The following is a 56,079-nucleotide window of genomic DNA, read 5'->3' as shown; positions in this document are numbered from 1 at the left end:
GCCGAGGGCCGCCCTGATCTCGGCCAGTTGATCCAAGATCTCGCCGTTGCCGGTCGCCGGTTGTTGGTCGCCCTCAGGCCGTTCGCGGACGAAGACGCCCTTGCCTTGCTGGCCGATCACGAACCCCTCGGTCCTCAGCACGCTGATGGCTGACTTCACCACGCTCGCCGATACCTCGTAGCGCTGGCAGAGCTGGGCGATCGACGGCAACGCCTGGCCCGCGGGTAGGGCGCCGGACTTGATCTGCCCGCGTAGCTCGTCGGCTATCTGCAGGTAGCCGGGCCGGCCGGTGTTCTGGACCATCTGTCTCCTTCGCTCCCCTCAAGTTCATCACGGTCCGGCCTTCTCGCCAACCAAGCGCTCATAGCAGTCCTTGACAACTTAGAATCCCAAGTGTTCCATGAGGTCTAGGCATCCCGACTCGGAAGGAACGTCGCCATGCGCACCATCCCGATCCCCGTCGACACCAACAAGCTTCAGTTCACCTGCGTCAAGGCCGCGCGGCCCCGTCTGGTCAACAAGGAGACCGGCGAGATCAAGCGCGACAAGAACGGCAACATCGTTTACGAGGTCACGGTGACGGTCGAAGACGACTTCGGCCGCCTCGAACTCCTCAAGATCGGCACCTCGGTCGAGCCGGACATCTCCCCCGGCGACGAGATCACCCCGGTCGGCCTGATCGGCTACGTCTGGGAGCAGACCATCCAGGGCGCGAACCGCTGGGGCATCGCCTACAAAGCCGCATCGTTCGTCCGGACCGACTTCGACATGCCGGCGGCGGTGGCGTGATGGCCGTCCTCGACGTCATCCCCCGTCCGCTGCTGATCCTGCTCGGCGTCCTGGTCGCCTTGCGTGTGTGGCGGCGCTTGGCCCCGGTCTCCTTCTGGTACCTGATCGGGTTCCCCCTCAAGGCGCTGCGGCTGCGCTGGAGCTGGCGGCACGTCGCCTCCGGCTGCGCTCTGACCAAGAAGCGTCACCGTTGGTGGTTCACCACCGTTCCCGGTCTGGTCGCCTCGACCGGCGTCGTGCGGGTCAAGCGGCGGTTCCAGCGGGTCGCGGTCGACACCAAACCGTGGATGAAGCTGCCCCGGCCGGTGCGGCACGGCTGGCGCGTCACCTTCCATCTCCTGGACGGCCAGATCCCTGATGACTACGTCAAGGTGTGCGATCGGCTCGCGCATGCCTGGCGGGTGGAAGCGGTGCGGGTCGTCGGCTCCCGTCCTGGCCGCGTCACCTTGCAGGCGACCACCCGCGACCCTTTAGCGCACGTCGTGCCCGCCATGCCTCCCGATGAGCCGCAAGCCGGCTGGACGGCTGCCGACCTGCTGCGGCCGGTGGTGGGCGTCCTGGAGACCGGCGCCCCGTGGATGCTGGACTTTAGGCTCATCCCGCACTGGATGAACGTGGGCGCGACCCAATCGGGCAAGTCCAACCTGATCAACGCGCTGATCGTGGCGCTTGCCCGTCAACCGGTCGCGATCATCGGGTTTGACCTCAAGGGCGGGGTCGAGCTGTCCCCGTACGCTCCGCGGCTGTCGGCCCTGGTGACGACAAGGGCGGATGCGGTCAAGCTGCTGGCTGAGCTGATCGGCATGATGGGCGCCCGGATGCTGGCCTGTCGCCGGCACGGTACCCGCGATATCTGGCAGCTTCCCGACGCGCTGCGGCCGATCCCCGTCGTGATCCTGGTCGATGAGCTGGCCGAGTTGTTCCTGACCGCCGACAAGGCCGAAAAGGACGAGGTCACCAAGACCGCTACCGCGCTGCTGCGGATCGCTCAGCTCGGGCGGGCCTTCGGTATCCATCTGCTGCTGTCGGGGCAGCGGATCGGCTCCGACCTCGGCCCCGGCGTGACCGCGCTGCGCGCTCAGATCGGCGGAAGGGTCTGCCACCGGGTCAACGATCCCGAAACCGCCGTGATGACCCTGGGCGACCTGGACCCGGACGCCCTGGTCGCAGCCCGGTCGATCCCGCCCGGCATGCCCGGTGTGGCGGTGGTGACCGGCGCTGATGGCCGCTGGTGCCGCGCCCGATCCGGCTACGTCTCCACCTCCGCGGCTGAGGAAGCGGCGCACGCCTTCGCCGATCGGGCGCCGGCCTGGGAGCAGGTCAAGGCAAGCGGCCTGGGCCACGAACTGGACAGCGCCACTCAGCCCGAGATCGCGGCCTGAAGGGAGGTTCCCAACGATGAGCGCACCTCGCGGACGCCTGGCCCGTCTGGGTGGGTGGCTGCTGGACTCCGGACCGGTGGCCGTGGTCGCCCTGATCGCTGGCGCGGGTTCCTTCACCCACATCCGCGACACCGCTACCCAGCACGGGCAAACCGGCTGGATGGCCTGGGCCATCGCCGTCTGCGTCGACCTGACCTGCGTCATGGCCGCCCGGGAACGGCAACGCGACAAGAAGACCGGCCGTACCCGGACCGGCCTGGTGTCCTGGCCCACCCTCGTCCTGGCCGGCGGCGTCGTCCTTTCCCTCGCCGCCAACCTCGCCCAAGCACACCCCTCGGTGTGGGGCTGGGTCACCGCGGCGACCCCGGCCGTGGCGTTCCTCGTCGCGGTCTCCATGCTCGAACGCCGCGCCGTCCTGGGCCGATCCTCGTCCCCGGCGGCCGTCCCCGCGCCGGTACCGGCGCCCGTCCCCGTCCCCGGCTCGTCCCCGCGCCCCGTCCCCGAACCGGTTCCCTCAACAGCGCTCGTCCCCGTGGCCGTGCCGTCCGTCCCCGATCGGGACGACGCGATCGGCGGCCAGGACGAAACGTCGCCGGCCTCCGGCGGGCTCCTCGACTACGCCCGGCGCGTAGCGGCCGAACACCACGCCAGGCACGGCAAACCGATCACCCGCGACACGCTGCGCGCCCGGCTCGGCGTCTCCAACCAGCTCGCCACCGATCTACTGCGGCAACTGCGCAACGTCCCCGATCCCGCCTGACCAAGAAAGGACCTCTCGCGATGGCTCCCGCCCCTGACCGCCTGGCCGTCATCAACGGCCTTCGCGACCTGGCCGATTTCCTCGACACCAACCCCGACGTCCCCGCACCCTGGGGGCCGATCAGCATCTACTTCTACCCGCTCGGCACCGACGAGGAGATCCGCGCCCAAGTGGACCACGTCGCCCGGCTGCTCGGCTCCGACGTCGACGCCGAAGAGCTGGCGCTGGGCCACTACTCCACCGCGATCACCTTCGGCATCGCCGAGTACAAGGCGGTGGGCATTCTCACCTCCTCCCGCGCCCGCTGGGCCGCCCGAACCAGCTACGAGGACTCCATCAACCTCGACACCGACCCCACCAACGACGCGCCCGGCACCTGAACGGAGAACCCCCATGCGCATCCGACTCGACGGCACCCGTCCCGAGATCGCTCACATCCTCTACCAGCTCCGCAGGAAGTTCCGGATCACCTCCGTCTCCACGCCGCACCCTAACCGCGGCCGGCGGGCCGACTTCCGGCTCTACGCCCAGATCGCCCCGCGCGACACCCGGAACAGGTGACCGGCATGGACGAGGACATCACCGTGATCCGCTACCGCTGCGCCACCTGCGGCGGGACCGGCGTCGACAGCCTGGCCGGCACCTGCGCCGACTGCGACGGAACCGGAGCAGACAACCACGGGGCATAGCCCCGGCGCCCCCGGCGTGACCGCACAACCGCCAAGTCACACGCCACGTCGGGGGCCATCCCCACACCGAACCTCGAAGACCCGGAAGGGACACGCCCCATCATGCCCAACCCAACGAACACAAACGCGGTAGCCGGGATGATCGCCCGACTCCACGACCCCCAATACGGCCGGTGGGCCGCACAGATCAAAGCGACCGGCGGATGCCGCCAGCCGATCCACCTACGCGGCCACGTCCTGCACATCGACCAGGCCACCGGCGCGCTACTGCACCGGTACTCCACTGCCACCGAACCGGACGGCGTGCTTCGCGTGCCGTGCAAGACCCGGCGGGCCTCCCGCTGCCCCTCCTGCGCCGAGACCTACCGGGCCGACACCTACCACCTGATCCGCGCCGGACTGGCCGGCGGCAAAGGCGTCCCCGAGACGGTCAGCGCGCACCCGTGCCTGTTCGTCACCCTCACCGCCCCCTCGTTCGGCACCGTCCACACCCGGCGAGAACGAGACGGCAAGCTGCTGCCCTGCCACCCCCGGCGGGACGCCGAGACCTGCCCGCACGGACGGGTCGAGTCCTGCACCTCCCGGCACGGCACCGACGACGAATGCCTTGGCGAACCACTGTGCCCGGACTGCTACGACTACACGGGCGCGGTGTTCTTCAACGGCCTGGCCCCGGAACTGTGGCGGCGCTTCACCCTCGCCCTACGCCGTCACGTCGCCAAGCTCACCGGACACAGCGTCAAAGCCCTGCGCGAAGAGCTCACCATCGCCTTCGCCAAGGTCGCCGAATACCAGCGGCGTGGCGCCGTCCACTTCCACGCCGTGATCCGCCTCGACGGACCCGAAGGCCCCGACTCCCCGCCCCCGGCCTGGGCAACCGCCGATGTGCTGGCGCAAGCCGTACAGCACGCACACCAGGCCGTCACCGTGAAAGCCCCCGCCGTCGACGGCAAGCCGTCCGCTGTCCTGCGCTGGGGCGCTCAGCTCGACGTCCGGCCCATCACCCTCGGCGGTGACCTCACCGATCAGGCCGTGGCCGGCTACATCGCCAAATACGCGACCAAGGCTGCCGAATGCGTCGGCACCCTCGACCGGCGCATCAACCCCACCGAAGACCTGGCCACCCTCCCCATCCGCGAGCACCCCCGGCGGCTGATCGCCGAATGCTTCCGCCTGGGTGCCCTCGACGGCCTGGGCGACCTGCGGCTCGCCGAGTGGGCGCACATGCTCGGCTTTCGCGGCCACTTCTCCACCAAATCCCGCCACTACTCCACCACCCTCGGCAAGATGCGCGCCGAACGGGTCGACCACCGGCGCGACGAGGCCGTCTCAACCGGACGGCTGCCCCTCTTCGAGGAAGACACCGTCCTCGTCATCTCCCACTGGGCCTACGCCGGAAAGGGCCTATCCGCTGGCGACGCCGTCCTAGCCGCCGCCCTAACCGAAATGCCGGTGTCGGATCACTCATCCCGTTTGGAGCCCTCGCATGGATGACCTCGTGCTCACCGTCGAAGAGGCCGCCGAGCGGCTTCGCATCAGCCGGTGGACCCTCTACACCCTGATCCACTCCAACCAGCTCAAGACCATCAAGATCGGCCGCCGTCGCCTCGTCCCCGTCGACTCGCTGGCCGAATGCATCGACTCTCTCAAGGCGGTGGCGTGATGACGAAGACCACGCCCGGAACCCCGGAGGAAGAGCCCAAGCGCCGTTCAAACCGGCGCATGCGGAAGCGGTCGAACGGGGAGGGCAGCATCTGGCCGCGGAAGGATGGCCGCTATGGCTATGCGGCCTTCGTCCCCACGACCGGCGGCGCCGTCAAGCGGGTACAAGGGTCCGCCCGGTCTCAGGAGGAAGCCCGCAAGAAGCTGACGGAGCTTCTCAAGAACGCCGACGAGGGCATCCCCGTCTCCTCGGAGAACTGGACGGTTAGCGACTACCTGAACTACTGGCTCAAGCACATCGTCAAAGAGGAGCGGCGGCCGAAGACCTACCAGGGCTATGAGGGCGTCGTCCGGCTCCACCTGGTGCCCGGCCTCGGCAGCCGGCGGCTGAACAAGCTCAACGCTCAGGACGTCCGGCTCTTCATCACCCGCACTCGTACGGAGTGCCAGTGCTGCAAGCACGGATGGGACGCCTCCCGCGAGCTACCCGTCTGCTGTGCGGCTAAGAACGGCGAGTGCTGCGCCTCGCGATTGTCGACCCGGATGGTTCAGTCGGTGCATGCCGTACTCCGGAACGCCTTGGAGTGCGCGGTCCGCGAGGAGATCCTTCCGCGCAACGCGGCCAAGCTCGTCAAGGTCCCGGTTCCCAAGTACAAGGTCAACCGCGGCCTGACCGCTCCGCAGTCCCGCGCAGTCCTCAAGGCCGCTCGTGAACAACGCCTCTTCGCGCTGTACGTCCTGGCGCTCTGCCTCGGCCTGCGGCGCGGCGAGCTCCTCGGTCTCCGATGGGAAGACGTCGACCTCGACGGCGAGAAACTGGAAGTGGTTCAAACTCTCCAGCGGGTCGCCGGCAAGCTTCAGTTCGTCCGGCCCAAGACGGAGGACTCAGCGCGGACCGTCCCGTTGCCCTCGATCTGCGTCGGAGCGCTCCGCGAACACCGCAAGCGCCAGTTCGCCGAACGGTCCGACCGCTGGCAAGAGTGGGAGGAACACGGCCTCGTCTTCCCCTCCCGCCGCGGGACGCCCATGGAACCGGACAACCTTCGACGAAGCTGGGGAGCAATCCGTACGGCGGCCGGCCTCGGCGACATGCGCTTTCACGACCTCCGGCACACCTGCGTGACGCTGCTACTCAACCTTGGCGTACCGCCACAGGTCGTCCGCGACATAGTCGGCCACAGCGACATCGAAGTCACCATGACCATCTACGCCCACGCCTCCCTCGACGATAAGCGGCGTGCTCTCGGCAAGCTGGGCGATGCCTTGTCGTGACCCGCAGAAACCATGGGAAGGGCTTGGCCACCGGCTAAGCCCTTCCTTTCGGCTCAAGGCCAGGCAGGCAGCTCTCCCCGTTCGGGCTCACGTCGATACAACTCCCGCATACTGGCGATGCGGCCGTTCGCCTCTTCTATAGCCTGCTCAGGACACCAGACATGGAAGCCCTCGAACGCCGCCGAGACCGCATCGTGCTTGTTAAGCAGGCGCTTCTCTCGGGTGACGAAACCATCTCCGCAGTACCGGATCGAGGTGGCAACGTGCATCGCATCGTGGATGTGGTTGTCTCGTGCTTGTTCCCACTGAACCGCGGGGAACAAGATCGAGAAGACGTCATGCAGACGACGCTTATCCTCGGCATCCCCCTGTACGGATGCATCCAGCCGAGAATGATCGAGCACCATCGGTCCGAGCGCTTCCGGATAGCCGGAGCTGGCGTTCGTCAGGCTGGCCCATTTCTCACCGGTTGCCTTACCGAACTCCATATCCATGGTGTCCGTACGCTGAAGGCTGATCCACCCCTCGGTTCGAAGCCTCCGCAAGTAGACAACTGCCTCGTCTTCGGCGTCCACGATGTGACTGTCAATGTAGAACGTGAGGTTCGTCCGGTTCAGGTAGGGGGTGGGGTCCACGTTCACAGCATGCACCGCCCAGTTGTAGTTCCTGTTGCTGTCAGCGTTGCTGTCATTGGAGATCAAAAACGCCCCGTAGCCGGATGGCTCGGGGCGTTTTGGCTGTTCAGGTGTTGTGGTCAGGGGCGGGGTCGAACCGCCGACCTTCCGCTTTTCAGGCGGACGCTCGTACCGACTGAGCTACCTGACCCGGTGGTGATGTAACACCGACCAGAGCGGTCCTGACGGGACTTGAACCCGCGACCTCCACCTTGACAGGGTGGCGAGCACTCCAAACTGCTCTACAGGACCTTGCTTGTCGCCGGGAGCTTGTGACTCTCGACCTTTGCGCTCGCTTAGCCTACCAGCTCTCCGGAGATCTTCGACCTCCGGTCTTACTGGCGAGCGTCAGCTCACGCGTGCCCCCAACGGGATTCGAACCCGTGCCGCCGCCTTGAAAGGGCGGTGTCCTAGGCCGCTAGACGATGGGGGCTCAGGACTCTCGCCCTGGATCCGTGACGCCTTCCGTCGGGGACTCCTGAAGCATAGGGGACGCCGCCCCCTGATGCCAAAGTGGTTACCGCTTGAAGGGTGTCGCGGTGCCGTCGTCCTGCCTCGTTGGCGACGAGGTGGCAAGCGGCTCCTGAGAAATTGTACGACCAGGCTCGGCCTCGATGTGACGCTGGATCTGCACCCACTGCTCGCCGAGGCCGCCCAGCGTGACGTCGTCCCAGGCCTGGAGGCGGTGGGTGGTCCTGTCGAAGTAGAGCACGGAGGCCTGGATCGGCGTGGGCTCGTCGTGTTCCAGGCCCCGCAGGCCCGCGCCTCCGGTGGATCCCTGGATCATCAGCCGGGTGCCGGACTTGAGCATTTCCGTGGAGCGTTCATGGACGTGACCCGCCAGGACCAGCGGGGCCGCTCCGCTGAAGGCCCGGCCCACCGTGGGGTCGTGAACGGCGACGACGTCGACGGGGATCTTCTTGGCCGGCTTGTCGGCCGTGCTCGTCGTGGTGGTCGTCAGCGTGGAGGAGCGCGGGGACGGCGAGGAGGACGAGGGTGACGGTGAGGCCGACGCTGATCGCGAAGATGGGGAAGAGGAGGGCTTGGCCGCCGCGTGCGCGGGCTTCCGGGTGGCCGGTTTGCCGCTGTTCGCCGCGGGAGTGAGCCGCTCGGCGTGTGCGTGCCCCAGGTCGACCAGCGGCTGGGCGTCGGACTTGACGTCGACGGTCTTGTCGGGGGTGAACCTCGGGTCGCCCACCCCATAGATGCGCAGCCCCTCCACGGTCTTTTCCACGCCGTCGAGCACGATGGCGTTCTTCTGCAGGGCCACGGCCCGCTGCGTGGCGAGCGAGTCGTGGTTGCCGCGGACGTAGACGTACGGGACGCCGAGTTTGCCGATCTCTTCGACGAACTTGTTCTCGGCCTTGGTCCCGTGGTCGGCGATGTCGCCGGTGTCCAGCACCACGTTGATCTTGAACTGGTCCTTCAGCGAGCGGATCATGTTCCAGGCGACCGGGTTCAGATGGATGTCCGACACGTGCAGGACCCGCAAGGTGTTCGGATCGGGTGAGTACACGGGCAGGGTGGTGCCCGCGTGGTAGAGCTGCGAGACGTTGGTGACCAGCTTGGCCAGCTGCCCGCGGTACTCCGAGAATTTCGTGACGATCGACTCGGCGCTGCCGATGAGCGAGGGCACACCGGTGAGCAGGCCGGTGTACCGCGGTTCGGCGATGGACCGCGGGTTGAAGGTCAGGACCGACAGCGCGGCGACGAGAGCCACCGCCACGAGGCTCCCCAGGCCCGTCCACAGCGCCCTCCGCCACGACCGGAAGACGATCAGGCCGGCCAGTAGCCCACCGGCCACAGCGAACAGCGTGGCCCTGATCAGGAGGTCGCGCAGACCGGCCTGCAGGTCGGCTTCGATCAGGCCGGGGAGGGTCTCGGCCCAGCGTGGGCTCTCCAGGAGCTGCTGCGCGACGTCCGCGTGAATGCCGTCGAGGCTGAGACCGAGCTGGATGGGTCCGTGATGGGAGTCGAACCTCAGCGTCCCCAGAGGCCGTATGTCCATGACCGTCTGGCCGCCCCAGGAGGGCCGCAGGCTCATTCCGATCTCCGCCGGACCCACGGCGGTGCTCACGTGGGCGCCCATGGCGATCCCGAGCCAGGCACCGGCGAGTGCGACGACGCCGATCAGCAGGACGTTCGCGGTCCGGCGTACGGCGCGCCGCTCCTTCAGCCGGCGAGCGGTCTCCTTCCAGCGCATGAGATTCATCGTCGTCTTGCCTACCCGAAAACCCCGTCCAACTCATAGCTGGCGGAGTCAGCCCGCGTGTCGACGCCAGTCAAGACGGTTCCTGACGTTTTCGGTCCGGCTGTCACCGCGGCGATAGTGGTACGGGCCATCGCGTACGGATGACACGATTGACCGGTGGTGGAGGTTTCGCGGAAGAAGTTCGAGGAGCTCGTGGCCGAGGCGCTGGACACGATCCCGCCTGAGCTGGCCCAGGTCATGGAGAATGTCGTCATGGTCGTCGTGGACGATCCACCCGAGCCAGGGCTTCTAGGGCTCTACACCGGCATTCCGCTGACGGAGCGGGGCGACTGGTACGCGGGCGTCCTCCCGGACCGGATCGAGATCTACCGGAACTCGATCTGCGAGATCTGCGAGACCGAGGACGAGGTCGTCGAGGAAGTACAGATCACCGTGGTCCATGAAATAGCCCACCATTTCGGGATCGATGATGACCGCCTGCACGAGCTGGGCTGGTAACCCCTAGCCCGCCTGCCCCGCCCTGGGACTCCAGGTGCGCGTCGGCCGCCGGCCACGCCCGGATTTCATCGGGACGTAGCGCACAGTAACGGACCGGTGACGGGATCCTTGCTGCCATTGGGGTTGCGCAACCCGCGATGGACTGGGCACCGTAGGTGACATACTGAACACGGTCTGTCAGGAAAGGCCCTGCGAGCCCACCGGAGACATATGGCGGCCACGAGGCCAGGACGGCTGCCCGGGCGGCACCGCCGCTCGCCCGAAAGCCAAGCGACGTACAGCGAGGTCATCGCCATCGGCGAATTCCGTGCGCTGTGGGTCGGGCAATGCCTTTCCTTACTCGGCGACCAACTTGCCCAGGTCGCGCTGGCACTGCTCGTCTTCGACGCGACCGGCTCCCCCCTCGCCACCGCCGCCGTCTACGCCCTGACGTACCTCCCGCCGATCCTCGGAGGTCCGCTGCTCGCCGGGCTGGCCGACCGGTTCGCGCGACGCCGCGTCATGATCGTCTGCGATGTGGCGCGGGCGCTGCTGGTGGCTCTGATGGCCGTGCCGAGCATGCCCTTCCCCGTGCTGTGCGCCCTGGTGTTCTGCGTGGTGCTGCTCAGCTCCCCCTTCACGGCCGCGCGGGCGGCGCTGCTGCCCGAGATCCTCGAAGGCGACCAGTACGTCGCCGGCTCGGCGCTGCAGAACATGACGAACCAGGCCGTGCAGATGCTCGGCTTCGCCGCGGGGGCCGGAGTGATCGCGACCATCGGGGCCTATCGCGGCCTCGCGCTGGACGCGGTGACCTTCCTGGCGTCCGCGCTGATCCTCGCGGCCGGGGTGCGCAGGCGTCCCTCGCCGGATCCGGAGGACGGCGTCCACGCCTCGATGTGGGCGATGACCAAGGCGGGTGCCTGCCTGGTCTTCGGCGATCGGCGCTTGCGCACTCTGGTGCTGTTCGCCTGGCTCTGCGGCTTCTACGTGCTCCCCGAGGGCATCGCCGTGCCGTACGCCGTGACGCTGGGGAACGATCCGCGGGAGATCACGCTGATCACGGGGCTGCTCATGGCCGCCATGCCGACCGGGACGGTCATCGGGGCCTTCCTGTTCAGCCGGTTCGTGACGCCGACCGGGCGCCTGCGATCCATGGGCTGGATGGCGATGCTCAGCTGCGCCCCGCTCATCGGCTGCGTGATGCGGCCCCCGCTGGCCGTCGTACTTGGCCTGTGGATGCTCGCGGGGGTCGGAGGGGCGTACCAGCTCGCGGCCAATGCCGCTTTCGTACAGTGTGTGCCGGCCGGCCGTCGAGGGCAGGCCTTCGGGCTGGTGCAGTCAGGGTTGCTCGCCGCTCAGGGCGTCGGCATCCTCATCGGAGGCGCCGCCGCACAAGCACTCGGCCCAGAGCCGGTGGTCGCCCTCGCGGGGGCGGCCGGGCTTTGCGTGGCCGCACTGCTGGCCATGCTCTGGACCGAGAGTCGTGCCGAGATCATCACCAGGGTCCGCACCCAGGTGACTTAGGCGGTCGCGGGCGGCTCGTCCACCGGCGGCTGCGGCCGGCTCGTGGGCGACTGGGGCTGCGGCGCGGGAGCCGCGTAGGACGACTGCCCGGTGCCCGGCGTGCTTCCCGCGTCGGCGGGCGCGTCGTTGTAGGAGGACTGACCGGTCTGCGGGCCCTGCCACGAGGGCTGGTCACCGTACTGCGGGGCGCCGTACGGCCGCTGGTCGCCCTGCGACGGCTGCTGCCAGTAGGAGGAGACCTGCTGCCAGGCGGACCCGTTCCCGCTCTTCTGCTTGTTGATCAGGTCCTGGACGATCGAGCCGGCCTTGCCCTCTTCGGGGATCAGCAGCCAGGCGACGGCGTAGATGCCGACGCCGAGGCCGCCGAAGAAGGTGGCGACGGCGAGCGCGAGGCGCAGGATGTTGGCGTCGATGCCGATGAACTCGGCTGCGCCGGAGCACACGCCGGCGACGATCCTGCCCTCGCGGGTGCGGCGGAGTTCCTTGGTGGGGTGGCCTTGGAGGTCCATCTCGTTCATGTCTTCAGACTGCCCTCACGCCCTCCCTTCGCACATCGGGATTCCCCCTGGCCGAACCCTGGTGACGCCCTGAAGCCCGCCGGTGCTCAACCTGTCGCTTGAGCCCTACCCTGACAGGGCACCACACGGAAGTGACGGCAGAGCCGCCCGACGCGCGCCCCTCCACAGTGGAAGCCAGTCGCGCAAGGCGCGGTACGCTCAGTACCCTGCAATCCATCTGGGCCGCTAGCTCAATGGCAGAGCTGCGGACTTTTAATCCGTAGGTTCAGGGTTCGAGTCCCTGGCGGCCCACCAGCGAACTCCCCCGCCACCTGGGGGTTCTTCTTCCCCCCGGAATCCGTAGGTACAGGGAAGCTGACAGGGGAGACCGAAGGGGGACCGGCAGTCTCAGACGCCTCCCCCACAGCCACCTTCCGGGGGACCAGAGCGGCGATCGCCTCGGCCGCCTCGTGGGCCACCTCGGGCATGACAGTGGTGTAGGTGTCCGCCGTGATCGACAACGAGCTGTGCCGCAGCATGGCGCTCACGATCTTCATGTCGACGCCGGCGGACAGGGCCAGGGTCGCCGCGCCATGCCGGAGGTCGTGCAGCCGGATCGGCGGGAGGCCGGCCTGGAAGCTGAGTCGCGCGAACAGCTCGCTGACGGACGCCGGGTGGATCGCGCTCCCGTCTTCCCGGGTGAAGACGTGACCCGTCTCCTGCCACGCCTCACCCCACGCGAGCCGCTCCTCGTTCTGCCGGGCCTTGCGCGCCCGCAGGACCTTCACGGTGCCCTTGTCGAGCACGATCGTGGCGTCGCTGGCCTCCGTCTTGGGGTCGCCTTCCTCGAACTTCCAGCCGAGCTGCACGATCTGCTTGGCCACGGTGTAAAGCCCGGCGTCCAGGTCGAGGTCAACCCACCGGACTCCGCACGACTCGCCGCGGCGCAGGCCTCGGAACGCGATGAGATGAAACTGCGCATACAGCCGGTGCTGGGTGGCGACGTCGAGGAACACGCCGAGCTGCGCCGGCGTCCACACCATGACCGGGCTCGGCCGCGGCGTCGACTCCCAGACACCGAAGACGTTCACCGCCTTCCCGCCGGCAGCCGCCCGGGCCTCTTCGAGGCGCCGCTCGTACTCGGCCGACCAGGCGGCCACGCGGGCCTTGGTCCACGCCAGGGCCTTCGGCCGCTTCCCGGACTCCAGCTTCACCAGCTTGGCGACGTTGTCCGTCACCGCACCCTCGCGCTTGGCGTCGCTCAGCGCGGAGCGGAGCGTGGCCCGGATCCGCTGCTTGGTCGCCGGACCGGTGATGCGCTGCCCCTTCACCGACGCTCGCACGGCTGGGTCCTCCGAGGCGCGGGCCTTGAGGATGGCCTCGTTCTTCGCGTCGATCTCGGCGAACATCTCCTCGACATGAGACACGCGCAGCCGGTCGAGCCGGTGGGGGTCGAGTACATGCAGGTGGATGCGGTGGTGCGACTCGTAGGCGAGCAGCGTGGTCTTGCGGATATCGCCAGCCCGCCGCCGCCGTGCGACCCACCGCGCCCAGAACTCGCCGAACGTCTCGGAGTGGAACGCCTGGCCGGCCTTGTACTTGCGGCGCAGCTCGTCGTAGTCCGGTAGGTCCGCGTCCGTCTTGCGGGCCTCGCGGATCAGCCCGAGGATCTCCAGCCGCGCCTCGTGACCATCCGGACCGCCATCGGGAATGTCCATGAGCCGGTCGGCCCTGTCGAAGAAGTCGTCAAGGTCGGACTCTGTGCGGAACCCGCCGACAGCGAGCCGTACCCGAGCGCCGCCAGGTCCTGGCGTGTACTCCTTCTTGCCGTAGTAGCTGCCGTGATTGGGATTCCATGATCCATTGGCGCGGCGCAGCTTGGGGCACTTGGCACCGAGCTCGCGGCCGCCATCATCGCGGCACTTACAGCGCTTGAAGCCGTTGCTGGTCACAACGCTCCCCTAGATCCGTCCGCGGGAATTTGCTCGTCCTATAATCTGAACAGCCTTCGTGATCGCATCTTGCGATTCTCCGGTCAGCTCGACAAGTTTTCCCATGTTGGCCGGTTGCTCGCCCCATATTCGTGCGATGCGAGCCGCCAACTTCTCGTTCCGGTCGGCTGCGGTAACTGCAGGTTTTGACTCGATAGCCAGCAACCTTGCCTCAATCGCCTCGAGGATGGGGCTTGGATCCGCTTCCTCATACTTCCCTTGCAGGCGAGCGTCGAGCGTCGGCAGGGCGAGATCGAGAAGCTGACATCGGACCAGCTTGGCAGCAAGCGCAGTGGCGTCTGACGCGACCTGCTGGCGATCGACGATCGTCGACAGTTCGGTGAAGAACTTGCGGATCTGGAACAGATCGCTTATCTCGCTAGCCGGGAAATTCTTGCCATATATCCCCAACTTGACAAAGTCTTCCCCGGCGCCTCCAACCGTCTGGGATATCCCATACATGTCGGCGAAAACCGATTCCAAGAGTCCCCAGGTCTTTTCGTCCCCCCAGGTCGCGATGATGTCGCGGACTCTCCCTTCGCTGAATCTCATTCGCTGGAGCCATGCCCTGTACATGTCGCGGGTCTCGCCACTCTTCAGGCGGTGCTTGAGCATCGACCAGGTGAGCATCAGTTCCGCCACGGCATCTACCGCCGCTCGAGCGTCTCGCGTGACGGCTTGGCCGAGCTGGTTGATCTCGCGTCCTTGCGCCGTCTCCAGTGGAAGCGCGAGCTCGTCGAGAGGGATCGCGAACAGAAGGGAGAAGGCGATCGCCTCGAATCACTCATCGATCTTGCTGCCAGGCTAGGCCTTGAACTTTCCCGTCCAGCAAGAGAGCCTGAAAGCACTACCCCCTCCATGAAGGAGCAGCTTCATGCGCCGTCGTGTCGCCGCCGCCATTCTCGCCGCTCTCATGTCCATCGGCGTCACAGCCGCCATCGTCACAGCGCCGGCGGCCGTAGCCTCCAGTGATCTCCCGTGCTGCTGACCGCATAGCGACCCACCCGCGTCCTGAAGGGCTGAGCAGCCCGCGGAGCGACCGAAGCGGGATACGGTCTACCGGCCCTACCTCGCAGCTCAGCGACGGTAGAGGCCGGGTAGACCCAGTGACGGCGGTAGACCCGCGGTAGAGGCGGGATCAGGCCCCGTTGAGAGCCGATTCGAGGTCTTGCCTGCGGTAGCCGTTCCGGTTCGTTCCGCTGATCTTCACGTCGCCCGGGGCGATGCCGTACGGCCGCAGCGCCTCGGCGATCCGGGAGGGATTCCACCCGTCACCAAGCCGCTCCGCCAGCTCCGCGGTGTGCAACCGCTCGTCGTCGCCGAACGCCTCCAGGACCTTCACCGCCGGGTCCTCAACAGGCTCGTCCCGGGTCCGCGAGGGCAGCGTGCCAGCCGCCAGGCGGAGCGCGTACGCCGCATCGGCGACGGCCATCAGGTCGGGGCCCTGGTCGTCGAGGAAGTAGCTGCGGACCTTCACCGGGTCGGAGCCGTCGGCGTCGAGGATGCCGACGCCGCGGTGAGAGCGCGGAATGTCGGAGGCGTTGTATCCGGCGCCGGCCGCGCCCTGGCCGAGCACGGCGTTGGACGCTGTGGTGTCCGGACAGCGCATCGCCCACCGCAGCGAGCACACCCCCTTCAGCGGCCCCGGGATTGCGTCGGTGGTCATCCGCTGCGAGGCCAGCACCAGGAGCACACCGGCGGCCGGGCCGCGCGAGGCGATGTCGACCATCGCCTCGACGATCTCCTCCCCCTGCGGCGACGTCACGTAGTACCGGGTCTCGTCCACCACGGTCAGCTCAACATCGACCCCGAACCGGCGGCACAACTCGTGAGCTTCGTCGACCCGCCCGCCTCGTCGAGCAGGTCGAACACCTCCTCCATCCGCGCCTGCATCCGCTTCAGGTGGGCGAGCAGACCCGGGGCGTTGCGCTTCTCGGCGGTGTGCGCGATCTTCCGCCACGGCCGATGGTCGCCGGCGCCCTTGCCGTCCGACAGGTGGATCTTCGGGGTGACCGCGAGCGCCGCGGCGCCGATGATCCGTTCACCGCGGCGGACTTCCCCGCCCGTGGCTCGCCAGCGACGAGCAGGGACGCGTCGACCAGGCGTAGCGTCTCCGGCCTGCCGCGCCCGTTGACCCCCGCGGGCACGCCCGCCCAGAAGTCGAGCGGCTCGGTGCGCCCGATCAGCGGCGAGGGATACACCTTCAGGAACGGGTCGGACCCGGCGACGTACACCGCGAGCCGCCCGGCGTGCTCGGACAGCAGCTCGAAGACGACTTGCGTCTCTCCGACGCCGAGCGCCGAGGCGAAGTCGGCTTCCTTGCCGAGAGCCTGCCGGGCCCGCTGCCCGGGAGGCAGCTGGAGCACCGTCGACCAGCCGCCGGGCTCGTTGAGCACCGGGGAGGCCAGGCGCATGCCCTCGGCACGGCCGAGCTTGGCGTCGATGGCCGCCCGGGTGACCGTGTTCTCCGCGGGGGTCCGCTTGCCGAAGCCGGGAAGTCTGAGCGGCGTGGGCCGCTGAATGATCCGCTTGCGGATCTCCACGGTGGTGCCGACCGAGACGACCAGGCCGAGCGACAGCAACGGCGCCGAGGTGTCCCACAGCGTCGAGCACGCCGTCGCCGTGAGGTAGCCGCTACCCGCCAACCACGCGGTGCGGCGCCGGCGCGTCCTGACCGCCTCGCGGAAGATGTGGTCGTCGGTCCCGGCGTAGTCGTCGGCGCGGATCCACTGCCAGTAGCGGCGGGCGAGCAGGCCGGTGCCGGACAGGGGTGCGGTGGCGGACCGGAACGCGAGTCGTGCGCCGCGGCGGCCGTACTTGCCTTGCCGTACCCGGTGGGCCGCGAGGCGTACCCGGTCACGGATCGGGGTGGGTTTGGCCCAGAACTCGGGTGGGGTCTGTGGCCGCTCGAAGGTCTGCGTCATGATGGTGATCTCCTGTGGGTTGGGAGATCCGGCCCGGGTGGACCTCGACAGTGAACCCGGGCCGGACCAGATCAGCGGGCGAGTTGGGTCAGGTACGTCTGGATGCGCGTGGCGCGGCGCTGGCCGATCCGCAGGTCCTTCTTGATCCGCGTGAGGGCCGGCGTCTGCCCCTCGGCGAGTTCGTCGGCGTACCTCTCCGCGGCCACCGGGCACAGCTCGTCGGGGACGGGTCCGAGAATCGGCGTCTCCGCAGGCTGGGCCGGGAGTATGGCGGGTACGTCCGCCGGGGGCTGGACCACCTTCGGGGCGGCGGAGTCGAACAGGTTGCGCTCGGCGGCCCAGTCGTAGACCTCGCGGCTCACGGGCACGCGTACGCGGCCCTGTGGACGTATCCGGGCGGGTACGAGGGAGGATGCCGTGCCGCCGTTGACGCGGGCGCTGAACGCCTTCAGGTTGGCGATCGCACGCTCGGCGACCGGGTCGGGTTCCGGCTCGGGTACGCGCTCCACCTCAGGTACGGGAGCGTCCTGCGGCCGCCCGACGATCGCCCCATCGACCACCGACAGCCGGCCGTCCTTGGCTGTGCGACGATCCGCCTTGCCCTGGTGCCGGAGGATCGACCGAGCGAGCTTGCGGTCACGCTTGGACGCCTCGGGGCCGATGCCGTAGCGGTCGATCCACGCGGCCGCCCACGCCTGATCGGTCGTGCAGTCCTCGCCGCGGGCGGCCCGGATCGAGGCGGCCGCCCACGACAGGCGCGGGTAGCGGACTCGGCGCCAGGCGGCGCGGCGGATCTCGGCAGCCGACCGCTTGGACGCAGCTTTTGCGGCCAGGCTCGCCGTGAGCTCCCACAGCAGGATGCCCAGCAAGGAAGCCAGAGCGAGCACCACACCGGCCTGCGGGCCGTACGCCTTCCAGCCGTGCCAGAGGTTCATGCCAGCAGCGAGCGAGGCCAGACCCCATGTCCACACCCGGTAGCCGCCAGCCGGCATGTTGGCCTTGATCGCCCTGTGAATGAGGAAGGCGAGGTACCAGGCCGCGCCTTCCAGGCGATCGGCAGCGCGGGGGCCAGGATGCCGAGGTGCATGACCTTTTCGGCGAACTCGAGCTGGCCGCGCCAGGCGATCATGTCGAGGGAAGGTGAGCACCAGCCGACCGGCGCGGGCGATCGACACTCGGCAGGAGCGGGAGCCGAAGCCGTGCGCGAGGTGATCGGTGCGGTCGGCCCAGTCCTTGACGGCCTGCCCGTTCAGCATGCGCACGATGACGCGGTCGGCCCATCCGTCGCAGTCGAGGCGCCCTCATCTTCGCCGAGGACCGTGCGCGAGGAGGAGTGTGCAGTGCAAGGCGGCGGAGAACCGCGACGAGGTGGACCATCTCTGCATGCGCGGGGAGCACTCAGCGCACCCGGTAACGGGTGATAGCGGACCGGGACCATCCCCGCGCGCGGGGAGCACATGACCGTGCCCGAACTGTACGAGGCCGGGTGGGGACCATCCCCGCGTGCGCGGGGAGCACGCCGCCTTGACCTTCTCCCCGACCTTCCGCGTGGGACCATCCCCGCGGGCGTGGGGAGGACACCAGTCCAACTCCTGGTCGCCGTATGGCGCTGGGCCTGCACCCTCATGACGGTGCAGGCCCAACGCGGTGGTGTCACTTAGGTGATACCAGGGTCAGTTCACTTGATGACTGTGAGGGCGTCGACGACACCAGCGCCGAAGAAGCTGTTGTCGTCGACGGTGCCGGTGCAGGCCGCGGTGTTCTGCGGGCACGGCTTGGATTCGGCCCGCGCCTTGAGCTCGCTGATCATCTCGGCCGGCGACCAGGACGGGTGCGCCGACTTCATCTGCGCCATGACGCCGGCGACGTGCGGGCTCGCCATCGACGTACCGCTCTTGGTGCCGTAGCCGTCGGCCCCCGTCCGGGTGTTCCACGTCGTCGAGTAGATCGACGAGCCGGGAGCCGCGACGTCGATCTTGCCGAGGCCGTAGTTGGAGAAGGACGACCGGACGCTGTCCAGCGTGGTGCCCACGCGCTGTAGGGATGCGACCGTCACGACACCGTCGAGCTCAGCCGGGATGTCGTTGCAGCGGTTGTTGATCGTGCGCACGGTCGGCTTTGGCGCGTCGTTGGGGCTGCCCTTGTCCACGGTCTTGTTGGCCATGTCGTAGTTGGAGTTGCCCGCCGCAGCGACGTTGACGACGCCCTGGTTGGTGGACCACTCCACGGCGCGCCGGACGGCCTCCTTGCTGGCGGCCTGGTCGGGCTGGTCGTCACACCAGAACTCGAACGGGTCGATGTAGTAGGAGTTGTTCGTGACGTCCATGTGCTTCAGGCCCGCCCACATGAAGCCACAGATGGCGTACTCCGGGTAGATGTAGCCGTCGTTGTTGACGACCTTGACGGACGCCATGCGCACGTTCGGCGCGACACCGACGATGCCGATGTTGTTGCGGGCGGCGGCGATGGTGCCGGCGACGTGCGTACCGTGGTCGCTCGTCGTCGGGCCCCAAGCCAACGGCGTCTGATCCGGACGGCCGACGTCAGTGCAGTTGACCGAGTTCGCGACGTCGATGTTGGCCTTGAGGTCCGGGTGTGTCGGCGAGATGCCGCTGTCGAGCACCCCGACGAGGACGTTGCGGTTGCCGTCGGAGACCGTCTGCGCCTGCGGGGCCTTGATCATTTGCATGTCCCACTGGACGCCCTCGTTGGGGTCGAGGCTCTCGCCAGGCTGCGGGTCGGACGGGATGTCGCCGTTGTCCGGCTTCTTGGCACCCTTCTTGTACCCGCTGGCGCCGGGACCCCACGGCGGGGCCAGGTCGGCCGGCGTCCCCTCGGAGACCCCGGCCGTGCGGGTGGCGCCGACGGAGGCGACCGCGTTGCCACCCTTGGCGGTGACGTTCACGCGGAAGGCCGCGCGGTCGGAGTGGGCGACGACCACGCCAATCTCGGGCCAGGACTGGACGACAACACCTCCGGCGGCCTCGACCGCGCGCTCAACGAGACGAGTTTGGCCGGGGTTGGCGATCCGGGCGTTGACGACGTAGCTCATGAGCATCCCGTCGGGGATGTCCACGTTGACCGGTGTCGACGTCGGCTCGTCGGTGGTGGCCGCGCTGGCCGAGTCGGTCGCGCCTCCAAGGAAGGCGGCACCCACCATGGCAAACGCCGCGACGGTGGCCGCGAGGCGTCGCTTGGGCAGGGCATGCTGCATGCGTTGCTCCTTGAACGGTGAGGCCGCGGCACCCATCGCCGCGGTCCGGCTGGCCCCGATTCCGAAAGCCCGAAATCGCCCCGAATCCAGCCTTTAGAGTTGGTTGGTGACGGTAACAGCTTGATCGTGAATTCTTCAAGAGCTCACCAAGGCGGAAGGCTGACCGGACCAACCTGCTGGCCGGCGATCAAGCGCACAAGATGGTCATCTTCCGAATGGCGCTTCCGGGCTTCGTGTGGGTCCGGTGGGGGTGATCAAGCGCCGGGGCGCAGGATCGGGGTATGCGCGACACGGAGCTGTACCGCGCCGACAACGAGTAAGGATTGGCGGTCCACCACAAGCCCCGGGTCAGGAAACGCCAGCGGAAGAACTGCCCCGGCTCGGCGCCCAGCTCGTGGAGGTGCTCTCCGATCAGATAGACCGACACCACGCCGGGCGACTCCCTGCGGATCTCGGCCACCGTGAGACGGTGGCGCAGACCCCGGCGCACGGGCGTGAGGAAGCGATACCAGATCAGCAGGAAGGTGACAGACACATAGAGCGCCAGCCACAGGGCTGTGGCCAGCGGGTCGTCGAGGAAGTCCGGTCCGAGCAACTGGTGGCCGAACGCCAGAAAGATCCCGGCGTACGTGACGAAATGCAGGTAATGCCAGAGCTCGTAGGGCAGCCGGCGCCGCACCTTCCGGACCGAGACGATCCCGACGCCGACGAAGAGCACCAGGCCGATCGTCGCCTTCGGCAGCTCGGGCCCGTTCACAATCAGTCTCACGGAGCCGTCCAGCAGGCCGGCTGTGGAGTCGCCGACCCGGGCACCCGTGGCCAAACCATGTGCGCGAGCGAGAGCACGATCGTGTGCCGGGCGATCACGGCGTGCCAGCGGGCCAGGCGGTCAGAGCCGATCCCCCGGTCCAGCAGCGGCGTCCGCGACACCAGCGCCACCAGGATCGCGCAGGCATATCCGGCGAGCAGGCCGGTGAGCCGGCCCGCCCAGGCGAGCCAACCGTCCAGCCCGTTCACCGAGCCCAGCCCCGGCCAGCATCCGGAGGTCGCAGCGACAGCGCCTCCGGCGATCAGAATAGCCACGACCAACGGATGCGCGTGCGGCACCGGTGCCGGTCCAGGCATCCTGCGTCGCCTGGGCGCGCTGGAACTGGCGTTGCCGTCCTGTACGGGTCGCACGGTCGCGGCGTTCCTCACTGCCCGACGCCTTTGAGCCTGGTGAGCTCACCCGCGTGCGCCTCAGCCATCGTCGCGGCGAACGCCTTGGTGTCCGCGTCGCCCCCCTCGTCCTGCTCTCCCTGCACCACCAGCACGGACTGCCTGAGGAAGTCGCGCGCGTGCTCGGCGAAGAGCCGGTCGAACGCCGCGCCGTCGGCCGCGTTGATCGCTTCGAGATCGGCCGCCGTCACCATGCCCGGCATGTTGTGTCCCTCGTGGATGTTCACATACGGCACGCCTGACCGGTCGACCAGGCTGTGCAGGCGCCTCAGTTCGGCACGATGTGCGGCGCCGAAGGTCTTGGACAACGACACGATCTCCGGGTTGGAGGTCTTGTTCAGGGCCAGATCGAAGAGCCGCACGGCCTGCTCGGTCATCGGGATCATCAGGTGCAGCCACGCGATGTCGGTCGCGTTGAAGGAGTCCGGCGGGGCGATCGCCGGTGCTGGCGCGCCGCCCGGAATCGGCTGCACGGCCTGCGCCTGCACCGCCAGATGGCTCGAATGGGCGGCCGACCCGGCAGCGACGCACCGCGTGACGAGCAGAGCCGTGACCGCTGCGAGGATCGGCGCACCGATCGTGCCCGCTCGCATGTCAGCCCCTCTCGCTAGGGCCGGCCGGGTCTAGCGAGAAGCGGGACCCAGATGCGCTGGCTGAGCCGGTCACGGACCGCAGGCTGGCGCCCGGTACTGCGGCGAGGGCGCCGACGGCCATGACATGGCCGGCTCGGTGTGCTTTGCTGCGGGATGCGACGGCGCGCGGGACAGTCTCACTCATGAGGGATGGGGTCCTTGGTGGGGGAGGGTCGCGGACAGACCGTTCTGAACGATGTCTCCGGCCGGATCGAACGGGCCGGTCAGCTAGCGTGCGTCCTGGCGGAAGCGATCGTGCGGCATGGACGGCCGGCCCGGCCCCCGTGCACGAGCGGAGGGAGGCATGGTCAGCGCGCCCGGCTCACCGGTGGCGGAGTCGATCGACGACGGGCGGGTACGGCGAGCGAACGCATGAGATCTCCTTACAAGCAGGCGACAAGCCGTGCTCGGTCTCAGACCGTGTGCAGAGAGTCCTTCTGTATGGAGACGCTATGGAGAGTCGCTGAATCACCGAAAAATCGGGCCGAATGTGATGTGGCAAACGAACCACACGCCCTGGGGACGATCCGCAAAGATTCCCTGGAGCGCGACATCATTCCCGTGGAACCGGGCGACAAGACCCCCAGCTCGACATGGTCGGTCAACCGACTCGATGGCCGGAACTCCACATCAGACTGTCCCGCAGCCCCGCTCACGCCGAGGCGCCGTACCGGCCGAACCGTCGCACCTCAGCCAGCAAACCGACCACGGCGAACGCCTCACGAACGGCATTGGATCATGATCGCTCCGCCAAGTAGTCGGCGACATGCGACTGCACCAACGTGGCGTGGGCGGCGCAGCCGTTGATGATCACGGCCAGGCGTACCGTGCCGGTAGCCCCGCGAACGCGGGATCACCGGCACGGAACGCGCAATGCGGAGGTAGCGGCGGGGATTGGTCAGCCGCCGACGAAGCTTGGCGTGGTGCCGCACTTGGCGCGTGCGTTGATGCAGACCTTCACGAGCGCGCCGAGCGTCTCCGGCTTCCATGCGTTCATGAAATCCCCGTGCATCGAGGACGCCATGCCCGACGACAGCGACAGGCCGTCACCGCCGAGGGAGTTGTAGTTGACCATGAGCGAGATGTTGGGGACCGCGACCGGATAGGCACCGGAGCACTGGCCGTCCTTCATTGGCCCCATGTGCGACTTGTGGTCAGGCGAATCGATGTGCTTGCCGTCCCAGCAGTCCTGGAACGTCAGTTGGTAGATCAGGTTGCCGCCTTGTGCGCAGACAGGCCAGTTGCCGTCGGCGCTGCGTCCGGTCTCCGCGCTGCCGGCGCACCAGAATTGGCCGCCGGCGTTCTTCGGCGTCGCTACCTGCCGCTTTGCATCGCCTTGCACCAGGACCAGACCCGGCGGGAACGGCACGACCTCCGATGGGTCCTTGAGTCGGGCGCCGTAGTACACGCGGAAGCTCTTGATCGGGACCGGCTGACCGTTACGCATGAGTTGCGGCACCCAGTAGGCGCTGTTGTCCCCAGGCGCGTTGCAGGTCGTGGAACTCGCGAGCAGGTCTGTCGTCGTGGTGGTCGCCTTCACCTTCGGGCCGAAGAAGGTGTGCATGTGGGAGGCGCCAGGCAAGCCGGGCAGCACGATCGGGTCGTCCTTGGCCTGGTTGGACACCATGCAATCGGTGTGGAACTCGGGGACTCTCGTGGTTCCCGCGGGGACCCGTTCGGGTGCGACCTTGTGGAATGCGTCCAGGGCGTTCTTCCATGCGGCCTGGTTCACCGGCACCCAGCCGCCGGGAGGCGTCGCAGTGGTCGGGGTGGCGCTGGGCGTCGGCTGGGCCGTATTGGTCGGGGTCGGGGTCGGGGTGCCCGAGCCGGTGCCGAAGACCTGGAACTCCCAGATCGAGACGCCGTACTGGCTGGACCGCTTGGTGGCGTAGAGCCGGACGTACCGGCCGGTGGCCGACACGTTGATGGTCTGGACGCCGCCCTTGCCCGTCGTGGTGCTGTACTCCGTCGTCCAGGGGCCGTCGCTGGTGGCGGCGGTCTGGATCTGGAACGCGGTGGCGTAGGCGTTCTCCCAGTTGATGACGATCTTCTTGATGGCGGTGGACTTGCCGAGGTCGACCGCGAGCCACTGCGGGTCGCTGAACTTGCTGGACCAGCGGGTGCCCATCTTGCCGTCGACGGCGGCCGACGCCGACAGGTCACCGCGCTCCGCCGAGGAGGCGATCACGTTACGGCCCTGCGAGAGGGGCACCTCGGCCGCGGCTGCCGGAGAGGTGAGGCTCACCGCGGAGGTGCCCAGAAGGCCGCCCAGAACACCGGCCAGCGCCAGGCGGCGGACCTGACGTACGACGGATGCGCGTCCGGATCGGATGCCGCGCGAGGCGGTTGTGCTCATACGAATGAGTCCTTTGTCTTGTTGGGGAGTGGTGGGTGGGATTCGTCAGGGGGCGTCGTGGAAGGCCTTGCCGGCCGGGGTCGCGACGCCGTTGCCGTGGAACAGCCCGCTGCTGGGGCCGCTGTCGGAGGCGGGCAGCCCGAACCAGGCGTACCGGTGCACGTAGGACAGCGAGTTGAGCATTTTGGTGGAGGCGGTGACGAACGCGGCCGTCTGCGCCTCGGTCGGGTACCGGGTGCCGTGCGAGAAGTCGATCAGGGCGTACTCGGTGAGCCAGATCGGCTTGTGGTACCGCTCGTACACGGCCTGGATGTACGACTTGAGCTGCTGCGTCGCCGCGTCGGTGCGGAAGTCGCCGCCGTACCAGTGCAGAGTGATGAAGTCGACGCGGTAGCCGCGCTGGGCCGCCCCGGTCATGAAGCGGTCGAGCCAGCCGCCCGGGGTGTCACCTCCGTAGGCGACGGCGGGGCTGCCGAGGATCTGCCCGGCGGACTGGAGCTTGGGCCACAGGGACAGGGCCTTGTCCACGGTCATGTTCGACTGGGCGGACATGTCGGGTTCGTTGAAGCCGAGCAGGTACGGCCCGGCGGCGTTGGCCTCGGCGAGGGTCTGGTCGTTCACGCTCGCCGCGCCCCACACCATGGGGACGAACTGGACACCCTTGGGCGTGGTGATCCCGTCATGGCGCGAGGACCAGGTGTAGTACCAGTGCGCGCCGGACTTGGCCAGTGCGTCGCTGACGTTGGCCATCTTCCAGACGCCGACGCCCTTCTTGCCGATCGTGGCGGGCGGCTCGGACGTCTTGCTGGGGCTGGAGGTGGGGCTGGGCTTGGTGGGTGTGGCACTCGGGGACGGCTTCGCCGTCGGGGTTCCCGAGCCGGTGCCGAAGACCTGGAACTCCCAGATCGAGACGCCGTACTGGCTGGACCGCTTGGTGGTGTAGAGCCGCACGTACCGGCCGGTGGCCGACACGTTGATGCTCTGCGTGCCGCCCTTGCCCGAGCTGGTCGAGTACAGCGTCTTCCAGGCGCCGCCGTCGGCGGAGCTCTGGATTTTGAACTGGGTGGCGTAGGCCCGCTCCCAGTTCAGGACGATCCGGGAGATGGCGGCGGACCTGCCCAGGTCCACCTGGAGCCACTGCGGGTCGCTGAACTTGCTGGACCAGCGCGTGCCCATCTTGCCGTCCACCGCCGCCGCCGCAGACAGGTCACCCCGCTCGGACGAGGAGGCCACCGCCGGCCGGCCTTGCGAGAGCGGAATCTCGGCCGCGCCGGCCGGGACGGTGCCGTTCACCAGCGAGGCGCCCAGGACGGCCGCGAAGGCGCTCGCGACCGCGACGCGGCGGAGCCTGCGGCCCGCGCCCCGGGGTGCGATGTCCGGCGGAAGTGTCTCGGTCATGTCTTCTGGTGCCCTTCGTAGAGCTTGTAGAGCGGTCGGGACGTCCGGTGGCGCTCGCACGCGCCGCCACATAGGAGATCCGCAGGTAGCGCGTGGATAACGAAAACTTCGGAGAATCTCGGAACTTTTTGTTGTCCGCCCGGCGCCCGGCCCGTCTCCTGACCAGAAGGCCAACACGCCGATTTTGGGGAGAATGCTCCAGGTCCGTCGCCTGCCGGCGGCGACGGAGCGGACGACCGACAGGGAGCGGAGTGCGATGCTCGGAACCGGTAGGGGCGGACCCAACACGGCGATGGTGGCCGCCGCGCGCGACGGCGACCAGGACGCGCTGGACGCCCTGGTCGCCGAGTCGCTCCCGCTGCTCTACAACATCGTCGGCCGGGCGCTCGACGGGCACACCGACGTCGACGACGTGGTCCAGGAAACCATGCTCAAGGTCGTCCGCGGCCTGCCCGACCTGCGCGAACTCGGCGCGTACCGGTCCTGGATGGTCGCCATCGCCGTCCGCCAGGTGCGCGACCACCAGCACGACCGCCGCACCACCCAGAACCGCCGGGCCGACCTCGACACCGCCCAGGAGATCCCCGACCCCGCCTCCGACTTCGCGGCGGTGACGATCCTGCGGCTGGGGCTCACCGACCAGCGCCGCGAGGTCGCCGAGGCCACCCGCTGGCTGGACAAGGACGACCGCGCTCTGCTCGCCCTGTGGTGGCTGGAGGAGACCGGTGAACTCGGCCGCACCGACCTCGCGGGCGCGCTCGGCCTGTCCGGACGGCATGCCGCCGTTCGGGTGCAGCGAATGAAGGAGCAGGTGCAGACGGCGCGGATGGTCGTCCGCGCCCTGCACGGCGACTCCAGCTGCCCCGAACTTCGCAGGCTCACCTGGAACTGGGACGGAGTGCCGAGCCCGCTGTGGCGCAAGCGCTTCGCCCGGCACGTCCGCGGCTGCCCGATCTGCGGGCGGCGAGCGGCGGGGCTCCTTCCCATCGACCGGCTGCTCAGCGGGCTGCCGTTGCTGCCCATCCCCGCCGGATTCCTCCTGGACAAGATCAATGCCATCCCCGCCGCGGTGGACGCTGCCGGGCGCGCAGCCTCACACCTTCCCCTCCTCGGGAGGGGCGGCGCGCCTCGGGGGGCCCACGCGACACAGGCACGGCCGCGCGGCCTGCTCTCCTCGCTCTCCCACGGGCACGTGGCCGGCACCGCGGTCGCCGGCACCGCCATCGTCGTCGGCGCCGCTCTGCTGACCCGGCACATCACTGCCCCGTCCGTCGTCCCCGCCCCCTCGCCCACCCTCGCGCTCAAGGCGTCGCCGCCCCCCTCGGACAGCGCGTCGCCGGAGCCGACCCCGACGCCGACGCGTACCCCGGAGACTCCGCGTCCGTCCCGGGGCCCCGTCGTGGCCACCTCAGTACGCAAGGGTGTCGGGGCGTGGAAGGCGGCCGGCGTCAGCACGGCCCTCGCCAAGTCAGGGGCGAGCTGGTACTACACCTGGTCCACGCGCGACGAGGGGATCAGCGCGCCCCGGGCGAAGTTCGTCCCCATGGTGTGGGGCGCCACCAGCGTCACCGCCGCGAAGCTCGCCGAGGCCCGGCGTGCGGGACCCTACCTGCTCGGCTTCAACGAACCGGACATGCCCGCGCAGGCCAACGTGACCGTGGAGAAGGCGCTGGAGCTCTGGCCCAAGCTCATGGCGACCGGGCGCGTCCTCGGCAGCCCCTCGGTCGCCTTCGGCGCCGACACCCCCGGGGGGTGGTTCGACCGGTTCATGTCCGGCGCGGCCGAGCGCGGCTACCGCGTCGACTTCGTCGCCCTCCACTGGTACGGCGCCGAGTTCCAGACGCAGGCCGCCGTCGACCAGCTCAAGTCGTACATCCAGCGGGTCTACAAGCGCTACCACAAGCCCATCTGGCTCACCGAGTACGCGCTGATCGACTTCTCCTCAGGCAAGTCCCGCTACGCCACCGACGCCCAGCAGGCCGCCTTCCTCACCGCCTCGACCCAGATGCTCGCCACCCTGCCGTACGTCCGCCGCTACGCCTGGTTCGGCATCTCCGCCTCCGGCCCCAAACCCAACAGCGGCCTCTTCCACGAGAACGGCCGGCCCACCCGGACCGGCCGCGCCTTCCAATCCGCCCGCTGACCCCGGGCGGGCCGGCTACGGGCGTCCTCCAGCGCGCTCAGGGGCAAAGACGTGGCCCAGGTATGGATCACGATCCGCCGTTGCGCGGCCGAAGCGCTCTCCTGCAGGGATCCTCGCCGATCCTCGGGCAGCTGCCGCGGAGGCTGGCAGTCTCGGAGGTACAGCCTCATAAGATCGCTCTGTGCAACGGCTTGCGCTCTTTGACCTGGACAACACCGACGGGGGCCAGGCTAGGCGCGGGACCGGTCATCCCACGAGGCGCAGCGCCTCAGGCGTGAGGTCCTTGAGGGTGGGATACCCGTCGACCGCCATGATCAGGTCCGCTTCAGCGAGCATGGAGCGCAGCACGTGCACGACAGCGTCGACGCCGCCTACTGCCAGCGCGTATGCGTACGGGCGACCGATCCCCACCGCGGTGGCACCCAACGCTAGCGCCTTGATGATGTCGGCGCCGCTGCGCACACCCGAGTCGAACAGGACCGGCAGCCCGTCAGCGGCTTCGAGCACGTCGGGCAGGCACTCCAAGGTGGTCAGTCCTCCGTTGGCTTGCCGTCCGCCGTGGTTGGAACAGTAGATGGCGTCTGCGCCGTGGTCTTTGGCGCGACGAACGTCGTCGGGGTGGCAGATGCCTTTGAGCATCAGCGGCAGCCTGGTCTGCGACCGTAGCCAGTCCAGGTCGTCCCACCTGAACGGTCCACCGAAGATCGGCAACGTGCGCACCGCCACCTCGGTGGCATCCTCGCCGGGCTGCAGTCTCTTCCGGAACACCGGGTCGCTGGTGTAGTTGGTCAGGCATCCGCTGGGCACCTGTGGGTAGTTCGAGCCGCGCAGGTCTCGGGGCCGCCAGCCGGTGACCCAGGTGTCGAGGGTGACGGCGATGCCCTTGAAACCCGCCGCCTCGGCGCGGTGCACCAGGCTCGCGGCCAGGTCCCGATCCGGCGGTGTGTAGAGCTGGAAGAAGCCGGGCGTATCGCCGAGCGCCGCAGCCACGTCTTCCATCGGATCCGCTGAAAGGGTCGCCGCGAAAAACGGAACGCCCGTCCGAACGGAGGCTCGCGCGCATGCAAGGTCGCCGTGTTCATCTTGGGCACACACCCCGATCACCCCGATGGGCGCCATAAACACCGGCGTGGGCAACTTCATCCCGAACAACTCGATCGACATGTCACGTTCGGTAGGGGCGACCAGCATGCGCGGATACAAGCCCCAGCGCTTGAACGCCTCGCAGTTGGCCCGCTGGGTGTGCTCATCACCGGCGCCGCCGGCCACATACCCCCAGACCTTCGGCCTCATCGCGGCCGACGCCTTCTCCTCTAGCTCCGCAAATGTCATGGGATACGGCGGCTGGTGGCCGGTCTGTCCCTGGGCGTACAGCTCATCTTGGTACGCTGCGAAAGTCATATGTACGCATTATCCGCGCGAGCGGTGCATTACCCGAGTCGAGCGGCTAAGCAACGGTCAAGTATGTGGAAAAGAGCCGAGGGTAACGTAATGGGCGCTCTTTGCTTCCGGATTCAAGCGGTCAACGGAAACGCGGTGACTGATAGTGCCTTGGCTGTACAGCGATCAGTACAGCCAAGGGTGCCCACGACGGCGGACCTCGGTGAACGTCTACGGACACAGCATCTCCAGGTCGAAACCCTGGACCTCGATCAAATCGTCTTCTTTAATCCGTAGGTTCAGGGTCGTCATCTGGTCCCATCGCGTCGTCGAGATTGCGGCGCAAGAAGTCACACGTCGCTTGCAGCGCATCGCTCCTCGTGCTGATGTCGCGGAAACTGTGACCGGCACCCCGCACCACGAGGTACTCGTACGGCAGCGCTCGACGCTCGAGTTCCCGAGCAAGCGAGTCACTCTGCGAGATGTCGACGACCTTGTCGTCGTCGCCGTGCACGAGCAGCATCGGTGGGGTACATGGGCCGAGGTAGGTCGCCGGCTCGAACCACGGGTTGTCGTCCGGGTCGTGTGGCCCGAGGAGGGTGCGAAGCACCGTCTCCGCATCCGCATCCGTGCCCTCGGCGACACGCCGGGCATCGACGACGCCGTACCAGTCGGCCACTGCGCACACACTCGAGTCGATGGACGGACCGTGGTGCCCGTCGTCGGCGGGGTCCTGGCCGTTGGTCGCGCCGAGGACGGTTGCCACGGTGCCGCCCGCCGAGTTGCCCCACGCGGCGATCGCCTGCGGCGCGAGATTCAGCTGGGCGGCATTACGGCGGAAGTAGCGGACGGCAGCCTTGGCGTCCTCGACCTGCCCGGGGAAGCGGCACTCGTTGCTAGTGCGGTACTCGACGCTGGCGACGGCGGTTCCGGTTCGCGCAAGGGCCATCAGGGCCGGAAGGTATCGGGCGCGATGCACCGTGCGGAACCCGCCGCCCTTGAAGAAGACCACGAGCGGTGTGGGCACGTCAGATTGCGGTTTCAGGAAGTCGTAGCGGAGCTGGCGACCCCCCGGGAGCAGCGAGCCTCCGTCGGTCTGACGGTAGACGAGATTCGTGTACAGCTCGACGAACTGCTCGGCCGGGCTGTCCCGGAGCTCCAGTTGCCGGTAACGGAAGCGGGTCACTTCACCGGTATCCAATCATGATGCCGACGATCATCGCGGCTGCGGCGAGCATGGCCATGACCGCGAGGTAAGGGGCGACGACGCGGACCCATCTGCCAAAGGACACTCCTGCCAGGGCGAGGCCCGCCATCAGGACGGACGAGGTCGGGAAGAGCATGTTGGTGATGCCGTCACTGAGCTGGAAGCTGAGCACCCCGAGCTGACGGGACAACCCCATAAGGTCGGTCAGAGGAGCGATGATGGGAATGGTCAAGGCGGCCTGACCGGTGCCGGACCCCACGAAGAAGTTGACGATGCCGCCGGTCGCGAGCAATGCGAGCGCGCCGCCCCCGGCGGGCAGCGGCGAGACGAGGTTGCCCAACGCGTAGACGAGGGTGTCGAGGATCCGGCCCTCCTGCAGGACGACTGTGATCGCACGAGCCACCCCGATGACCAGCGTGACGAACACGAGCGACTTCATGCCGTCGACGAAGTGTTCGAACGTCTTCGAGGGAGTCATCCGGAAGATCACGGCCGTGATCAGTGCGATCAGGAAGAAGCAGCCGGCCATCTCCTCGACGCCCCACGAGAGCGTGGCGGTGCCGACAACGAACAGGGCCAGGACGGCGGCGAATGCGGCCAACGCGAGCTTGTGGCGCCGTCCGAACTCCGGCCGCTCCGTGTCGCCGTCGTCGTCGACCAGTTCCTGTCGATCACTGTTCGGGTCGGCCGTACGCAACGTCCGGCGGATGTCGAGCAGCACGAAGATGACGGTGACCGCGAGGAACACCAGGAAAAGCGCTACTCGGTAGCCGATGCCTGAGAAAACGGGCAGGCCGGAGATCCGCTGAGCGAGGGCGAGCGAGGAAGGGTTGAGGAACGAGGCGGAGTATCCCGCGGTGTTCGGCAAGAGCACGATCATGAGGCCGGTGACGGGCTTGAGGCCGAGGGCCCGGGCGATCATCAGACCCACGGGGATGAAGGCCACCACCTCTGAGGTGATCGTGCCCGTTGCCGCGGTGACACCGAAGAACACCATCACCGCGGTGGCCAGCACGTACCGGTTGAGCGAGGTGCGCGCGGCGAGCCTCCCGATGGCCCCGGACACCGTACCGGTGGCGCCCAGCACGGCGAGCGCACCGCCCGTGACGAGCACGCCGAAGATGATCGATGCGGAATCGACGAGCCCGATGTGCAGTGACGCGAGCAGTGCGATGGGCGAGACCGGGGACTTCGGCAGAGACCCGTACGTCCCGGGGATGATCGTGTTCCGCTCGCCGACCTCGAACGCGCCTGCTGGGACGATGTACGTCGCGATGGCGCACGCGAGCAGGATCCAGAGCAGGAGAGTCAGGAGGTTGGGCATGGCCCAGCGTCGTCGTGCGATCCCTGGTGGCTTGGTGGCTGTGTCCGTCACGGTGACCTCGTTGTGAGCTGTGGGCTGGTCGGTCAACGGTGCCCCACGACCTTGAACATAGGGAAGGTCCAATACTTGAATAGGTCCCATTCGATCGGTTGAATGGGAGGAGCGGGAATGGATCTTCGGCATCTCGAGGTGCTGGTGACCGTGTCGGACGAACGGACGATCAGCGCCGCTGCGCGCAGGCTGCATGTCTCGCAGCCGGCCCTGAGTCAACTGGTGAAACGCATCGAGACCGAGCTGGGGCTCGAACTGTTCGACAGGTCGTCCTCGCCGTTGGCCCTGACTGCGGCGGGCCGGGAGTTCCTGCCCCAGGCCCGTGGCCTGTTGGCCATGTATGCCGACGCCGTCGCCGTTGCGCGAAGCGCCGGTCGGCGCAGGGTCGTCGCGATCGGTGCGACGCCGATGATCGCCGCTTCGCTCTTCGCCGAGCTTCTCGTCGAGAGAGGTACAGTCACCCCTCACACCGAGATCCAGCTGGTCGAGGCGAGCTCCGGTGAGCTGCTGGCCCTCATGTCACGCGGCATCGTCGACGTCGCGGTGATGGCGGAGTCCGCGGTGCCTGAGGGGACGCCCTTCGAGCCCGTGCTTCGCAGCGAGATCCTCGCCGCCGTGGGCTCGACGTCGCCGGCGGTCCTCGCTTCCTCCATCGAAGTCGAGCAGCTGTTCGGGTTCCCGCTGTTGCTTCCCAAGGCAGGCGGCGTTCGACATCATCTCGACCCCTTCCTACGGTCCTGGCCGGCCGCCCCTCATATCGCGTTCGAGAGTGGAAGTACAGGGACGATCCTCGGACTGGTGCAGGCCGGACTCGGCCTCGCCCTCGTTCCGGCCCTCCTCGTGACCGGCGCAGTCCGGGAGCGCTTTCCGCGGATCCGCTTCCTGTCGATCCAGGCCGGCCCGACGCCATTGGCGATGGGCATCGCGACGCGTACCGCTGCCGGTGGCACCGGTACTGCGGTGCTCGGAACTCGCCTGACACGCAGTGCCCTGGTCCGCTGCCTCTCCGAGTACGCGGTCGACACGCGGTAGACATCGCCCTGGCCCAGTCGACGCCTGTCGGAGGGCCAAGGCAGACCTTCTTCCGCGGTTCCCCGTTTCCGCGCTGGCCAAGCGAGTGTTCGAGCGCATCGTGGAAGCGAGATCCGATCAGGACAACGAGCAGTGGCACCTGCTGATCCTGCAGGACCTGTCCAGCGCAACGGCATCAAGCAGAACTGGCTGCTCCACAAGGTCGCACCCTGGTTCATGGCCCGGGGGTGCGATTCCCCCGGGCCACCCGACCTTAGACCCGCACGCGTCAGCCCAGGCCGTCGGCGCCGACCGTGGGGACCACCGTGACGTCCGACTCATCGAGCAAGGTATCGGTGGTGGGCTGCACGGCCCCGTCGAGGTCGAGGACAGGGGTGGCTTCCTTGTACCAGGACTCGATGACGGCGTTTCCCCAGAAGTCGCGGCGCCGGTCGTCGTGGACGTTCCAGCGGTAGGTCTGGTGGTCGGGGTCGCCGGTGTAGTAATCGGAGGTGTAGATCTCGACGCGGTGCCCGTCGGGGTCACGGAGGTAGACGTAGAAGGCGTTGGAGACGCCGTGGCGGCCCGGACCGCGCTCGATGTGGTGCTCGAGGTTAAGCGAGCCGATGACATCGGCGATGCGGAGCACCTGGTGGGATTCGTGGGCCGCCATGCCGAGGTGGTGTAGCCGGGGACCGGCGCCGCTGGTGAAGGCGACGTCGTGGACGGTCTGCTTGCGGTACATCCAGGCCGCGTACAGCTCGTGCTCGTCGCCCTCGATGGTCTCCGAACAGCCGAAGCCGAGCGCGGTGTAGTAGGCGTAGGCAGCGGGGATGTCGGGGGTGCAGATGTTGAAGTGGTCGAGCCGCGTTATGTGCGCGCCGCGGTGCAGGTCGTAGCGCTGGATGAGCCGCTCGCCGCGCTCGATGGAGTGGAAGAACTCGACGGGGAAGCCGAGCGGGTCCAGCACCCGCACGGCGTCACCCACGCCGGGGGTGCCCTTACCGGCCGTGACGCGCCGGACCGGGCGGCCGTGGAACCTGAAGTACGCCTCCGCCTTGTCAACGTCCGCCGGGGTGCGCACCCGGTAGGCGAGATGGTGCAGGGCCGCCTCTCGGCCCTGCACCAGGACCAGGTTGTGGTGGGTGAGCTCGTCGTGGCCGCGCAGGCAGAGGGTTCCGGCATCCTCGTGCTCAACGTGCAGGCCTAGCAGGTCCACCCAGAACTCGCGGGCACGCGCCAGGTCGGTGACGACTAGCTGGGTGTAGGCGGACCGGACGACATCGGGCGGCTCGGGGCTGACGGCGCGGTTCACTTCTGCCCGTCCTTCCCGAACGCCGGGGTGTGAACCGGGCCGAGGGCAAGATGGACGATCTTGGATTCGGTGTAGAAGTCGATGCTGCGGGCACCGCCCTCCCGGCCGATCCCTGAGGCTTTCACGCCGCCGAACGGGGTGCGCAGGTCACGGACGTTGTGGGAATTGATCCAGACCATGCCCGACTGGACGGCGTGCGCGATGCGGTGGCCGCGGGTCAGGTTGCTGGTCCAGATGTAGGCTGCCAGGCCGTACCGGGTAGCGTTCGCGAGCTCCACTGCTTCCTGCTCGCTGTCGAAAGGGGCGACCGCGACGACCGGGCCGAAGATCTCTTCCTGGAAGATGCGGGCGTCGCGCGGCACGTCGGCGAACACCGTGGGCTGCAGGTAATTGCCCTCAGGCAGGTGGGCAGGTGCGCACCCGCCGGCGAGCAGCGTTGCCTCCTTGCGGCCGGTCTCCACGTAGTTCAGGACGCGGGCGTAGTGCTCGGGATGGACCAGCGCGCCGACCTCGGTAGCGGGGTCGGCGGGCGGCCCGACCACGGTAGCGGCAGCGCGCTGCGCCAGCCGGGCGGCGAACTCCTCGTAGACGGGACGCTCGACCAGGACGCGAGAGCCTGCGGTGCAGCGTTCGCCGTTGAGAGAGAAGACGCCGAAGACGACGGAGTCCAGCGCCGCATCCAGGTCGGCGTCGGCGAAGACGACGACGGGAGACTTGCCTCCCAGTTCCATCGAGGTGATCTTCAGGTTCGATGCGGAGGAACGGATGATGTGACTGCCGGTTTCGGTGGAGCCGGTGAAGGAGATCAGCGGCGCGTTCGGGTGCTCGACCAGCGCCTGCCCGGCCTCCTCGCCGATCCCGTGCACGATGTTGACGACTCCGGCGGGCACCCCGGCTTCTGTGAAGATCTCCGGCCACAGCGACGCTGATAGCGGCGTCCACTCCGCGGGCTTGAGGACAACGGTGCAGCCGGCCGCTATGGCCGGAGCCAGTTTCCAGCTTTCCAGCATGAACGGAGTGTTCCACGGGGTGATGAGCCCGGCGACCCCGACGGGCTGGCGGACAACGTAGCTGATCTGCTCACTGCCCTGCCGGAAGGCCTCCTCGCCCAACGTGACGATCACATCGGCAAAGTAGCGGAAGTTCTCCGCCGCGCGGCGGGCCTGGCCGCGCGCCTGCGTGATCGGGAGGCCAGTGTCGAAGGTTTCGAACGCGGCGAGGCGATCATGCCGCGTCTCAATGGCGTCGGCGACGCGGTTCAGGATGGTGGCGCGGGCCCGGTTGCCGACCGCCGCCCAGGCAGGGAAGGCAGCGGCCGCCGCGGCGACGGCACGGTCGATGTCGGCCGCGTTGCCACGCGCGGCGCGCGTGTAAGGGATGTTGCTGACCGGGTCCGCGACGTCGAAGGTGTGGCCGTCGGAGGCGTCGGCGTACTCTCCCCCGATCCAGTGCGGGATGCGATCCGGCAGGCCCTCCGGTGCAGTCGAGGCGACAGCGGTTTCCGGCGTGCTCACTTAGCGGCTCCTATCTGCTCGGTCAGTTCGCCGCCCAGGCTGAGCAACTGGCGGATGCGGTCCAGCCCGGCCGGGGTCGGCTCGACGAGCGGCGGTCTCACGTAAGGCGACGAGATCCGGCCCTGCTGGGCGAGGACCCACTTGACGGGCGCTGGGTTGGTCTCCACGAACAGCAGGTCCACCAGTGGGTGGAGCGCGTAATGAATGTCGCGGGCCGCGTCGAACTCGCCCGCTTGCCACAAGTCATACATCCGGGCCACCGCGGCAGGCGCGAGGTTCGCCACCGCGGAGACGAACCCGGCTCCGCCCAGCGCCAGCAGCGGCAGGCACAGCAGCTCGATCCCGGACCACACCAGTAGGTCGCGCCCGCAGGCGTGCAGCACGCGGGAGAAGTGCTCGAAGTCCCTGGTGGTCTCCTTGACGCCCACGAAGTTGTCGAAGTCGGCGAACAGCCGCTGGACGGTGTGGGGGTCAAGGTCGACGGCGGTGCGCGAGGGGACGTTGTAGGCGACGATCGGCAGGTCGGGGAACTCCCTGGCGACCGTCGCGTACCAGCGGTACAGAGCCTCCTGCGTCGGCCGCGCGTAGTACGGGGTGATCACCAGCGCGGCGTCCGCGCCTAGTTCCCGCGCGGCAGCGGTGATCTCCAGCGTCTCGTCCAGCTTGTGCGAACCGGTGCCGGGCAGGAACGGCACCCGGTCGGCGATCTCGGCGGCGACTGTGCGCATCGCGGCTATGCGTTCGGCGGCCGACTGCGCGCTGGGTTCGCCGGTGGAGCCGCCGAGAGAGATTCCGTGCGACCCAGACTCCAGCTGAAACCGGATAAGGCCGCGCAGCGAGTCATGGTCGACCGCGCCGTCAGCGGTGAACGGCGTGATGACAGGGGCGATTGACCCCCTGATCTGGGCCGGATCCGATCGGTACCTCATCCGTGCTGCTCCTTCCGTCCGATCACTGGTTCCCGCTGCCTTCTGATGTCCGCGTTCCTTGCGTTCCCTGACCTGCGAGCCAGCGCTGGTACGCGGCCCGCCACCGGTCTCCGAGCGGGTACAGTCCGTCAATGGATTCGCCGGCCTTGACCTGCTCGGTGATGAACCTTTCCTGGCGCTCCTGCTCCACCGCCGCGGCGACTACCTCCGCGGCGATGTCGGCCGGCAGCACAACCACCCCATCGTCGTCGCCGATCACCAGGTCGCCTGGAACCACGGTCGCGCCGCCGCACGCGACCACCGCGTCGATCTCCCATGGCACGTGCCGTCGGCCGAGCACGGCCGGGTGGCTGGCCGCGCAGAAGACGGGGATGTCCAGTTCCCGCAGGGCGGCGCTGTCCCGTGCAGCGCCGTCGGTGACGATCCCGGCTGCGCCGCGGACCTGAGCGCGCAGCGCCAAGATGTCGCCGATCGTGCCCGCGTCGCGGGCGCCGCGCGCCTCCATGATCAGCACCTCGTCCGGGCCGATCTGCTCGATCGCGCGCTTCTGCGCGTTCATCCCGGTGCCGTGGGCGGCGAACAGGTCCTCGCGCAGCGGGACGTACCGCAGGGTGCGGGCCACCCCCGCGAGCCGCGCGCCTGGCCGCACCGGGTGCACCCCGTCGATCACTGTGCCCTGCAGGCCGCGGGAGCGGAGCTGGCTGGCCAGCGTCGCGGTCGCGACGCTGCGCAGCTCCTCGGTCAGCAGACCGACCGCGGGCGTCGTTGGCCGGCCGTACGCCTCGGCGACGGTCCGCTCGTCAGCCCGCGGCATCGCGCCGTAGCCAGGCAGCTCATCATCGGCGGCGGCCACGGCGGTGCGCAGCCGGCCGGTCGACCGGCCACTGCCGTCCACCTCTACCTCGACGATGTCGCCGGGCTGCAGCACCGACGAGCCCGCCGGCGTTCCGGTGAGGATGAGGTCCCCGGGGTACAGCGTCATCATCCGGGACAGGTCGGCCACGAGCTGCCCGAAGGGGAACAGCAGGTTGGCGGTGTCATCCTGCTGGACCAGCTCGCCGTTCACCCAGGTGCGCAGCCGCAGCGCCGCCGGGTCAAGGTCACGCGCATCGATCAGTTCTGGACCGACCGGGGTGAAGCCGTCCGCCCCCTTGGACCGCAGATTGGAGCCGCGGTCGGCATACCGCAGATCGTAGACGCCGAGATCGTTGGCTGCCGTCACCCAGCGGACCTGGGCCCAGCCCTGCTCCGGCGAGACACTCCGGGTTCGCTCGCCGATCACCAGGGCGATCTCTCCCTCGAACGCCAGCAGCTCGCACCCCGCCGGCCGGACCACTCGATCGCCGGGCCCCGCCAACGACGACGGCGGCTTAAGGAAGTACGACGGGAACTTAGGCACGCGCCCGCGCTGCTCGGCACGGGACCGGTAGTTGAGATGAACTGCGATGATCTTGCTCGGCACCGCGGGCAGAGGCATGGTCATAGATGACATCATATACGATGTCTGCACCATTGTGGCGGGAAGGGTGACATGCGGTGTCGGGCCGGCCCGCCCTCGCCGGGGTAGCCGCCGTTCAGCCGAGGGACGGCGCGATGGTTCGGCAGGACCCGAAGCGGGGTCGTAACGTCAACGGCAACATATACGATAGATGTGTGGCACGACAGCAGGCAGCCCGGTCCCGTGACACTCTCACGACGACCGGCGAAGCAGCGAGCCCGGCCGCCTCGTCGAAGGCCGAGCGGGCGTACCGGATCATCAAGGACCGCATCGAGGACGGCACTTACGGGCCCGGGTTCCGTCTCGTCCTCGACCAACTCGCCCGTGAGCTGTCGGTCAGCGCGGTGCCGGTGCGCGAGGCGATCCGCCGCTTGGAGTCTGAGGGATACGTCGTCTTCACCCGCAACCTCGGCGCCAGCGTGGCCAGCATCGACCCGGACCAGTACTGGCACACCATGCAGGTGCTGGCGATCGTCGAGGCAGCCGCGACCGCGCTTGCCGCGCCGCACCTGGCGGCGCGGACGCTGCGCGAGGCGCGCGAGGTCAACGAGCGGATGCGGGCCAGCATCGCGGCGTTCGATCCCGTCGCGTTCACGCAGCTCAACGAGGAGTTCCACCGGTTGCTGTGCAGCGCCTGCCCCAACCCGCGCCTGTGCGGGCTGGTGAAGCGGGAATGGAGCCAGATGGCGCTGATCCGCCGGTCCTCGTTCGTCTTCGTCCCCGGACGGGCACGCGCGTCCGTGGCCGAGCATGACCAGCTCCTTGACCTCATCGAGTCCCGCGCTTCGGAGCAGAAGATCGAGCAGGCGGCGCGCGCCCACAAGCTCGCCACGCTCGACGCGTTCATCCGGCACCAGCCATAGCGTGACCCGGCGTATGCAAGGACATCCGCCTCCTTGCCGGTGAGGCGTAGTGGCGGACGTTCCCGGCCACGAGATTCGCGCCCCTCACAAGCCCGGCTTCGGTGTCCCCGCACAGGGCATGCGAGCGCGACGACCCAAGGCTTGCCACGTTCCCGTTGTGGCGAGCCGGGCCCGCCGGGTCTTCCTGGCCGTCGGCGGCGAGGCCTTGAGGCGGACACGGCAAGGTATTGACATGTATACCAAATCATATACGGTGCTCAAAACGGATCCGCCGCAGCTCGCTGCGGTGCATCAGCCCCCGGCCCGGGGCAGCCGCGGCATCGGCTAGCCAGGTGCCGCTGGCACGTACACCTGGAACGGAGGGGTCCGACCCATGGGGGACCGCTACTACAGCACGAGCGCGGCATTCCTCGAAGCACTGGCCGAAGCCGGCATCCGCGAGCGGCCGGACAACGGCGTGATCACGCCGCAGTACCTGACCGCCTGCGTGCGCGACGCACTCGCCGGTGAGGACGCTCTGTTCCTGACCAAGGCCATCACCAACTTCCCGGTCGTCGCCGAGCACCTGCGGGCCAACCGCCCCGGGTCGCTGATCGGCAGCGGCGGAGGCTCGTGCACCAGCCGCTCCGCGGTGGTCGCCGCCCACCTGCCGGGAGTCTGAACCGGCCGACCGCCGGTGCGACGCGCGGGGCGCGTCCTGGATATACCTAGCCGATGATGCGAGGGAGGTGGGCCGGTGAACCGGTCCATAAACCGTGCAGCGATTGATCGGGTGCTCAAGGGCGCTGTGGATGCCGGCGTGGTACCGCACGTAGCCGCGATCGCTGCGGACGCCGATGGCGTCTTTTACGAGGCCGGCTTCGGGCCGCGCGTGGCCGGTCAAGACGGTGAGGTCACGGCCGGCACCGAGTTCGCCCTCATGTCGATGACCAAGATGATCGTCACCGTGGCCGCGTTGCAGCTGGTGGAACAGGGCAGCCTCGACCTTGACGCTACGGTCGACAGCTACTGTCCCGAGTTCGCCGAGGTCAAGGTGCTGGAGGGGTTCGACGGGGACACACCGCGGCTGCGCGCGCCGGCAAGCCGGGCCACTGTCCGGCACCTGGTCACCCACACCTCCGGTCTCGCCTACTGGTTCTGGAACGAGGACATCGCCACGTATGAGAAGGTCACCGGCCGGCCCGACGTCGTGCCCGGCCGGCTCGATGCGTTCAAGGTGCCGATGGTCGCCGACCCCGGCAGCAGGTTCGTCTACGGCGTCAACACCGACTGGCTCGGACGGGTGGTCGAGGCGGTCACCGGCAAGGGGCTCGACGCTGTGGTCAAGGAAGGCGTCACCGGGCCGCTCGGCATGGACAACACGTCGGTCGCGCTGACAGCCGACCAGATGGCCACCTTCGCCGCCGTGCACGTCAAGGACGGCAGCGGCGACTGGTCCGACGCCGGCGACATCATCAACCGCACCGACCCGGACTGGTGGGTCGACGGCCACGGCCTGTACTCGACGCCGCGCGACTTCGCCAGGTTCGAGCAGGCCCTGCTGCGCGGCGGCGAGTTGAATGGCGCCCGGATCCTCAGCGGCAAGACGGTCGACGAGGCGTTCCGCAACCAGATCGGCGAGCTCGACTTCCCGGCCGAAATCCCGGCCGCCGACCCGGCTTCCAGCGGCCCGCTCAACCTCGGCCCCGGCTACAAATGGGGCTACGGGCTCCTGCTCAACACCGCCGACCTGCCCGGGCGCCGCCGGGCCGGCACCGGTGCGTGGGCCGGGCTGTTCAACACGCACTTCTGGATTGACCGCGCCAGCGGAATCTGCGCCTCGATCTACAGCAACTCGCTGCCCTTCATCACCCCGGAGGCGCTCCAGCTTTACCTGGACTACGAGACGGCGCTTTACGCAGCGCTCTAGCCCGGTTCCGCCCCGCATATGTAGGCGGGAACGACATGGAACCAGGGCCGTCCGGAATGGCTCGGACGTCCGTGAACTCAACGAGGAGCGGTATGGAATACATATCCGATGCCGAGAGGTCCTCAGCCCTCACACAGGAACCGTGGGCTCTGGCCAGGAACGAGCTGCAGCAGGCCGCCGAGTCGGGCCACGACGTGACCGGTCTGCGGCCACGCCTGGAGTCGTTGTCGCCTGACGACGAGATGGGGCTGCTGGAGCTTCACCGGGAGATCCTCGCGCGGCCACGGGTCGCGGACTGGCCGTACACCGAGACCTCGGCACTCAAGGAGATCGTGGCGGGGCTCCCGCAGGATCAGGGGCCGCGGACGGTACCCGCCGACCGCCTTCACGACCGGATCCTGGGCGCCTGGAGCGGCCGGATCATCGGCAACATGATGGGGAAACCCTTCGAGATCGGCCCCACCCGGGAGTCGATCCGCGCGTACCTGCTGGCCAAGAAGGCCTATCCACTCACGGGCTATGTGCCCTTCGACGACATCGCCGAGCGCGAGCAGCTCGGCAGGTGGGGCTTCGAGGGCGTGACGGCGGGGCGTGTCCACGGATCGGCCCGGGACGACGACATCGACTACACGGTGCTGGGCCTGCACCTCCTCGAGACCTACGGCAGCGCGTACACGGCACGCGACGTGGCGGGCGAGTGGCTCTCCCGCTTGCCCGTGTACGAAGTCTTCACCGCCGAGCGGGCCACCTACCAGAACCTCGTCCGCGAGGTGCCGCTCGCCGAGGCAGGGGAATACCACAACCCGTACCGGGAGTGGATCGGCGCGCTCATCCGCGCGGACATCTTCGGTTTCGTCGCCCCCGGGCATCCCAGGCAGGCCGCGCTGCTGTCCTATGAGGACGCCTCGCTGAGCCACCGGGCCAACGGGATCTACGGCGAGATGTGGGCAGCGGCGCTGGTCTCGTCGGCGTTCACCGCCGCCACACCAGAGGAGTCGGTTGCGGAGTCACTCCGGCACGTGCCCGCGTCCTCGCGGCTCGCAATCGAGATCGGGACCGTGCTGGGGGATTTCCGGGCAGGCATGGACTGGGAGAAATGCCTGGACAAGCTGCATGCGCGGCACAGCGAGATGAGCTGGGTACACACGATCAACAACGCTGGCGCGCTCACAGCGGCTCTTCTCTGGGGCGGTGGGCGGTTCGGCGAGACAGTCGGACTGGCCGTACAGGCCGGGCTCGACACCGACTCGATCGGCGCCACCGCGGGGGCGTGGGCTGGAGCGTTCCTTGGCGCCTCCGGGCTTCCCGAGTCTTTGGTAGACCCCCTCGAGGATCGCTGCCGTAGCGGCGTCTTCGGGTTCTGGGACCTCTCGATCTCCTCGCTCGCCGAGCGGACGGTCGCGATCGCCGAGGCTCACACGACCTAGCACCTGGCCGATCCATCCGTAACCAGCCTGATTCACCGCGATTCAAGCGGCTCCGGGATCTACCCGGGTAGAACGACAAGGAGGTCGCCATATGACCACTGAGAACCCCCTCCGTCAGGGTGCCGGAACCCCGGGGGGAAGCACGAGTGCCCGCTTGCTGGAGGGTCCAGGTAAGCTCTACGCCCCCGGCATGGCCCTGTACTACTTCGGCTGGTGCATGGCGATCCTCACGCCCGTCATGCTCACGCTGCCGCTGAAGGTCCAAGCCCTGGTCGGCAGCGAACACGCGGCGGGTGCCTTCGGGCTGGTCACCGCGATCGGCGCCGTCGTCGCGATGATCTGCACCCCGCTCGGGGGACGCCTGTCGGACCGCACCACCTCCCGGTTCGGCATGCGGCGGCCCTGGATCATCGTGGGGGCGATCGGCGGCATGCTGAGCCTGCTGCTGATCGCCGTGGCGACCTCGCTGTGGATGGTGATAGTGGGCTGGATCCTCACCGAGATCTTCTTCAACACCGCGTGGTCGGCCGCCAACGCGACAGTGGCGGACCAGGTCCCGCCCGGACAGCGGGGACTCGTGTCCGGGCTCATCGGGATCGGCCTGCCGCTGGCGCTGCTGACCGGATCGGTCGTCGTCAACGCGTTCGACGGCTACACCTACCGGTTCGGCGTCCCCGCCCTGATCCTGGTCATCTTCGCGACGTTCTTCGCCCTGACCCTGCGGGACCGCAGACTGGACCAGCGCCCGGCGAGGTTGAGTCTGAAGGAATTCGCGCTCACCTTCGTGTTCAACCCGCGCAAGCACCCCGACTTCGGCTGGCTGTGGATCGGCCGGTTCGCGATCATGTTCAGCTACAGCGGGATCCAGGTCTACCTGGTCTACCTGCTCGGCAGCCGACTCGGCCTGAAGGGCGGCGAGCTCACCGGCACGATCGTGCTCGCCAACCTCGGCTCCGCGATCGCCATGATCGCCTCCAGCTTTCTCATCGGCGCGCTGTCCGACCGCTTCCATCGCCGGAAGGTGTTCGCGGCCGCCGGCTCCCTCATCATGGCGCTGGCCCTCGCGATGATCGCCTTCGCTCCCAGCGCTTCGATGGTCATCGTCGCGAGCACCATCCTCGGCTTCGGCGGCGGGGGCTTCTTCGCGGTCGACTTCGCGCTGGCCACCGAACTTCTCCCGCAGAGCAGCGACACCGGCAAAGACCTCGGAGTGTGGGCGGTCACCAACGCGCTCCCGCAGTCCGTCGCGCCCGCCATCGCGCCGGGAATCATCGCTCTGGGCACCTCGGCGATCAGCGGCTACTCCCTGCTCTACCTCGTCGGCGCGGTGGTCGCAGTTCTCGGTGCCGTCTTCATCTACCGCATCAAGGGGGCAAGCTGAGCGGATGACGTGGTCCGAACCACCGCGCCCGGATCGGCGTGCCAGCGTGGCGCGCCGGTCCGGGCGCAGGCCCACCCACACATACGGGCCCACCCACACATAAAGGAGAGAAATCATGGAGTACACACGCCTAGGCCGTACCGGCTTGCAGGTAAGCCGGCTGTGCCTGGGGACGGTGAATTTCGGCCCGTACACCAGCGAGGCCGACTCGTTTGCGATCATGGATCGGGCCCATGAGCTCGGCGTCAACTTCTTCGACACGGCCAACGTTTACGGCGGGGCCGCGGGGAAGGGCGTGACTGAGACGATCATCGGCAACTGGTTCGCCCAGGGCGGTGGTCGCCGGGAGCGGACCGTGTTGGCGACGAAGGTGTACCACGATATGGGTGACTGGCCGAATGAGGGGCGACTGTCGGCTCTCAGCATCCGGCGGGCGTGTGAGGCCTCGCTGCGCCGGCTGCAGACCGACTACATCGACCTTTACCAGATGCATCACGTGGACCGGGATGCCCCATGGGATGAGATCTGGGAGAGCATGGAGACCCTGCGGGCACAGGGAAAGATTCTCTATGTGGGATCTTCCAACTTCGCCGGATGGCACATCGCCAAGGCACAAGAGACCGCGAAGGCCCGTCACTTCCTCGGCCTGGTCAGTGAGCAGTCGCTCTACAACCTCCTTGAACGCACCATCGAGCTTGAGGTCCTCCCGGCAGCGGAGGACTATGGCCTCGGCGTGATGACATGGTCGCCGCTGCAGGTCGGCCTGCTCGGCGGCGTGCTGAAGAAGGAAAGCGAAGGCCAGCGCCGGTTTCAGGACCAGAACAGGGAACTCCTGGAAAGTAAGCGGCCGCAGATCGAGGCCTACGAGGCGTTCTGCGCGGAACTCGGCGCAGAGCCTGCCTCGGTCGCCCTGGGCTGGCTGCTCACCCGGCCCCAGGTCACGGCTCCCATCATCGGGCCCCGCACCCTGGCGCACCTGGAGAGTGCCCTGGACTCGCTGAACGTCCATCTCGACGATAAGGTCCTGGCCCGCCTGGACGAGATCTTCCCCGGCCACCAGACAGCCCCGGAGGACTACGCCTGGTAGACCGCTCATCCCTGCCAAAACGCCCCGAGCACATCGTGCCCGGGGCGTTCGTTTTGGGGTTTGACGACAACGCTGATGACAACGTGCCTCTATACGATCACGTTTCTCGTTTCCGGAAGCATCTCCCTCGCCGTCAGCGTAAGCGCGGTGTTGCCGCCCCAAGACTGGTGGGATTCCGACTACGGATATTTCCTTGGGTGGGAAACCCTCGTCGGGTCGTTGGCCAAAATGGCTGGATTCGCCGTGGCAGGCATCGGCATGATGCTCGGCAGCATCGCGTGCGCGATCGCATCCCGTGGAAAACCTGCTCCGGTGGGGCCGCCTCAACTCCCAGCTGATCACCAGAAACAAGAGCCGAGTTCGTAGATGGCTCAGGTACAGCGAGCCATCACACCGATACATGGAACGTCAGTGGTGCTGCAGTGTCAGGCTCGTCTTGTCGGCGGCGATGGTGAGTTGAGCTTGGCCGCCGATCGGGAAGGTGGCCAAGGGGGAGGTGTGGCCGATGTCGATGTTGGCGAGTACCGGGGTGCCGGCCAGAGACGGCTGAGTGTCGATTATCTGTTCCAGCAGCGGGCGGGTCATGTGGCTCGCCTCCTGGAAGCGGCCGATCGCCAATCCTCGGATGTCGGAGGCGCCGGGAAGCTGAAGCAGTGACGTCAGGTCCCGCGCGAAGGTCGCCGGGTGCGATTCGAAGTCGTCTTCCACGATCAGTATCGCGCCGTCGAGAGATGGCATGTAAGGGGTGCCTTGCAGCAGGTTCAGCGTGCATAGATTGCCGCCCACGATTCGTCCCTCGGCGGTGCCGGGCCGGATCGCCCACCATCCTTCGTTGGGGATCAGATCGCGCTTGTCCTGGTCGAGGAACCAAAGATCATCGCTCCAGGTCGCCGACGGGGTAAGGGCGACTGGGGCGCTCTCGAACATCACAGCGGTGAACCAACGCAGGATCTGCTCAAAGTGGTCGCGCATCCCGAACGTCGACCAGTGTGGTCCCGAGTAGGTGACCAGACCGGTTCGGGCGAGGATGGCATTCTGCAAGGCCGTGATGTCGGAGTAGCCACACAAGATCTTTGGGTTGTCGCGAATGAGCCTCCAGTCCAGAAAGGGCAGGAGTTCGTTGCAGTTGTAGCCGCCGATCACCGTCAGGATCGCCGACACCGAAGGGTCCGCGAAAGCGTCATGGAGATCGGCGACTCGGGAGGCGATGCTGGAAGAGTCGAAGGAGTCCCGCTCATCAACGTGGTCGCCATAGGACAGAGTCAGGCCGAGTTCGGCGAATCGGCCTTCGATGATGTCAGTGTGGTCATGCTCCATCACCATCGCGCGGGATCTGGCGGGTGCCACCACGCGTACGGTGTCGCCTCGGTTCAACTTGGCCGGGAAGATCGTATCCATTGCCTGAGCGTAATGCCGCCGCCCGAATCTACGATCGCGACGCGGTGGCCGGCCATAGTACGAGCGGGAGTCCATTCCAGCCGGTGGGCCCGGTTCAGCGCAGCTCGCCTTCCAGCAGACCCATGATGATCTTGTCGTGCCATTTTCCGTCGCGCCGGAACGCCTCGCGCATGCGTCCCTCGTCGACGAATCCCACCTTCTCGTAGACCCGGCGGGCCGCGGTGTTCTCGGCGATGGTGGTCAGGGAGATCCGGTGCAGCCGCATCCTGTCGAAGCCGTACCGGCAGATCACCCGCATCGCGTCGGTGGCGTACCCCTGACCCCAGGTGTCCTTCTCACCGAGATAGATGTCGAGCTTGGCGTCACCCGTCTCGGGTTCGGCCTCCCGCAGCGCGACGATGCCGATCGTCCGGCCGTCGAGTGTGTCGATCATCAGGTTCAGGTCGCCGTAGGAGTCGGTGCGGCGCTCCTCAAGTTGCTTCCTTGTCTGAGCCAGCGACGGCGGATAGGGGGCGTCCATCCACCGCATGACCTCAGGGTCGCCGTGCCAGCGCCACAGCGTCTCGGCGTCCGGCGGTTCGACGGCGCGCAGCCGTACGCGATCTCCAGTAACCATGCAGAATTCCCTATCAGAGCGCAGGGCAGACGTGCGACTCGATTAGCTCCGCCGTTGGCCGGCACGGCGCGAGTTCTTGTTGACGCGATGCGATCTAGTTGGGCATCAGGACCGCGCTCTTCAGCGCAGCAGGACGCGAAGTACTGCTTCCGCGCGCCGGGCGTCGGGTTCCTCGCCGGTGATCATGCGGGTGTGGATGTAGGACTCGGTGATGCGGGCGGCCGTGTAGGCGAGGTCGTCGAGAGGGATTTCGGCCGAGATCAGTCCTGCGTCGCGGTCTTCGTCGATGAGCTCGCGGATCAGTCGCAGGTAGCGCCGCTGGTACTCACCGGAGGTGCTGGTCAGCAGGCTCAGCGCGAAGTCGGGCTCGTCGCGTAGCAGTTGCCGCATGCCTGGGTGATCGTTCACGTCGCGGACGAAAGCGGTGAGGGCGGCGGCGGCGCGTGGTCCTTCGGGCTTGGCTCGGCGGTAGCGGCTGAAGCTCTTCTGGGTGGCCGACCAGAGCACTTCGGTGATCAGTTGTTCGCGGGAGCCCACCCATCGGTACAGGGTGACTCGGTTGATGCCCAGTTCGTCGGCCAAACCTTGCATGTCAATGCGCTCCCCGGCCGCGAAGCGGCGGCGGGCGGCGGCGAAGGCGTCGAGTACCGCGGGGCGTCGGGTCACGTCGCCCCCGCTCAGTGCCCGCTGCAGCGCCGTGGACGTGGACGGTGTCACCTGGCGTTCCCCGCTCACCGCATGTGCTCCCCTCGCCGCCACATGTACCACCCTCGCACCCCCGGGATCCGTCACGGCAAGATGCAACGAGGTTAAGGATACGTTGCAGAACGCATCATCCTCGCCTAACGTTGCAGTGGGAGCCGAGCGGATACCCGCCCTGCCGACGATGCGATCTGCCCAGCCCCGCCGACAGAAGGGCATGACGTCATGGTCGATGTGTCCGGGAGCTGCGACGCACGGTTCGAGGCGGTGAAGGACGCCCTCGCCGAGCAACTTGCGTCCGGCAACGAGTTGGGCGCGAGCATCGTCGTGGACATCGACGGCGACACCGTTGTCGACATCTGGGGTGGGTGGCGCGACGCCGATCGCCGCTCACCATGGGCCGAGAACACCATCGCCAATGTCTGGTCGACCACGAAGACCGTCACCAGTCTCGCGGCCCTGATGCTCGTCGACCGGGGACGGCTCGATCCCTACGCGCCCGTCGCGCGGTATTGGCCGGAGTTCGCCGAGAACGGCAAGGAGCACATCGAGGTACGGCACATCCTGAGCCACACCTCGGGTGTGTCCGGCTGGGAAGCGCCGTTCGCCCTCACGGACATGTACGACTGGGACTTCTCGACCAAGAGGCTCGCCGCCCAGAAGCCGTGGTGGGAGCCCGGCACCGCGTCCGGGTACCACGCTAGCAACCAAGGCCACCTCGTCGGCGAGCTTGTGCGCCGCGTGACCGGGCGACACCTCAAGACATTCGTCGCGGAGGAGATCGCGGGTCCGCTCGCCGCCGACTTCCAGATCGGCGCCGTGGAAACCGATTGGGAGCGGATCGCGCCGGTCGTCCCGCCGCCTCCGCTTCCGTTCGACCTGAACGCTCTCGATCAGGACAGTCCCGTCTACAAGACCTTCACCGGGCCGCCGGCCGACGCGGCGGCGGCGAACACACCGGGCTGGCGTCGTGCCGACATGGGCGCGCTCAACGGCCACGGCAACGCCCGATCGGTCGCTCGCATCCTCAAATCGCTCGCCCTGGGCGGCACCGTCGACGGGGTGCGCCTGCTTTCCCCGGACACGATCGACGTCATCTTCGACGAGCAGAGTCACGGGCCCGACCTCGTCCTGGGCGTGCCTCTGCGCTTCGGGATCGGCTACGCGCTGCCGGAGACGGAAACGGTGCCATACGTGCCTCAGGGGCGCGCCTGCTACTGGGGCGGCTGGGGTGGCTCGCTCATCCTGATGGACCTCGACACCCGGACCACCATCAGCTACGTGATGAACAAGATGGCCCCGGGCATCATCGGATCCGACCGCTCGGAAGACTACGTCCGGGTGATACACAGCTGCCTCGCCTGACGGAACGCGAGTCCGAGACGTGCCCGAGGCGTGCGGCGCTTTAGCAACTGTGGTTGACTAATCTCGAAGTAGTCAACCACAGTTGCTTACATGTCCGGTGTTGAGAATCCCGTTCCCCAGGAGCCCGCCGACGCGCTGGCGGCGGTGGCGGCGTTGAGACGCCTGGCCGACCAGATAGAGGACGCCGCCGTCGAGCAGGCGATGCGAGCAGGCTGGAGCTGGCCGCAGGTCGCCGAGGCGCTCGGCGTGACGCGCCAAGCGGTCCCCAAGAAGCACGCCAAGCGGCTCATCGCCGCGGGCGTCACGCTGAGGAGGCGCTGACCATGACCGCCATCGACGAGTACATCAACACGATCATCGAGCAGGGACGGCACGATGCGCAGCACGACGGATCGGCGACGATCGAGGCACACCATCTCCTGCTCGCGATCGCCACTGAAGAGGAAAGCACCACTCATCAGGTCTTGACCACGGCCGGGCTCGACCACTCGGCGCTCCGTGACGCGCTCGATCGCGAGTACGAGCACAGCCTGAGCGCGGCCGGAGTGTCCCTGGCCACCTTCGACCTCCCCCGGCCGAGCAGCACCGGCAACCTTCCGACGCAGATGGGGGCATCGGCCGAACTCGCGCTCGAACGAGGCTTCGCCACTACGCCCTCATCGGAATGATCATCGAGCGGGCAGGCGACAAGGTCACCGTCACCAAGCTGGGCGCGGTGCGCGTTCAAGCCCCTGGACCCATCGCAACGCTACGTCGACGGACGCCCGGTCCAGTCCGATCTCCGGGTCGATCGTGATCAAAAGAGTCGGTTCGTGGCGGTCTTCGGCCCAGTCCAACGCTTCAGGAGTATGGGCGTCGTCGATCCACACAGCGGGCCGCTCGGCCGCGAACGCCGCGATGACCGGCACCTTGTCCCGGGGCTGGAACGGCACCCGGGGCATGGCCAGCACCGGCATGGGCGGAATCTCCAGGACAGGGGCGAGGAGACGGTTCGCCTCCTCGTTCCAGCCGGTCGCCCACGCCACGTCGAACAGCCGGCCGAGTTCGGTGATCCACTGTCCATGCGCAGGACAGAGGCGTATCGGCTCCTCATCGTCGAACATCTCGTACTCGGCGAATCCCGGAGGGCAGCGAGTCGCGGCAAAGGGATTGAGAACGCCGTCCACGTCGAGAAGGAGTACGGGCCGTGTCATCGATCCAGTATCGAACCCCCGCATCGGTCATGCCAGCGGCCAGGTTCATGGGGCACGCGCCGCGTCTTAGGGGCGAGGCGAATGGTGCCCTTTGGCGCACCTCGGCCTTCGTGACGGCGCTCCGCCGGTTGTCACCCGCTCGCCGCCGGCTCGTAGCCACGGAGAAGGCGCTCTTCGAGGTGCGCTTCGGCGGCGAGATGCGCCGCGAGCTCGTCGAGCGTGGCGGCGCAGCGCACGTTCGACAGGCCGCGCTGGACGAGGCTCCGCGAGACGCCATGACGGCGCACGGCGTACCACCCGCCTCCGACCGCGTCGGACACGAGCCAGTTCCGGCTGTACTTGGCCTTGAGCTCATCGATCGTCACCGGCATGGCCGGCCTCCTGCCCGTGGCGGACGGACGCGCCGATGGCGGGAAGGCGGTGTCGCGCGGCCGGCGAACCGGCGCGGGACCCAGGGAAGAGCCGCGGGCGGGCAAAGTGGGGGAGGCCATGCGCCAAGGCTAGTGACCGCTTCGTATTCAAGCAATCACACACAGTAGTCGATCAGAAGTTGGCCGACATCGGCCACGAAGATCGCACTCGGCGCCGCGACCCCGGTGTCGCGGACCGGGGCCGCGACCGGGCGACCTCCCCCTGAGGGCTCTTGTGGCCTCCTCCCGGAAGGAATGGCAGCACAATTGGGGCATGAACCAATGGCAGGAGACGCGAGAACGGCTGCGCGCGTTCGCCCTCGGCCTCCCCGAGGCCTACGAGGACTTCCCCTGGGGAGAGACCGTCGTCAAGGTCAGCAAGAAGGTCTTCGTCTTCCTCGGAATGGAGGAGGAGTCCGAGAAATGGAAGCCCGGCTTCTCCGTAAAGCTGCGCGAGTCGAACGGCCATGCCCTCAACCTGCCCGGCGCGGCTCCGACGGGCTATGGGCTGGGCAAGGCGGGGTGGGTGACCATTCCCTACTCCGACGAAACGGCCGACACCGACCTCCTGTGCGAATGGGTCGAGGAGAGCTACCGCATTGTCGCCCCCAAACGCCTCTCCGCCAAGCGGGAAGCCCCCCAGCCGTGAACGACCATGCTGGAACCGATTACGCTCAGTAGTCGACGGCCGCGTCGGTGATCCAGTCGGCGAGGTAGCGGGCGAAGGAGGCTCGGACCAGCACCCGGAACTCCTCGTCCTCACCCGCGACCAGCACGACCTGCGCCCTCGCCAGCGTGGTCTGCGCGCAGCGGCCGGGGCCGAACACCGATGGGTGCAGGTCGATGGCGCATCCATGTGCGAGCAGGTCACGTGCGCCCGGCCCGGCCACCAGGATCGTGGTCCGCTGCGCCGACACGTCGGTCACCGCGACGTCCTCGGAGCGCGGAAGGTCCACATCGCCGATGACCAGCCACTCGTCGGGGCCCAGCCACAGCACGTCGGCCCCGCCGGAGCGCAGCCAGGTGCCCGGTTCCATCGGCAGCCGCAACCCGAGCGACGGTGGCACCTTGCCGGGATCGGCCCGGAGGTTCGTCTGCCGCAGGAAGGGGATCTCCCGCACGCGCAATCGTGTGTCAGAAACCCCCGCGAACCCCGCCAGCGGGCTGATCCGCTCAACCATCGTGGCGGGCTCCCTCGGAGGTGTCGGGTCGGCCATCGCGGCGGGTTCCTTCTGGGTCGTAGAGGACGTGGTGGGTGACCGTCACCGGGATCAGGGTCTCGCCCGTGTAGGCGTGCAGGCGCTCCCCGACGCGGTCCCTGCCGCCGCTCACGAGCGCGAGGGCGAACGTACGGCCGAGGGCCGCGCTGCGGTAGGAGGAGGTCACGTGGCCGAGCATGGGCACGGGAGGCTCCGGGAGCCGTTCGCAGGCGACGAGCTGGGCGCCTTCCGGCAGCAGCGCGTCCGGGTCCTCGGGGAGCAGGCCCACCAGGTGCCGGCGGTCGGGCCTGGCGGTGTCGGCGCGGGCGAAGGACCGCTTGCCGACGAAGTCGGGCTTGCTCTTGGAGACGACCCAGCCCATGCCGAGGTCCGCAGGCGTGACCGTGCCGTCGGTGTCCTGGCCGATGATGGGGTATCCCTTCTCGGCGCGCAGCACGTGCATGGTCTCGGTCCCGTACGGGGTGACCGCGCCGGTCGCCTGGACGGCCTTCCACAGCGCGAGCCCGTGCCACCAGCTGACGTTGATCTCGTAGGCCAGCTCGCCGGAGAAGCTGATCCGGCAGACCCGCGCCTCGATGCCCGCCACCTCGGCGTCGCGCCAGGTCATGAACGGGAAGCTCTCGGCGTCCACCGCCAGGTCGGGGGCGAGGCTCGCGAGCACGGCGCGTGAACCCGGTCCGGCCAGGGCGACCGTCGCCCACTGCTCGGTCACCGAGGTGCATCGGACCCGCAGGCCGGGCCATTCGGTCTGCAGCCACTCCTCCATCCAGTCGAGCACGGCGGCCGCGTTGCCCGTGGTCGTGGTGACGAGGAAGCGGTCGGGCGCCAGCCGGATGACGGTGCCGTCGTCGAACACCATGCCGTCGGCGCGGCACATGACGCCGTACCGGATGGCGCCGACCTTCAGGCTGCTCATCAGGTTGGTGTAGAGGCGGTCGAGCAGCTCGGCCGCGTCCGGGCCCTGAACGTCGATCTTCCCGAGGGTGGAGGCGTCCATGGCGCCTGTGGCCTCGCGGACGGCGCGGCACTCGCGCAGGACCGCGGCCTCCATGTCCTCCCCCGGCCCCGGGTAGTACCAGGGTCTCTTCCACTGCCCGACGTTCTCGAACAGCGCGCCGTGCTCGGCGTGCCAGTCGTGCATCGCGGTGACGCGCACGGGATCGTGCAGGGCGCCCCGGTCGCGTCCGGCGAGGGTCGCGAAGGACACCGGGACGTAGGGCGCGCGGAAGGTGGTGGTGCCGAGGCCGGCGATCCCGGTTCCCAGCACCTGGGCGACGATCGCGCTGGTGAGCGTGCCGGAGGTCTTGCCCTGGTCGTGTGCGGTGCCCGCCGTGGTGTAACGCTTGACGTGCTCGACGGAGCGCAGCCCCGCGCCGGTGGCCCGCCGCAGGTCGGCCACGGTCACGTCCCGCTGGAGGTCCACGAAGTGGTGGGTCTCGTCGTCGGCGGGCACCAGCCACACGTGCTCCCCCCACCCGCCGGACGGAGACGGCGGAGTGGCGAGCGAGGTCGGCGGAGTGGAGGCGGCGGCGGTTTCGCCGTCGGCGAGGCATTCGGCGAGGGTGGTCGCCCCTCGCGCCGCCCCGGCCACCACCACGTTCCGGCCCGCCTGGACGGCTCGCGCGGCATCCCCCGGGACGAAGGCGCCGAGCCGCTCGTCGTAGCGCAGCTCCCCTCCGGCCTGGCCGAACAGGTGGACCACGGGATTCCACCCGCCGGCGACGAGCAGCAGGTCGGCCTCGACCTCGCGTGATCCCGTCATGGCGCCCAGGCCCTCGCCGCGCTCGCCGATCACGACGGTGCGCAGGCCTTCGTCGCCGTCGCCGATCGCGGCGGTGACCAGCCGGCCCTCGCGGGCGTCGGCGATGTCCACGATCTCGACGCCCGCCTCGGCGAGGTCGCGGGCCGCGTCGTAGGCGGTGTCGTCCATGCCGGTGGTGAAGACCACCGCCCGGCGGCCGGCCGGCACGCCGTACCGGTTGGCGTACGCGCGCGCGGCGGAGGCCAGCATGACACCGGGGAGGTCGTTGCCGCTGAACACGATGGGCCGCTCGTGCGCCCCGGTCGCCAGGACGACCCTGCGGGCGCGGATCCGCCAGACCCGCTCCCGCGTCACGGCGTCCTCGCCCCGGCGCTCGACGGCGACGAGGTAGTTGTGGTCGTAGTACCCGATGACGCTCGTCCGGGACAGGACACGCACGTCGGGCAGGGCTCGCAGCTCGGCCGCGACGGCGAGCGCCCACTCGGCGCCGGGCCGGCCCTCCACCGTCTCGGCGGTGTCCGGCAGGGTGCCTCCGGGCTCGGGGCGGTCGTCGGCGAGGACGACCCGGGCTCCGGTGCGCGCGGCGGCCCGCGCCGCCGCCAGCCCCGCCGGTCCGGCACCCACCACGAGCACGTCGCAGTGCGCGTGCGTGGCGTCGTAGCGCGCCGGGTCCGGGCCGGGCGACAGCCTTCCCTGCCCGGACAGGCTGGATGCGACCAGGCCGTCGTACAGCGGGATCGTGGTCGCCTGGACCATGGGCTCGGGGAACGGCCGTTCGATCTGGACGACGGCGTTCGGCTCCTCGGTCCACGCGCCGAAGATGCCGCGCGGGCGGCCGAGCGTGACGCTGGTGGCCACCCGGCGCACGCCTGCCGCCAGCAGCGCCGAGGCGAGGGTGTCACCTCGGCGGCCCTCGTAGGCGCGGCCGTCGAACGTGAACCGCAGCACCTGACCCTCGTGCCCGGCACGCCGCCGCGTCATCGCGGGCCTCCGGTGGCGGCGTCCCAGGACGCGCTCGCGGTGCCGACCTCGCCGGTGGCGACGTTCCCGGGCGGGGAGGCGTCCCCGGACGGGGATATGGGGGTGATCTCGTTGGTGGCGGTGTTCCTGGTCAGGTTGAACCAGCGGCGGCAGCCGGCCGAGTGGTTCCACCGTTCCTCGAACGGGCCCTCGGGGTTGTCGCGGAAGAAGAGGTAGCGTGCCCACTCCTCGTCGGTGAGCGCGCCGGGGTCGCGGGGGTAGGCGACGCCGGCCTGCCCGCCGTACCCGAACTCGGCCTCGTCGCGCGGCCCGCACCACGGGCAGGGGATCAGCAACATCGCTCGCGCTCCTTCAGTGCGCCACGGCGGCGGCGCCGTGCTCGTCCACGAGCGCGCCGGTGGTGAATCGTTCGAGGGTGAAGGGCGCGTTGAGCGGGTGCGGCTCCCCGGTGGCGATCGTGTGCGCGTAGCACCAGCCGACGCCGGGCGTCGCCTTGAACCCGCCCGTTCCCCAGCCGCAGTTGACGTACAGGTCGCCGACCGGGGTGAGTCCGACGATCGGCGAGGCGTCAGGAGTGACGTCGACCACCCCGCCCCAGGTGCGCAGGACGTGCGCCCTGGCGAAGATCGGGAACAGCTCCAGCGCCGCGGCCATCTGCCGTTCGATGATGTGGAAGGCTCCCCGCCTGCGGTAGGAGTTGGCGGCGTCAATGCCGGCGCCCATGACCAGCTCGCCCTTGTGCGCCTGGCTGACGTAGACGTGGACCGCGTTGGACATGACGACCGTCGGGTGGACCGGTTCGAGCAGTTCGGAGACCAGCGCCTGGAGGGTGTGGCTCTGCACCGGCAGCCGCAGCCCGGCCATGCCGGCCACGACCGAGGAGTGCCCGGCCGCGGACAGTGCCACGCGCCCCGCCGCGATGCGCCCGCGTGTGGTCTGTACGGCCCGCACCCGGCCGTCGGTCACCTCGATGCCGGTGACCTCGCAGTGCTCGATGAAGTGGACGCCCATCGCGGAGGCGGCCCTGGCGTACCCCCAGGCGACGTGGTCGTGCTTGGCGATGCCCGCGCGCGGCTGGTAGGTGGCGCCGAGCACCGGGTAGCGCGCGTCGGGTCTGACGTCGACGATCGGGCAGACCTCCTTGACCCGCTCGGGGCCGAGCCATTCGGCGTCGACGCCGTTGAGCCGGTTGGCGTTGACGCGGCGCACGCTGTCGCGCACGTCCTGCAGGCTGTGGGCGAGGTTGAGCACCCCGCGCTGGCTGAACAGCACCTCGTAGCCGAGGTCGTCCTCCAGCCCTTCCCACAGCTTCAACGCGTGCTCGTAGATGCCGGCGCTCTGGTCCCACAGGTAGTTGGAGCGGATGATCGTCGTGTTGCGGGCCATGTTGCCGCCGGCCAGCCAGCCCTTCTCCAGGACGGCCACGTTGGTGATGCCGTGGTTCTTCGCCAGGTAGTAGGCGGTGGCGATGCCGTGCCCGCCGCCGCCGACGATCACGACGTCGTAGGAGGCGGCCGGCTCGGGGCTGTCCCACAGCGCGGTGCCGTCCCCGGGCCTGGCCCGCTCGCGTCCGGTCATGCCTCTCCCGCCTTCGTGCCGCCCGTCACGGCCTTGCCCCGTCCGCAGCCACGCGGCCGCCCGGTCACGCGCGCAGCCGCTTCATGGCCGGGTCGAAGAGCGGTTCCTCCGCCACGACGGCCGGGATCCGCCTGCCGAAGTAAC

54 protein-coding genes, 4 tRNA genes and 1 pseudogene (2 of these 59 cut by a window edge) are annotated in these 56,079 nt (G+C 68.4%); 24 read left to right on the top strand and 35 right to left on the bottom strand.

The genetic code is table 11. From position 1 onward, the window contains the following. A protein-coding gene (locus MYF83_RS09380) for a GntR family transcriptional regulator (protein ID WP_248959833.1) crosses the window boundary here: on the bottom strand, positions 1-303 show its 5' portion. The gene continues 78 nt to the left of window position 1, outside the view; the window shows 303 of its 381 coding nt (coding positions 1-303); the start codon lies at positions 301-303; its stop codon lies beyond the left edge, outside the window. A 135-nt stretch (positions 304-438) separates the two neighbouring features. On the opposite strand from MYF83_RS09380, the gene MYF83_RS09375 reads away from it, so the two are divergent. The 9 genes from MYF83_RS09375 (at position 439) to MYF83_RS09340 (ending at position 6,554) form a co-directional block, all read left to right on the top strand. Continuing rightward, the gene (locus tag MYF83_RS09375; protein WP_248959832.1) at positions 439-789 is read left to right on the top strand and encodes an SCO3933 family regulatory protein; all 351 of its coding nucleotides are present in this window, start codon (positions 439-441) and stop codon (positions 787-789) included. Beyond that, entirely contained in the window at positions 789-2,171 is a 1,383-nt protein-coding gene (locus tag MYF83_RS09370; protein WP_248959831.1) for an FtsK/SpoIIIE domain-containing protein, read from the top strand. Before MYF83_RS09375 ends, MYF83_RS09370 begins: the two co-directional genes overlap by 1 nt. Before the next feature lie 16 nt (positions 2,172-2,187). Next, on the top strand, positions 2,188-2,931 hold the full coding sequence (locus tag MYF83_RS09365) for a DUF2637 domain-containing protein (protein WP_248959830.1): 744 nt from the start codon (positions 2,188-2,190) through the stop codon (positions 2,929-2,931). 20 nt (positions 2,932-2,951) lie between these two features. Next, positions 2,952-3,311, top strand: coding sequence for a hypothetical protein (locus MYF83_RS09360; RefSeq protein WP_248959829.1), 360 nt, complete (start codon positions 2,952-2,954; stop codon positions 3,309-3,311). A 13-nt stretch (positions 3,312-3,324) separates the two neighbouring features. Next, entirely contained in the window at positions 3,325-3,492 is a 168-nt protein-coding gene (locus tag MYF83_RS09355) for a DUF3970 family protein (protein ID WP_248959828.1), read from the top strand. Positions 3,493-3,497: 5 nt separating this feature from the next. Then, positions 3,498-3,620 carry a hypothetical protein gene (locus MYF83_RS42505; RefSeq protein ID WP_279339299.1) on the top strand — a complete coding sequence of 41 codons (123 nt, stop codon included), beginning with the start codon at positions 3,498-3,500 and terminating at the stop codon, positions 3,618-3,620. Positions 3,621-3,758: 138 nt separating this feature from the next. Further along, a complete protein-coding gene (locus tag MYF83_RS09350) occupies positions 3,759-5,114 on the top strand; it encodes a replication initiator (RefSeq protein WP_248959827.1) in 1,356 nt (451 codons plus the stop codon). After that, a complete protein-coding gene (locus MYF83_RS09345) occupies positions 5,107-5,283 on the top strand; it encodes a helix-turn-helix domain-containing protein (RefSeq protein ID WP_248959826.1) in 177 nt (58 codons plus the stop codon). The genes MYF83_RS09350 and MYF83_RS09345 overlap by 8 nt, the downstream gene beginning before the upstream one ends. Continuing rightward, positions 5,283-6,554, top strand: coding sequence for a tyrosine-type recombinase/integrase (locus tag MYF83_RS09340; RefSeq protein WP_248959825.1), 1,272 nt, complete (start codon positions 5,283-5,285; stop codon positions 6,552-6,554). The genes MYF83_RS09345 and MYF83_RS09340 overlap by 1 nt, the downstream gene beginning before the upstream one ends. Before the next feature lie 53 nt (positions 6,555-6,607). On the opposite strand, the gene MYF83_RS09335 is transcribed toward MYF83_RS09340, so the two are convergent. The 5 genes from MYF83_RS09335 to MYF83_RS09315 form a co-directional block, all read right to left on the bottom strand. After that, positions 6,608-7,255 (bottom strand): hypothetical protein, encoded by a 648-nt coding sequence (locus MYF83_RS09335; protein ID WP_248959824.1) that lies wholly within the window; start codon positions 7,253-7,255, stop codon positions 6,608-6,610. Positions 7,256-7,305: 50 nt separating this feature from the next. Further along, positions 7,306-7,379 (bottom strand) — tRNA-Phe (locus MYF83_RS09330). Positions 7,380-7,405: 26 nt separating this feature from the next. Next, positions 7,406-7,480: transfer RNA gene (locus tag MYF83_RS09325), tRNA-Asp, on the bottom strand. A 108-nt stretch (positions 7,481-7,588) separates the two neighbouring features. Then, positions 7,589-7,661, bottom strand: a tRNA-Glu gene (locus tag MYF83_RS09320). A gap of 84 nt (positions 7,662-7,745) precedes the next feature. Next, positions 7,746-9,431, bottom strand: a complete 1,686-nt coding sequence (locus MYF83_RS09315; protein ID WP_372500114.1) for a metallophosphoesterase family protein — start codon at positions 9,429-9,431, stop codon at positions 7,746-7,748. A gap of 165 nt (positions 9,432-9,596) precedes the next feature. On the opposite strand from MYF83_RS09315, the gene MYF83_RS09310 reads away from it, so the two are divergent. Next, positions 9,597-9,938, top strand: a complete 342-nt coding sequence (locus MYF83_RS09310) for a metallopeptidase family protein (RefSeq protein WP_248959822.1) — start codon at positions 9,597-9,599, stop codon at positions 9,936-9,938. A gap of 210 nt (positions 9,939-10,148) precedes the next feature. Then, the gene (locus tag MYF83_RS09305; protein WP_248959821.1) at positions 10,149-11,441 is read left to right on the top strand and encodes an MFS transporter; all 1,293 of its coding nucleotides are present in this window, start codon (positions 10,149-10,151) and stop codon (positions 11,439-11,441) included. On the opposite strand, the gene MYF83_RS09300 is transcribed toward MYF83_RS09305, so the two are convergent. Further along, positions 11,438-11,959 carry a PspC domain-containing protein gene (locus MYF83_RS09300; RefSeq protein WP_248959820.1) on the bottom strand — a complete coding sequence of 174 codons (522 nt, stop codon included), beginning with the start codon at positions 11,957-11,959 and terminating at the stop codon, positions 11,438-11,440. The two genes, MYF83_RS09305 and MYF83_RS09300, sit on opposite strands and share 4 nt — an antisense overlap. A 219-nt stretch (positions 11,960-12,178) precedes the next feature. Here MYF83_RS09300 and MYF83_RS09295 point away from each other — a divergent pair. Continuing rightward, positions 12,179-12,253: transfer RNA gene (locus tag MYF83_RS09295), tRNA-Lys, on the top strand. Between the two features lie 233 nt (positions 12,254-12,486). Here MYF83_RS09295 and MYF83_RS44205 read toward each other — a convergent pair. The 11 genes and pseudogenes from MYF83_RS44205 to MYF83_RS09240 all read right to left on the bottom strand — a co-directional run. Then, positions 12,487-12,981 (bottom strand): annotated as a pseudogene (locus MYF83_RS44205) (site-specific integrase); the annotation flags it as partial. 918 nt (positions 12,982-13,899) lie between these two features. Further along, positions 13,900-14,571: a hypothetical protein gene (locus tag MYF83_RS09285; RefSeq protein WP_248959818.1), complete on the bottom strand. Its 672-nt coding sequence runs from the start codon at positions 14,569-14,571 to the stop codon at positions 13,900-13,902. Between the two features lie 496 nt (positions 14,572-15,067). Continuing rightward, on the bottom strand, positions 15,068-15,715 hold the full coding sequence (locus tag MYF83_RS09280) for a hypothetical protein (protein WP_248959817.1): 648 nt from the start codon (positions 15,713-15,715) through the stop codon (positions 15,068-15,070). Between the two features lie 112 nt (positions 15,716-15,827). Further along, complete coding sequence (locus MYF83_RS09275) at positions 15,828-16,853, bottom strand: hypothetical protein (RefSeq protein ID WP_248959816.1); 1,026 nt, start codon at positions 16,851-16,853, stop codon at positions 15,828-15,830. A 71-nt stretch (positions 16,854-16,924) separates the two neighbouring features. Beyond that, on the bottom strand, positions 16,925-17,788 hold the full coding sequence (locus tag MYF83_RS09270) for a hypothetical protein (RefSeq protein WP_248959815.1): 864 nt from the start codon (positions 17,786-17,788) through the stop codon (positions 16,925-16,927). Positions 17,789-18,531: 743 nt separating this feature from the next. After that, entirely contained in the window at positions 18,532-20,067 is a 1,536-nt protein-coding gene (locus MYF83_RS09265; RefSeq protein ID WP_248959814.1) for a S8 family peptidase, read from the bottom strand. Positions 20,068-20,254: 187 nt separating this feature from the next. Further along, entirely contained in the window at positions 20,255-20,836 is a 582-nt protein-coding gene (locus tag MYF83_RS09260; RefSeq protein WP_248959813.1) for a ferric reductase-like transmembrane domain-containing protein, read from the bottom strand. Next, positions 20,833-21,150 carry a ferric reductase-like transmembrane domain-containing protein gene (locus tag MYF83_RS09255; RefSeq protein ID WP_248959812.1) on the bottom strand — a complete coding sequence of 106 codons (318 nt, stop codon included), beginning with the start codon at positions 21,148-21,150 and terminating at the stop codon, positions 20,833-20,835. The genes MYF83_RS09260 and MYF83_RS09255 overlap by 4 nt, the downstream gene beginning before the upstream one ends. A 110-nt stretch (positions 21,151-21,260) precedes the next feature. Further along, the gene (locus MYF83_RS09250; RefSeq protein WP_248959811.1) at positions 21,261-21,878 is read right to left on the bottom strand and encodes a DUF305 domain-containing protein; all 618 of its coding nucleotides are present in this window, start codon (positions 21,876-21,878) and stop codon (positions 21,261-21,263) included. Between the two features lie 937 nt (positions 21,879-22,815). Next, on the bottom strand, positions 22,816-24,273 hold the full coding sequence (locus tag MYF83_RS09245; RefSeq protein WP_248959810.1) for a DUF1996 domain-containing protein: 1,458 nt from the start codon (positions 24,271-24,273) through the stop codon (positions 22,816-22,818). 45 nt (positions 24,274-24,318) lie between these two features. Then, positions 24,319-25,671, bottom strand: coding sequence for a glycosyl hydrolase (locus MYF83_RS09240; RefSeq protein WP_248959809.1), 1,353 nt, complete (start codon positions 25,669-25,671; stop codon positions 24,319-24,321). Between the two features lie 256 nt (positions 25,672-25,927). Between MYF83_RS09240 and MYF83_RS09235 the strand changes: the two genes are divergently transcribed. After that, entirely contained in the window at positions 25,928-27,814 is a 1,887-nt protein-coding gene (locus MYF83_RS09235) for a sigma-70 family RNA polymerase sigma factor (protein ID WP_248959808.1), read from the top strand. A gap of 246 nt (positions 27,815-28,060) precedes the next feature. Here the strand turns inward: MYF83_RS09235 and MYF83_RS09230 are convergent, their stop codons facing one another. The 3 genes from MYF83_RS09230 to MYF83_RS09220 all read right to left on the bottom strand — a co-directional run bounded on the left by MYF83_RS09230 (position 28,061) and on the right by MYF83_RS09220 (position 31,776). After that, positions 28,061-29,215, bottom strand: coding sequence for an alpha-hydroxy-acid oxidizing protein (locus MYF83_RS09230; RefSeq protein WP_248959807.1), 1,155 nt, complete (start codon positions 29,213-29,215; stop codon positions 28,061-28,063). A gap of 265 nt (positions 29,216-29,480) precedes the next feature. Next, positions 29,481-30,380, bottom strand: a complete 900-nt coding sequence (locus tag MYF83_RS09225) for an alpha/beta hydrolase (protein ID WP_248959806.1) — start codon at positions 30,378-30,380, stop codon at positions 29,481-29,483. A gap of 1 nt (position 30,381) precedes the next feature. Further along, on the bottom strand, positions 30,382-31,776 hold the full coding sequence (locus tag MYF83_RS09220; RefSeq protein ID WP_248959805.1) for a YfcC family protein: 1,395 nt from the start codon (positions 31,774-31,776) through the stop codon (positions 30,382-30,384). Positions 31,777-31,893: 117 nt separating this feature from the next. Here MYF83_RS09220 and MYF83_RS09215 point away from each other — a divergent pair, with 117 nt between their 5' ends. Further along, the gene (locus tag MYF83_RS09215) at positions 31,894-32,808 is read left to right on the top strand and encodes a LysR family transcriptional regulator (RefSeq protein WP_248959804.1); all 915 of its coding nucleotides are present in this window, start codon (positions 31,894-31,896) and stop codon (positions 32,806-32,808) included. A gap of 268 nt (positions 32,809-33,076) precedes the next feature. On the opposite strand, the gene hpaD is transcribed toward MYF83_RS09215, so the two are convergent. Genes hpaD through MYF83_RS09195 form a run of 4 tightly spaced genes read right to left on the bottom strand, consistent with a single transcriptional unit; the run spans position 33,077 to position 38,040 of the window. Next, positions 33,077-34,102, bottom strand: a complete 1,026-nt coding sequence (gene hpaD / locus MYF83_RS09210) for a 3,4-dihydroxyphenylacetate 2,3-dioxygenase (RefSeq protein ID WP_248959803.1) — start codon at positions 34,100-34,102, stop codon at positions 33,077-33,079. Beyond that, a complete protein-coding gene (gene hpaE / locus MYF83_RS09205; protein ID WP_248959802.1) occupies positions 34,099-35,616 on the bottom strand; it encodes a 5-carboxymethyl-2-hydroxymuconate semialdehyde dehydrogenase in 1,518 nt (505 codons plus the stop codon). The genes hpaD and hpaE overlap by 4 nt, the downstream gene beginning before the upstream one ends. Beyond that, entirely contained in the window at positions 35,613-36,545 is a 933-nt protein-coding gene (gene dapA, locus MYF83_RS09200; RefSeq protein WP_248959801.1) for a 4-hydroxy-tetrahydrodipicolinate synthase, read from the bottom strand. Before dapA ends, hpaE begins: the two co-directional genes overlap by 4 nt. Before the next feature lie 22 nt (positions 36,546-36,567). Next, positions 36,568-38,040 (bottom strand): fumarylacetoacetate hydrolase family protein, encoded by a 1,473-nt coding sequence (locus MYF83_RS09195; protein ID WP_279339297.1) that lies wholly within the window; start codon positions 38,038-38,040, stop codon positions 36,568-36,570. 158 nt (positions 38,041-38,198) lie between these two features. Between MYF83_RS09195 and MYF83_RS09190 the strand changes: the two genes are divergently transcribed. From MYF83_RS09190 to MYF83_RS09165, 6 genes are all read left to right on the top strand, one after another. After that, the gene (locus MYF83_RS09190) at positions 38,199-38,906 is read left to right on the top strand and encodes a GntR family transcriptional regulator (RefSeq protein WP_248959799.1); all 708 of its coding nucleotides are present in this window, start codon (positions 38,199-38,201) and stop codon (positions 38,904-38,906) included. Between the two features lie 373 nt (positions 38,907-39,279). Beyond that, complete coding sequence (locus MYF83_RS09185) at positions 39,280-39,567, top strand: hypothetical protein (protein ID WP_248959798.1); 288 nt, start codon at positions 39,280-39,282, stop codon at positions 39,565-39,567. A gap of 75 nt (positions 39,568-39,642) precedes the next feature. Further along, the gene (locus tag MYF83_RS09180) at positions 39,643-40,815 is read left to right on the top strand and encodes a serine hydrolase domain-containing protein (protein ID WP_308201423.1); all 1,173 of its coding nucleotides are present in this window, start codon (positions 39,643-39,645) and stop codon (positions 40,813-40,815) included. 92 nt (positions 40,816-40,907) lie between these two features. Further along, a complete protein-coding gene (locus MYF83_RS09175) occupies positions 40,908-42,242 on the top strand; it encodes an ADP-ribosylglycohydrolase family protein (RefSeq protein WP_248959796.1) in 1,335 nt (444 codons plus the stop codon). Between the two features lie 91 nt (positions 42,243-42,333). Further along, the gene (locus MYF83_RS09170) at positions 42,334-43,623 is read left to right on the top strand and encodes an MFS transporter (RefSeq protein ID WP_248959795.1); all 1,290 of its coding nucleotides are present in this window, start codon (positions 42,334-42,336) and stop codon (positions 43,621-43,623) included. Between the two features lie 115 nt (positions 43,624-43,738). Beyond that, positions 43,739-44,710, top strand: coding sequence for an aldo/keto reductase (locus MYF83_RS09165; protein ID WP_248959794.1), 972 nt, complete (start codon positions 43,739-43,741; stop codon positions 44,708-44,710). Positions 44,711-45,118: 408 nt separating this feature from the next. Here MYF83_RS09165 and MYF83_RS09160 read toward each other — a convergent pair whose 3' ends face one another. The 3 genes from MYF83_RS09160 to MYF83_RS09150 form a co-directional block, all read right to left on the bottom strand. Further along, positions 45,119-46,108, bottom strand: coding sequence for a S66 family peptidase (locus MYF83_RS09160; protein ID WP_248959793.1), 990 nt, complete (start codon positions 46,106-46,108; stop codon positions 45,119-45,121). A 94-nt stretch (positions 46,109-46,202) separates the two neighbouring features. Next, positions 46,203-46,724: a GNAT family N-acetyltransferase gene (locus MYF83_RS09155; RefSeq protein WP_248959792.1), complete on the bottom strand. Its 522-nt coding sequence runs from the start codon at positions 46,722-46,724 to the stop codon at positions 46,203-46,205. Between the two features lie 120 nt (positions 46,725-46,844). Then, a complete protein-coding gene (locus MYF83_RS09150) occupies positions 46,845-47,459 on the bottom strand; it encodes a QsdR family transcriptional regulator (protein ID WP_248959791.1) in 615 nt (204 codons plus the stop codon). Positions 47,460-47,651: 192 nt separating this feature from the next. Between MYF83_RS09150 and MYF83_RS09145 the strand changes: the two genes are divergently transcribed. From MYF83_RS09145 to MYF83_RS09135, 3 genes are all read left to right on the top strand, one after another. After that, positions 47,652-48,791: a serine hydrolase domain-containing protein gene (locus MYF83_RS09145; protein WP_248959790.1), complete on the top strand. Its 1,140-nt coding sequence runs from the start codon at positions 47,652-47,654 to the stop codon at positions 48,789-48,791. Positions 48,792-48,881: 90 nt separating this feature from the next. Beyond that, complete coding sequence (locus MYF83_RS09140; RefSeq protein ID WP_248959789.1) at positions 48,882-49,112, top strand: hypothetical protein; 231 nt, start codon at positions 48,882-48,884, stop codon at positions 49,110-49,112. Between the two features lie 2 nt (positions 49,113-49,114). Further along, positions 49,115-49,459 (top strand): Clp protease N-terminal domain-containing protein, encoded by a 345-nt coding sequence (locus MYF83_RS09135; protein ID WP_248959788.1) that lies wholly within the window; start codon positions 49,115-49,117, stop codon positions 49,457-49,459. A 30-nt stretch (positions 49,460-49,489) separates the two neighbouring features. On the opposite strand, the gene MYF83_RS09130 is transcribed toward MYF83_RS09135, so the two are convergent. Further along, positions 49,490-49,894 carry a hypothetical protein gene (locus MYF83_RS09130; RefSeq protein ID WP_248959787.1) on the bottom strand — a complete coding sequence of 135 codons (405 nt, stop codon included), beginning with the start codon at positions 49,892-49,894 and terminating at the stop codon, positions 49,490-49,492. A 221-nt stretch (positions 49,895-50,115) separates the two neighbouring features. Next, complete coding sequence (locus MYF83_RS09125) at positions 50,116-50,355, bottom strand: hypothetical protein (protein ID WP_248959786.1); 240 nt, start codon at positions 50,353-50,355, stop codon at positions 50,116-50,118. A gap of 313 nt (positions 50,356-50,668) precedes the next feature. Here MYF83_RS09125 and MYF83_RS09120 point away from each other — a divergent pair, with 313 nt between their 5' ends. Further along, positions 50,669-51,043 (top strand): MmcQ/YjbR family DNA-binding protein, encoded by a 375-nt coding sequence (locus MYF83_RS09120; RefSeq protein WP_248959785.1) that lies wholly within the window; start codon positions 50,669-50,671, stop codon positions 51,041-51,043. Between the two features lie 25 nt (positions 51,044-51,068). Here the strand turns inward: MYF83_RS09120 and MYF83_RS09115 are convergent, their stop codons facing one another. From MYF83_RS09115 to MYF83_RS09095, 5 genes are all read right to left on the bottom strand, one after another. Next, a complete protein-coding gene (locus MYF83_RS09115) occupies positions 51,069-51,575 on the bottom strand; it encodes a sarcosine oxidase subunit gamma (protein WP_248959784.1) in 507 nt (168 codons plus the stop codon). Continuing rightward, complete coding sequence (locus MYF83_RS09110) at positions 51,568-54,357, bottom strand: 2Fe-2S iron-sulfur cluster-binding protein (protein WP_248959783.1); 2,790 nt, start codon at positions 54,355-54,357, stop codon at positions 51,568-51,570. The genes MYF83_RS09115 and MYF83_RS09110 overlap by 8 nt, the downstream gene beginning before the upstream one ends. Beyond that, positions 54,354-54,695: a sarcosine oxidase subunit delta gene (locus tag MYF83_RS09105; RefSeq protein WP_248959782.1), complete on the bottom strand. Its 342-nt coding sequence runs from the start codon at positions 54,693-54,695 to the stop codon at positions 54,354-54,356. The genes MYF83_RS09110 and MYF83_RS09105 overlap by 4 nt, the downstream gene beginning before the upstream one ends. A 13-nt stretch (positions 54,696-54,708) precedes the next feature. Next, entirely contained in the window at positions 54,709-55,935 is a 1,227-nt protein-coding gene (locus tag MYF83_RS09100; RefSeq protein ID WP_248959781.1) for a sarcosine oxidase subunit beta family protein, read from the bottom strand. Between the two features lie 64 nt (positions 55,936-55,999). Beyond that, on the bottom strand, positions 56,000-56,079 hold the end of the coding sequence (locus tag MYF83_RS09095) for a GcvT family protein (protein ID WP_248959780.1). Its footprint extends 2,374 nt past the window's final position; 80 of the gene's 2,454 nt are visible here — the last part of the coding sequence; its start codon lies off the right edge, out of view — the gene reads right to left on this strand; its stop codon occupies positions 56,000-56,002.

Source organism: Sphaerisporangium perillae (assembly GCF_023276435.1).
GTDB lineage: Bacteria > Actinomycetota > Actinomycetes > Streptosporangiales > Streptosporangiaceae > Sphaerisporangium > Sphaerisporangium perillae.
The sequence above is the reverse complement of the archived record's forward strand: the minus strand, read 5'-3'. Positions and strand labels throughout refer to the sequence as shown.

Coding starts and splice junctions, on each gene's coding strand:
- MYF83_RS09100 (WP_248959781.1), bottom strand. CDS start 55,935: ATGACCGGACGCGAGCGGGCCAGGCCCGGGGACGGCACCGCGCTGTGG.
- MYF83_RS09105 (WP_248959782.1), bottom strand. CDS start 54,695: ATGTTGCTGATCCCCTGCCCGTGGTGCGGGCCGCGCGACGAGGCCGAG.
- MYF83_RS09365 (WP_248959830.1), top strand. CDS start 2,188: ATGAGCGCACCTCGCGGACGCCTGGCCCGTCTGGGTGGGTGGCTGCTG.
- MYF83_RS09240 (WP_248959809.1), bottom strand. CDS start 25,671: ATGACCGAGACACTTCCGCCGGACATCGCACCCCGGGGCGCGGGCCGC.
- MYF83_RS09115 (WP_248959784.1), bottom strand. CDS start 51,575: ATGGTTGAGCGGATCAGCCCGCTGGCGGGGTTCGCGGGGGTTTCTGAC.
- MYF83_RS09165 (WP_248959794.1), top strand. CDS start 43,739: ATGGAGTACACACGCCTAGGCCGTACCGGCTTGCAGGTAAGCCGGCTG.
- MYF83_RS09135 (WP_248959788.1), top strand. CDS start 49,115: ATGACCGCCATCGACGAGTACATCAACACGATCATCGAGCAGGGACGG.
- MYF83_RS09155 (WP_248959792.1), bottom strand. CDS start 46,724: ATGGTTACTGGAGATCGCGTACGGCTGCGCGCCGTCGAACCGCCGGAC.
- MYF83_RS09140 (WP_248959789.1), top strand. CDS start 48,882: ATGTCCGGTGTTGAGAATCCCGTTCCCCAGGAGCCCGCCGACGCGCTG.
- MYF83_RS09305 (WP_248959821.1), top strand. CDS start 10,149: ATGGCGGCCACGAGGCCAGGACGGCTGCCCGGGCGGCACCGCCGCTCG.
- MYF83_RS09235 (WP_248959808.1), top strand. CDS start 25,928: ATGCTCGGAACCGGTAGGGGCGGACCCAACACGGCGATGGTGGCCGCC.
- MYF83_RS09160 (WP_248959793.1), bottom strand. CDS start 46,108: ATGGATACGATCTTCCCGGCCAAGTTGAACCGAGGCGACACCGTACGC.
- MYF83_RS09195 (WP_279339297.1), bottom strand. CDS start 38,040: ATGATGTCATCTATGACCATGCCTCTGCCCGCGGTGCCGAGCAAGATC.
- MYF83_RS09145 (WP_248959790.1), top strand. CDS start 47,652: ATGGTCGATGTGTCCGGGAGCTGCGACGCACGGTTCGAGGCGGTGAAG.
- MYF83_RS42505 (WP_279339299.1), top strand. CDS start 3,498: ATGGACGAGGACATCACCGTGATCCGCTACCGCTGCGCCACCTGCGGC.
- MYF83_RS09355 (WP_248959828.1), top strand. CDS start 3,325: ATGCGCATCCGACTCGACGGCACCCGTCCCGAGATCGCTCACATCCTC.
- MYF83_RS09340 (WP_248959825.1), top strand. CDS start 5,283: ATGACGAAGACCACGCCCGGAACCCCGGAGGAAGAGCCCAAGCGCCGT.
- MYF83_RS09360 (WP_248959829.1), top strand. CDS start 2,952: ATGGCTCCCGCCCCTGACCGCCTGGCCGTCATCAACGGCCTTCGCGAC.
- MYF83_RS09300 (WP_248959820.1), bottom strand. CDS start 11,959: ATGAACGAGATGGACCTCCAAGGCCACCCCACCAAGGAACTCCGCCGC.
- MYF83_RS09350 (WP_248959827.1), top strand. CDS start 3,759: ATGATCGCCCGACTCCACGACCCCCAATACGGCCGGTGGGCCGCACAG.
- MYF83_RS09185 (WP_248959798.1), top strand. CDS start 39,280: ATGGGGGACCGCTACTACAGCACGAGCGCGGCATTCCTCGAAGCACTG.
- MYF83_RS09215 (WP_248959804.1), top strand. CDS start 31,894: ATGGATCTTCGGCATCTCGAGGTGCTGGTGACCGTGTCGGACGAACGG.
- MYF83_RS09370 (WP_248959831.1), top strand. CDS start 789: ATGGCCGTCCTCGACGTCATCCCCCGTCCGCTGCTGATCCTGCTCGGC.
- MYF83_RS09265 (WP_248959814.1), bottom strand. CDS start 20,067: ATGCAGCATGCCCTGCCCAAGCGACGCCTCGCGGCCACCGTCGCGGCG.
- MYF83_RS09230 (WP_248959807.1), bottom strand. CDS start 29,215: ATGACTTTCGCAGCGTACCAAGATGAGCTGTACGCCCAGGGACAGACC.
- dapA (WP_248959801.1), bottom strand. CDS start 36,545: ATGAGGTACCGATCGGATCCGGCCCAGATCAGGGGGTCAATCGCCCCT.
- MYF83_RS09245 (WP_248959810.1), bottom strand. CDS start 24,273: ATGAGCACAACCGCCTCGCGCGGCATCCGATCCGGACGCGCATCCGTC.
- MYF83_RS09270 (WP_248959815.1), bottom strand. CDS start 17,788: ATGAACCTCTGGCACGGCTGGAAGGCGTACGGCCCGCAGGCCGGTGTG.
- MYF83_RS09345 (WP_248959826.1), top strand. CDS start 5,107: ATGGATGACCTCGTGCTCACCGTCGAAGAGGCCGCCGAGCGGCTTCGC.
- MYF83_RS09315 (WP_372500114.1), bottom strand. CDS start 9,431: ATGCGCTGGAAGGAGACCGCTCGCCGGCTGAAGGAGCGGCGCGCCGTA.
- MYF83_RS09250 (WP_248959811.1), bottom strand. CDS start 21,878: ATGCGAGCGGGCACGATCGGTGCGCCGATCCTCGCAGCGGTCACGGCT.
- MYF83_RS09170 (WP_248959795.1), top strand. CDS start 42,334: ATGACCACTGAGAACCCCCTCCGTCAGGGTGCCGGAACCCCGGGGGGA.
- MYF83_RS09275 (WP_248959816.1), bottom strand. CDS start 16,853: ATGACGCAGACCTTCGAGCGGCCACAGACCCCACCCGAGTTCTGGGCC.
- MYF83_RS09375 (WP_248959832.1), top strand. CDS start 439: ATGCGCACCATCCCGATCCCCGTCGACACCAACAAGCTTCAGTTCACC.
- MYF83_RS09125 (WP_248959786.1), bottom strand. CDS start 50,355: ATGCCGGTGACGATCGATGAGCTCAAGGCCAAGTACAGCCGGAACTGG.
- MYF83_RS09175 (WP_248959796.1), top strand. CDS start 40,908: ATGGAATACATATCCGATGCCGAGAGGTCCTCAGCCCTCACACAGGAA.
- MYF83_RS09110 (WP_248959783.1), bottom strand. CDS start 54,357: ATGACGCGGCGGCGTGCCGGGCACGAGGGTCAGGTGCTGCGGTTCACG.
- MYF83_RS09120 (WP_248959785.1), top strand. CDS start 50,669: ATGAACCAATGGCAGGAGACGCGAGAACGGCTGCGCGCGTTCGCCCTC.
- MYF83_RS09130 (WP_248959787.1), bottom strand. CDS start 49,894: ATGTTCGACGATGAGGAGCCGATACGCCTCTGTCCTGCGCATGGACAG.